Origin of the sequence: Eisenbergiella sp. OF01-20, from assembly GCF_003478085.1 — a bacterium.
Taxonomy (GTDB): Bacteria; Bacillota; Clostridia; order Lachnospirales; family Lachnospiraceae; genus Eisenbergiella.
In genome coordinates this window covers 1-57,671 of sequence record NZ_QUES01000002.1, presented here as the reverse complement: position 1 = coordinate 57,671, position 57,671 = coordinate 1, and the positions used below count along the sequence as shown (strand labels likewise).

The window sequence follows — 57,671 nt, the reverse complement described above, 5'->3', positions numbered from 1 at the left end:
CTTTTACCGCATGGAATTCTTACCGGATCCTCTGTCCCAGAGAGCGGATCTTGCCGCGGTTGCCGGCCCTCTGCCGCCGGCAGGAGGCAGGCTGGTCAGCGGTATTTATGAAAAAGAAGAAGGCGGAAACGTACAGATGCGTTTCCGGGGACTGCGCCGCCGCTTCAGCGGCTACATGCACAGAGCCGTTCTCCTTCAGGATGTGGAAACTGCCGACATTCGTACTATGCAGGTCCGTCCCCAGTGGGAGAAGGCACTGGGCAAAGCCCTTCAGGAAATCAGAGCCGGCGCGGACGCGGCCCTGATCAGCAGGAATTTTTGTGAACGGCTGAGAAAAGAAGGCGGCCGCATTCTGTGGGATCCATACAGGAAAGAAGGAAACCAGTGAAAACTACTGTAATAATACCTAATTATAACGGCATAGATTACCTGGAAAACTGCCTCCGTTCCCTGGAAGGCTGTTTTGGGGACAAGCCTCCTGCTTTTGAAGTATGCATAATTGACAATGGTTCCGAAGACGGAAGCCCTGAAATGGCCGAACGGCTTTTTCCCTGGGTCAGACTCATCCGTTTCCCGGAAAACAGGGGCTTTTGTGCCGCCGTAAATGAAGGCATCACCAGGGCAGAGACACCCTATGTATTTCTTTTGAATAATGATACCACCGTCGATCCGGGTTGTATCCGCAGACTGGAACGCCGTATGGACAACGATTCACGCCTGTTTTCCGTAGCCGTGAAAATGCTTTCCATGCGGCAGCCGGACATCTTAGACGGGGCCGGCGACCGTTACAACGCCCTTGGATGGGCCTTTGCCATAGGAAAAGGCCGCCCGTCCGCTGACTACAATACCCCCATGCCCGTTTTTTCCGCCTGCGCCGGAGCCGCCCTTTACCGCAAGGCTTACCTGGAAAAAACAGGCCTGCTGGACGAACTTCATTTTGCCTATCTGGAGGATGTGGATTTAGGCTACCGCGCCCGCATTGCAGGCTACAGAAACAGCTACGAGCCTACCGCTAAAGTCTATCATGCAGGAAGCGCTTCCACCGGATCCCGTTACAATCCGTTTAAAATTACCCACTCCTCCCGCAACAGCATTTATCTCATTTACAAAAACATGCCGTTTTTCCAATTATTACTAAACCTTCCCTTTCTGGCTGCCGGTTTTTTTATTAAAACCCTCTTTTTCTGCACCAAAGGCTATGCCGGCGTTTACCTGAAGGGACTGGGCAAAGGCTTCAAACTCTGTCTGACTCCCGAAGCCCGCCAAAGAAAAGTCCGTTTCAAACCCGCTAATTTCGGGCACTATATAACCATACAGCTGGAATTATGGATCAATATTTTCAGACGCCGCTGAAATTCGTAATTCAGATTAAAAAAGGAAGACACATCTTGTCAATCTGCACCGGTAAATCCCTCCACCTTTGGCGGATTTTGTCGATTAAGGAAAATTTAAGTTGTGCTTTTAAAAGGATTATTGTACAATACAATTTGTATATGGAGAAACAGGTGAAGCCATGATAAAGGACAACCAGCAATACTTTAACAGATTGCATGTTGTTGTAGATGCGTTTGTTATTGCAGGCTCCTATATACTTGCGTGGTATTTATTTATAGGGAGCACCTTGAACAATACAGGTCCTGAGGTGGGCGTTCTGGATATGAAGGTATATTTCAGCGCCCTGTATTTTGTTGTACCTGGATATTTGATTTTGTATTACTGGTTCAAGCTCTACTCGCCTAAAAGGGTGCAGCGGAATGAGACGGAGATTGTAAATGTATGTAAGGCCAATATTGTTGGCGTTACTATTTTTCTTGCTGTATTGTTTATGGTAAACAATACCGTGGATTCGTTTCAGGTCCATGACTTTTCCCGTGGTATGGTCGGTGTTTTCTGTGTGCTGAACACAGTGGCAACACTGATTATGCGAGCGCTGATCCGGTATCTGCTTCATTTTGTGAGAAAAAAAGGATATAATCTCAAATATATCCTTCTCATAGGATATTCCCGTGCGGCGGAGGAATATATCAACCGAATCAATGCCAATCCCCAATGGGGATATGTGGTAAGAGGGATTCTGGATGATAAAGTGCCAAGAGGAGCAACCTATAAAGGAGTAAAGGTTTTAGGATCTATCAATAACCTGCTTTATATACTGCCGGAAAACAAGCTGGATGAAATTGCCATTACGCTCTCCCTGGAAAGCTATGACAGGCTGGAGGAGCTGGTGGATTTATGCGAAAAATCAGGTGTTCATACCAAGTTTATACCGGATTACAACAGCCTGATACCCGGACGGCCTTATATGGAGGATCTGATGGGGCTGCCCGTAATCAATATACGCTATGTACCGCTTTCCAATACGCTCAGCGCGCTGGCCAAGCGATGTGTGGATCTTGTGGGAGCCTTTTTCGGCCTGATTCTGATATCGCCTGTCCTGCTGTTGGTGGCAATTATGGTAAAGGCTACCAGCAAAGGGCCGGTTATTTTTAAACAGGAAAGAGTGGGGCTTCATAATAAGCCCTTTATGATGTACAAATTCCGTACTATGTGTATACAACAGCCGGGTGATGAAAAAAAGGGTTGGACCGTAAAAGGGGATCCTCGTATTACCCGTGTGGGTGCTTTCCTGCGGAGGACCAGCCTGGATGAGCTGCCTCAGCTGTTTAATGTCCTGATTGGGGATATGAGTCTGGTGGGTCCAAGACCGGAACGTCCCCAGTTTGTGGAGAAATTCCGGGAAGAGATCCCCCGTTATATGATAAAGCATCAGGTCCGGCCGGGGATGACCGGCTGGGCGCAGATAAACGGCTACCGTGGGGATACCTCCATACGCAAGCGGATAGAGTACGATATATACTATATTGAAAACTGGAGCATGGCTCTTGATTTAAAAATCCTCTTCCTGACGGTTTTTAAAGGATTTATCAATGAGAATGCTTATTGAGCAGTGGCGGTTTTGCCACGTTAGAATACAATAAACAGGAGAAAAAGATATGGCATCATCATCGAGAAACAACGGAGGAAGCCGGAACGCGAATTCCCGTAACAGCAGCAGAGAACACCGAAATACCGATTCCCGTGACGGTTACAGAGAATCACGCAGTTCTGATTCCAGAAACGGTTACAGTAAGACCAGGGATTCGGATTCCCGCAATGGTTATGGAGACGGCCGCAGTTCCGGTCCCAAAAACAAAAAAGCAATGTCTAAAAAGAGAAAGGCCAGGAAGAGAAGGCGGATTATTATGTTCACCATCGAAATGGTCGCTCTTGTGGTATTGGGAGTTGTTCTCTGGGCGGTGCTGAAGCAGACTACGATACAGAAAATCAATGTTAATGAAGAAGATATTGTCATCAACGATACGGTTGAGAATAACGTTGCCATGAAGGGCTACCGAAATATTGCACTCTTCGGTATTGATGCCAGGGATGATAACCTGGGCAAAGGAAACCGCTCCGATACCATCATGATAGCTTCCATCAATCTGGATACGGGTGAAGTGAAAATCTGCAGCGTATATCGTGATACGTATATGAACCTGGGAAATGACAAGTACAGCAAATGCAATGCAGCCTATGCAAACGGCGGGCCGGAGCAGGCAATCAGCATGCTGAACATGAACCTGGATATGAATATCACCAATTATGTAAGTATCGGTTTCAACGGCCTGATAGATGTCATCAACAGCCTTGGCGGTGTGGAAATTGATGTCAAGGAAGAGGAAATCAAGCATCTGAATAATTACCAGGCAAGTATGTACAGTACGGAAACCAAAGAGAGGCTGACGGATGATTATGTTAAGGTAACCAAGCCGGGACTGCAGACACTCAACGGCATGCAGGCTACCGCATACTGCCGTATCCGGGCAACCGCAGGCGATGACTTTAAACGTGCGGAAAGACAGAGAACAGTGCTTCTTGCGTGTCTCGCCAAAGCCAGAAGCGCATCGGTATCGACCCTGAGCGCCACCCTGGACAGTGTTCTTCCCCATGTGGCCACGAATTTGGATTCAGGAGAAATGCTCAGTGTATTAAAGGATCTGGCATCCTATGAGGTTGTGGCAACGGATGGTTTCCCGTTTGAGACGAACCGTGTAACCGGAAAGGTGGGCAAGGCAGGCAGTTGTGTTATCCCCACTTCCCTGGAGGATAACGTAGTCCTTCTTCACAAGTTTTTCTTTGCGCAGGAGGAATATACCCCCTCTCCTTCGGTTAAGAGCTACAGTGCAAAAGTCTCCAGCGATACCGGAAGATAGGATACCGCAAAAAAATAGTACGTTACAATGAGCTAAAAGGGGCCAATCCAAGGCCCCTTTTTCTAAAGTTACAGGCAAATGCAGGGAACAGGAAACCTTCAGAAAGATCCGAACGGTTTCTTATGCAGATGCAGTGCGGCGGAAGAAAGGAATTGGAAAATGAAAGTAGATGTCATTATACCGACCTACAAGCCGGAAGACAGATTCCTGGAATTGATAAAACGCCTGGAAAAGCAGACGCTGAAGCCGGAGCGGATTATTATTATGAATACGGAAGAAAAATATTTTGAAAAGCTTCTGTACGGTACGGATTTTGCCAGGGAACACCCGGAAGTAGAGGTCCATCATCTTTCCAAAAGGGAGTTCGATCATGGAGGTACCCGGAATACGGGTGTGTCCCACAGCAGCGGTGATGTATTTGTCTGTATGACCCATGATTGTCTTCCGGCGGACAGCAGGCTTCTGGAAGAGCTTGTGAGGGCGCTTACGGCGGAGGAGGATATCGCGGTCTCCTATGCCAGACAGCTGCCGGAAAAAGACAGCGGTGAAATCGAACGGTATACCAGACAGTACAATTATCCGGAGGAAAGCTGCGTCAAAGGAAAGGAGCAGCTGCCGGAAATGGGAATTAAAACGTATTTCTGTTCCAATGTATGCGCCGCTTATAAAAAAGAAGTGTATCGGAATCTGGGCGGCTTTGTGAAGCATACGATTTTTAACGAGGATATGATTTATGCGGCGGGCGCGGTTCAGGCCGGATGGAAAATCGCTTATGCGGCGGATGCCCGTGTCTATCATTCCCATAATTATTCCTGTGCGGATCAGTTTCACCGTAATTTTGACAATGGGGTTTCCCAGGCCAGCCACCCGGAGGTGTTTTCCGGGATTCCCGCGGAGTCGGAGGGCATGAAGCTGGTGAAGATGACAGCTTCCCATCTGTTTGCGGTCCATAAGCCCTGGCTTGTTGCAAAGCTGATTGCTGCAAGCGGAGCCAAATATATGGGCTTTCTGTTGGGAAAGCATTACAAAAGCCTGCCTGCTGGGCTGGTGAGGGCATGCAGCATGAATAAAGATTATTGGAGGTAACGTATGTGCGGAATAGTAGGCTATATCGGTAAAAGCCAGGCGGCGCCTGTTGTCCTGGACGGACTTTCCAGGCTGGAGTACAGAGGGTATGATTCGGCCGGGATGGCTATCTTTGACGGCGAGAAAATTAACATTACAAAATCCGTAGGAAGGCTGAAGGTTTTGCAGGAGCTGACTCACGACGGGGCTACCATGCCCGGGACACTGGGAATCGGCCATACCCGGTGGGCGACACACGGAGCGCCGAACGATGTGAATTCCCACCCTCATTTTAATGCGAAGGGCACCATAGCGGTGGTACATAATGGGATTATTGAAAACTATCTGCCGCTGAAAAAGAAGCTGGAGGGCAGGGGATATCAGTTTGTGTCGGAAACGGACACAGAAGTGCTGGCCCATATGCTGGACTATTATTATAAAGGGGATCCGATGGTGGCGATCACCAAGGTGCTTCACCGCGTGGAAGGTTCTTACGCGCTGGGGATTTTGTTCGCGGACTATCCGGATGTAATGTTTGCGGTAAGAAAAGACAGCCCGCTCATTGTGGGACAGAACGGGGAGGGCTGCTTTATTGCCTCCGACGTTCCGGCAATTCTGAAATATACAAGAACGGTTACTTATATTGAGAACCAGGAGATCGCCCGCCTGACGCCGGAAGGCTTCCGTATTTACAATGTGGATGAAGAAGAGGTGGAAAAAGAGGCGGTGACCATCGATTGGGATGCGGAGGCGGCGGAAAAAGCCGGTTACGAGCATTTCATGCTGAAAGAAATGTATGAGCAGCCCAAAACGGTGGCGGATACCTTAAGCCCCAGGATCAAGGGGAATGATATTGTTATCGAAGAACTGGGAATGAGTGATGCCGGGCTGCTAGCCATAAAGAAAATCCATATTGTGGCCTGTGGATCCGCCTACCATGCCGGAGTGACCGGAAAATATGTACTGGAAGGGCTGGCACGTATCCCGGTGGAGGTTGATCTGGCCTCTGAATTCCGTTACAGGGACCCCATTCTGGAAGAGGGGGCTATGGTGGTGGTCATCAGCCAGTCAGGGGAGACGGCCGATACTCTCGCGGCATTGAGGGAATCCAAGAAAAGAGGCTTCCAGGTTCTGGGCATTGTGAATGTGGTGGGCAGTTCCATTGCAAGGGAAGCGGATCATGTGATGTATACCTGGGCCGGGCCGGAAATTGCGGTCGCCACTACAAAGGCCTACAGCGCACAGCTGATTGCGCTGTACCTGCTTGCTTTGAAATTTGCCAGGGTAAAAGGGGCGGTATCGGAGACGGACTTCCGTGATATGCTTGCGGATCTGGGCCGCCTTCCGGATCAGATTGAGCTGCTTTTGAATAATAAAAACCGGATACAGCGTTTTGCCAACCGTTATATTGCGGCAAAAGATGTTTTCTTTATCGGAAGAGGGATCGATTATGCGATTTCCATGGAGGGTTCCCTGAAGCTGAAGGAAATTTCTTATATCCATTCCGAGGCCTATGCGGCAGGCGAACTGAAGCACGGTACGATATCCCTGATTGAAGAGGGAACTCTGGTGGCTGCGGTATCCACACAGCCGGCCCTTTATAAAAAAACAATAAGCAATATGGTGGAAGTGAAATCAAGAGGTGCCTTTTTGCTGGCGGTTACCTGCGAAGGAAACCGGGAAATTGAAAAGGCGGCGGATTATGTTATTTACATTCCCCGGACCAATCCCTTTTTTGCCAATTCCCTTGCGATTATCCCGCTCCAGCTTTTCAGCTACTATGTCGCGGTAGGTAAGGGCTGCGATGTGGATAAGCCGAGAAATCTGGCAAAATCCGTAACTGTGGAATAATATGGATTTGTTATGACCGGAAAAGGGTATAAAAAGCCCTTCTCCGGTATTTTTTATCGATTTAACATATTTTCTATAGATTTATCACAGAAAGAACACAATTCCTGTTTATACTGTAACCAGATAGAAAAAGAAAGATACAAACAGGAGAAGAAAAGAGGGAAACGATATGTTTGATAACAATAATTATTCAAACGAAAATCCAACAGAACAAAATAATTCGCAGACTGTCCAGAGCGGCAGTGGTGCTGCTCATACAGAAAACAATAACGGACAGACGGCAGGGAGTGCTTCGGGAAGCTATTCCGGCGTGAATCAGGGCGGCTGCCAGAATAATCCCGGCGGACAGTATACCGGTGGTTATCAGAACGGCGCCGGCAGCCAGGGCGGTTATCAGAACGGCACGCAGGGGCCATATCAGGCCGGAGGCTACCAGGCCGGAGGATACCAGAGCGGCGGTTATCCGGGCGGAAACGGTGCCGGCGGACAGCCGCATGGGAATTACAGCGGCTACAGCAGCTACCAGTCCCATCAGGGGAATTACCAGTATGGAAGCAATTTTTCGGATAATGGGTACGGCACTCCGGGAGGAACCGGACGGCATAATAAGAAAAAGAAGGAAAAGAAGCCCGGAAAGCCTATGAATCCTATATGGAAAAAAGTGATTGCCGTAGTAGTCTGCGGTGTTTTCTTCGGCGTATGCGCGGGTGTCAGTTTCCTGGCGGTGAATTCCCTCGGATCCGGTAACGAGACCAGGCAGATTGCCCAGACCACAGGGGACGCTGCGGAGGGACAGCAGGAAACACAGGCCGGGGCGGCAGAGAGCGATTCCGGCATAAAGTCCACGGTAACGCAGGGAACATCCAGCGCGGTGGTGACGGATGTGACGGAAGTGGTGGAAAACACCATGCCTTCCATCGTTTCCATTACGAACCAGATGATCATATCCGGTACGGATTTCTGGGGACAGAATATGCAGCAGGAGCAGGAGGCGGCAGGCAGCGGTATTATCATCGGGGAAAATGACGATGAACTGTTGATTGTGACAAATAACCATGTGGTTGCGGATTCCAATAAGATTTCGGTAAAATTTATAGATGATGAAGTGGTGGAAGCCCAGATTAAAGGCACCAGCCCTTCCATGGATTTGGCAGTGTTAGCTGTTAAGCTTTCGGATGTGCAGGAAACCACCAAAGGCAGCATCGCCATTGCCACAATGGGAGACTCCGACACCCTGAAGGTAGGGGAGCCGGTTATCGCCATCGGGAATGCCCTTGGTTACGGACAGTCGGTTACAACAGGCGTGGTAAGCGCCCTGAACCGTACCCTGGAGGTGAGTGAAACCGGCACCAGCAATGCGCTGATTCAGACGGATGCGGCGATTAATCCCGGTAATTCCGGCGGTGCGCTTCTGGATATCAAAGGACAGGTAATCGGTATCAACTCCAACAAAATCGGCGGAAGTACCGTGGAAGGCATGGGGTACGCCATCCCTATTTCCTCCGCCCAGCCTATTATTGAAGAGCTGATGAACCAGGAAACGAAGGAAAAGGTAGACGAAGGCAACAGAGGCTTTCTGGGAATCTCCTGCATCAATGTAACCAAGGCCATGGGAGATGCCTACGGAATGCCTGAAGGCATTTATGTGGCGCAGGTATATGCAGGAACCGGCGCGGATAATGCGGGCCTGGTAAAAGGGGATATCATTACCGGTTTTGCAGGCGCCACCGTAACCACCCAGGATGATCTCACCAATTCCATGCAGTATTATGCAATCGGAGATACGGTGGAGCTTACCATCATGCGCGGGAACCCTACGGAAGGGTATCAGGAACAAAAAGTTTCCGTAACGCTTACTTCACAGGAAGCGATGGAAACCACCGGCAGGAACTAAACCGGCATATATGACAGGAATGGCTTTAACGGGCCGGAAGGGGTATCGTCAGATACCCTTCCGGCCTGTTGTGTTGCTATTGGTCACGCTCCCCTGTGTTATATTGTTTCTTTTGTTTATAGAAACTTAACTTGTATGGCAATAGGTTGTGATTTATAATTAAATGAGTGTCATATAAACGTCCGCAGCTGCCCGCAGCGCTTTTATGCCGGAGGCGGCAGGATTGGACAGGAAAATGGAGGATTGCCCGATGAGCGATTTTGAAAATAGAGAAGATGAGGATAAAAAGGAAGAGAGCCTGGAAGAAGTGAAGGCTCCGGCGGAGGATAAGGATGCCTCCGGGAAAAAAGACGATAAAAAAGAATATGAGGATGTGTGCTTTATCTGCCGGCGCCCGGAAAGCAAGGCGGGAAAGATGTACCATCTTCCTAATAATATCTGTGTCTGTGATGATTGTATGCACAGGACGATGGATGCAGTGAGCCAGTATGATTATCAGGGAATGCTGAATAACCCCGAGATGATGAATATGCTGAACAATATGAATAAGGATGGGAAATATCCCAACATCAGCTTCGTGAATCTGGCGGATCTGCAGGGAAATGACGGGATTCCCAATAAACAGAAAATTAAAAAGAAAAAAGAGAAGGAAAAAGAAAAGGAAGCGGATCCCGTTTTCAATATCCGTGATATTCCAGCTCCCCATAAAATTAAAGCGAGCCTGGATGAGTATGTCATCGGCCAGGAGCTGGCGAAAAAAATCATATCCGTGGCGGTTTACAACCATTATAAAAGAGTGGTCACCAACACGATGGATGACATTGAAATCGAAAAATCCAATATTCTTATGATAGGTCCTACCGGATCCGGAAAGACTTATCTGGTAAAGACACTGGCAAGGCTTCTCGACGTACCGCTGGCTATTGCTGATGCCACCTCTCTTACGGAGGCGGGATATATCGGTGATGATATCGAAAGTGTGGTATCCAAGCTGCTGGCCGCCGCCGATAATGATGTGGAGAAGGCGGAACGTGGCATCATATTTATTGATGAAATCGATAAGATTGCCAAGAAGAAAAATACCACTTCCCGGGACGTGAGCGGGGAATCTGTACAGCAGGGAATGCTGAAGCTTCTGGAAGGGGCCGAGGTGGAGGTGCCTGTGGGCGCAAGCAGTAAGAATGCCATGGTGCCGCTGGCTACGGTGAATACGCGGAATATCCTGTTCATTTGCGGCGGTGCGTTCCCGGATCTGGATGGTATCATTAAGCAGAGACTGACAAAACAGACAGCAATTGGCTTTAACGGGGAGCTGAAGGATAAATTTGACAAGGATCCGGATATCCTGTCCAAGGTTACCGTTGAAGATCTCCGGAATTTCGGGATGATTCCGGAATTTCTGGGAAGGCTGCCCATTATCTGCACCCTGCAGGGACTCACCAGGGAAATGCTGGTACGGATTCTGAAGGAGCCGAGAAATGCCATTCTGAAACAGTACCAGAAGCTGCTGTCGCTGGATGAGGTGGATCTGCAGTTCGACGATGAGGCGCTGGAAGCGATTGCCGACAAGGCAACCAAGAAGGATACGGGAGCGAGGGCGCTCCGGGCGATTATAGAAGACTTCATGCTGGATATTATGTATGAAATTCCCAAGGATGATAACATCGGCCGGGTGACCATAACAAAGGATTACATCGAAGGGACCGGCGGGCCGGCTATTCAGATCAGAGGGGCCGGATATGCGATTGCGGATAAACAGGCCGGCGCCGGAGAGTAAGCCAACGTAAGTCCATACAATAATAATGCATAGGCAAGCTATGCAATAATGATGCATAGGCAAGCCCATGCAATAATGATGCATGGGCTGGGGAAGAGTGCCATATACTGATACAAAGGGATATGGAGAGCTTGACTCATGACATGCAAGGAAAAGATATTATCAGAGGATTATATAGACCTGATCAATTATTTTGTTCTTCCACAGGGTACAGTGGAAGGAAATGACGACATCTTTTGTTATATTCCTATAAATGAAAGATTCCTTTCTATTTACTACAGCAGGTCCATCCTTCCGCCCCTGGAGGTATCCAGCTATTATTACAGGTATATACCCAGGCTGTATGGGCTGATGGAACCCTTTGCCCCGGAAGCCCTGGATCGGAATTTTGATATCCAGCCCCTTGTGAGAAGCGGAATTACACTGGTTCAGAGAGAACCTCTATCATTAACCGGCAGAAATGTGGTGCTGGGTTTTGTGGATACAGGTATTGATTACCGGAACCCCGTTTTCAGAAGAGAAGATGGGAGCACGAGAATTTTGGCCATCTGGGATCAAAGTGTGCAGACGGGCACGCCCCCGGATGGCTATATTTATGGAAGCGAATATACCAGAGAGCAGATAAATGAGGCGCTTCAGTCGGATAACCCGCTGGAGCTGGTTCCTTCCACAGATGAAATCGGACATGGGACCGCAATGGCTTCGGCCGCCGCAGGAAGTGCCCTGAACGGAGGGCTGGATTATCTGGGAGCGGCACCGGATGCGGATATCGTAGTGGTGAAGCTGAAGCAGGCGAAGCAGTTTTTACGGGATTATTATATGACCCCGGATGATGTGCCCGCCTATGAAACCAACGATATCATGCTTGGGATTAAATATGTGTCTTCCTTCCGCGTTCCCTTTGAAAAACCGACGGTTATTTGCCTGGGACTGGGAAGCAGCTTCGGGGATCACAGCGGAAGTTCCTCTCTGTCCGATTATGTTTCCAATGTCGGTTCGGAAATAAACCAGGTGGTGGTGATCGCAGCCGGGAACGAAGGGAATGCCGCCCATCATTTCAGCGGTTATATTGAAACCGGCCAGTCCATAAGGGCGGAGATGATGGTGAGTGAGGGCACAAGGGGATTCCTTCTGGAACTTTGGGGGAGGATTCCCGATTTTTATTCGGTTTCCGTGCGTTCCCCCGGGGGCGAGGTGGTTCCTCCCGTAAGCGGGAGGTTGGGACAGAGCGTGGAATATACGTTTGTATATGAAAAAACAAAGGTACGGCTGGATTACCAGACTATAGAATCGGAAACTGGAAACGAGGTGGCGGTGATTCGGTTTGAGTCGCCCAGCCCGGGGCTCTGGACCGTAATCATTACCCGGGAAGGCGGGGACGGAACAGGGAATGTCAACATGTGGCTGCCTCTGAGGCAGTTTGTGGACGGCAGGGTGGAATTCCTGCAGCCTACCCCGGAAACAACCATAACCTCTCCCGGATTTGCAGAGCCTCCCATCACCGTGTCCGCCTATAACAGCAGGAATAACAGCTTTTACATTAATTCCGGCCAGGGGTTTTCCTCAAATGGGGATATCAAGCCGGATATAGCCGCTCCGGGTGTGGATATCTCTGTGGCAACGGGCATGGTCCAGGGGAAAACTCTGGTGGGAACCTCTACAGGGACTTCTTTATCCGCAGCGCTTGCGGCCGGTGCTGCGGCGCAGTTTCTGCAGTGGGCGGTGGTGGAATATAATTCCCCTTATGTGGGGGGCGTGGCGGTAAGGAATTATTTCCTGCGTGGGGCCAACCGCGAATCTGCATATACATATCCCAACCGGCAGTGGGGATATGGGCGCCTGAATATGGAAGGGGTGTTTAACTGGATTGCGGGACTGCCGGCCCTGTGACACTGCCTGTTAACGGAAACAACTGTCTAAAGCACCTTAAGGAGAAAACATGGGATATCTGTTTATTGCGGCATTTATTTTTGCCGGCGAACTGGTAATCAAAAATTACGTGGAAAAAAAGAGAAAGACAGGAGAGGAAACCAAAATCTGGAAGGGCCGCATCCTGATCCGGAAATATCATAACAAAGGGGCGTGCATGAACCTGGGAGAGAAGAAAAGCAATGTAGTTGCTGGTCTTTCCCTTATTCTGACGGCAGCGCTTGCCCTTGTTTTCCTTTTTACACTGACACGGCGCGGCAACGGCTGGCTGAAGGCCGGTCTGAGCCTGCTTCTGGGCGGAGCGTTCAGCAATACCTATGACCGGCTGAAACGGAAATATGTGGTGGACTATTTCAGCCTCGGCGTGAAGTGGGCGCCTTTGCGGGGCGTCATATTCAATATATCAGATTTTTGTATTCTGATCGGCGCCCTGCTTGTTGCCCTGAAGGGATTCTGAGCGGCAACCGGCGCCGGCGCAGCTTGCAAAACTTAAATTTTACAAATTCATTACCGCGGTTTGCTGTTAGAATAACTCTTTTCCGGGTAAAATAATGCTGTGGGGAATTGGAAACCATGGAACCGACAGCGTTATCCGGAAAGGGGTTTTTTATGAAGAAAAAAATTGGATTGCTTGGCCTGGGAACCGCCATGCTGCTTGCAGCCGCAGCCCTGGGGATAAACGGCCTTCCGGCAGCAGGCGCAGTCCGGGGCCGGGAAACGCAGCTTAACGGTACGCAAATGGAACTGACAGAGGATGAGGCAAAGGAATATCCGGAGGAAGAATTTTATGAAACGGAAACGGATATGACGGAGTTTGAAGGGAAACTGGAGGATATTACGGCATAGTGCCGGCCGGCCTTGTTTTGTGCAGTTCTTACGGCAGCTGACGGCAATCGGGAAAAGGAAAAACGAATTGCAGGAATAAAAAAGAGATAAAACAGAGGATGTTCCGGGAGGAACATCCTCTGTGCGTCATACGGGAGAAATGCATTATGCGGTAATCACGGTTCCCGCGTTTCCCCTTACGGCATCGGCCACGAAATCCAGGGAAGTAATCAGCACGCTTCCGGTGGGAACCGCTTCCAGATAGGAAACAGCCGCTTCAATCTTGGGAAGCATGGTGCCGGCTTCAAACTGGCTGTCCTGAATGTATGCTTTGGCTTCGGAAACATTCATGCTGCGTATGGGCGCTTCCGTTTCTTTCCGGTAATCTTTGTATACCTGCTTTACGCTTGTGAGAATGATTAACTGATCCGCTTCCAGCTCCACGGCCAGTCTGCCTGCGATACAGTCTTTTTCTATGACCGCGGAGGCGCCTTTGAGGGCATGCTCCTGAGGGATGACGGGAATTCCGCCGCCTCCGCAGGCGATGACCTCCTGTCCGGCATCGGCCAGAGCGCGTATGGCATCGATTTCCAGGATATCAATGGGCTTGGGCGCCGCCACAATACGACGGTAGCCTTTACCCGGTTCTTCTATTACGAAGTTGCCTTTTTTCTGTTCGATTTCCGCATCTTCCTTTGACATATAACGGCCGATGAGTTTGGTAGGCTCATAGAATGCTTCGTCATAAGGATCTACTGTGACTTGGGTGAGAATGGTGCTGACCGGTTTGGAAATTCCCCGGCTTAACAGCTCTGCGCGCAGGGAATTCTGGATATCGTAACCCACATAACCCTGGCTCATGGCATTGCAGACGCACATGGGGGCAGGAGTATAATCAATGTAAACACGGCGCAGCTCTGTCATGGCCTTGTGGATCATGCTTACCTGGGGGCCGTTGCTGTGGGTGATGGTCAGCTGGTAGTCCGCCTCGATCAGGTCGGCCAGCGCTTTTGCCGTCACCTTCACGGCATCCAGCTGTTCTGTGGTGGTATATCCCAGAGCCTGATGCCCAAGGGAAACAACTGCTCTTTTTTTGCTCATATGCGGTTCCTCACTTTTATAATTTGGGTAATATACGCAAAGAGTGTATATTCCACTGCCTTTTTCCGAAAATCTCTGTTCCTATTATAGCAAAAAGGAAAAAGTTTGTACACCGTTGATTCGGAAGGGAGTGCAGATAAAAATCCTGTGTACCGCCCCAGGGGAAAGCAGGCAGGGGACCAGGAGGGAGACCTTCCCCGGGGCGGTAAGCATGATTTTTATCTGCTGTCCCTTTCTAAAGGGCTATTCGGGAAAAAAATAAACTAGTGGTGCAGGGAAGCTTGTAATATTTCCCTGTTTTGATATGATGATAATCTGAACGGGACGTTGGCCGGGGAAGAGGCGGCGGAGAGGAGGGGAGGCCGTGGCGGTGCTTGGATTGTACTGCGGGGATGATTTGCTTGCGCAGGAAATGGAAGAGATGGTGACGGCGCTGTGCATGGGTGTGGGTTATGGAAGGAAGGCGGCGCGGGAGGCGGATTATGAGCTGCGGCGGATTCCTTCTCTTTCGGAACTGGAGGAGGAAGTGATGGCGGGGGATGAGATGTTTTATCTTATTCTCGCGGGGGAGAAGCCGGAGAAGGCTTTTGCTGCGGCGGAAAGGCTTTGGGAGAAAAGTCCTTCGCTTTCTATTATTCTGGTGGTTTCGGAAGCAGAGGATGTGTTTTCGGCTCTGTCGTATCCTTTTTTCCATCTGGTGAGGCGGTATGCGCTGGAGCAGGATTTAGGGGCCGCGTTCCAGAAAATGGAGAGGAGCCGTCCCCCGGTGACACGGTGGCACACGTTTTTATGTAGGAATGAACTGGTGAGGGTACGGCAGAAGGATATCCTGTATCTGGAAAGTGATCGGCATGAGATACGGATACACTGCAGGGAGGAAATCATATGTACGACGGAGCCGCTTTCCCGGTGCGAGGAGAGGCTGAAGGCGGGAGGGTTTGCACGGATTCATAAAAGCTTTTTGGTGAGTCTGTATCATGTGAACCGTATGGATCGGGACAGTGTGACTCTGGATAACGGGGAGAAGCTGTATATCAGCAGGTACCGGTATCCGGAGGTGAAGCTGCAGTTTGAAGGTTATATCAGGCATTTGGATTTTTTATAGCGGGGAGGATGGAAATGGCCATTATCAGAGTGGAGCATTTAAGAAAAGAGTTTGCATATTACAGAAAAGGGACGGGACTGCAGGGTTCCCTGCATAACCTGTTCCATCGGGAAATGCTGAAAAAAGAGGCGGTGAAGGATATTTCCTTTTCGGTGGAGAAGGGGGAAATTGCGGGGCTTCTCGGGCCGAACGGAGCGGGAAAAACAACGACTTTGAAAATGCTTTCGGGGATTTTGTTTCCGACTTCGGGAGAGGCGGAGATTGACGGGTATATCCCATGGGAGCGGAAAAATGCTTTTAAACGGAGGTTTTCCATTGTGATGGGGCAGAAGAACCAGCTATGGTGGGATCTTCCGGCCAGTGACAGCTTTTATCTGAATAAATGTATTTTTGACGTGCCGGACGGGGAATACCGCAGGACGGTGGAGGAACTTTCGGAGCTTTTGGATGTAAAGGATCTGATGAACGTGCAGGTACGGCGGCTGTCTTTGGGAGAGCGGATGAAAATGGAAATTTTAGCGGCACTGATACACCGGCCGGATATTTTGTTTCTGGATGAGCCGACTATCGGGCTGGATATTTTGTCCCAGCAGAAAATACGGGATTTCCTGAAGACTTACAATGAGCAGACAAAGACCACTATTATTCTGACCAGCCATTATATGCGGGATATTGAAGAACTGTGCAAGCGGGCGGTCATTATCAATCAGGGGCAGCTGGTTTATGACGGAACACTGGCGGATATCAATCACCGGTTGGGGGACAGAAAGCTTTTGTCGATAAAGAGCGCGGAGCCGGTGCCGAGGGAACAGCTTTCCTTTTTTGGCAGGGTACGGGAATATCAGGGCAGAGAGGCTGTTCTGGAGGTTCCCAAAAGCAGGATTAAGGAAACGGCGTCGGCTATTCTTTCTTTGCTGCCGGTAGAAGATTTTACGGTAACGGAAATCCCGCTGGAGGAAAGTATTGCGTTGTTTTATCAAAAAGAGGTGACTGCATTATGAATCCATACCGTTGTACGTTTCAGATGGGAATGGAAAAAGCGCTGGAATACCGGGTCAATTTTGTCCTTAGCCTGTTAAGCGCGGTTTTTCCTATTATTATACAGACATTTTTGTGGAATTACCTGTATGGGAATTCGGATGCAGCGTCCATGACGGGGTATTCTTACAGCCAGATCATGGTGTATACGCTGCTGGCGGCTATGGTTTCCCATCTGGTTTATACCGGCTTTGAGTATCAGGTGAACCAGGATATTAAAAACGGCGGGCTGAATAAATATCTGGTCCGGCCGGTGAATTACCGGAGTTATCAGTTTTTTTCCTTTCTGGGGGAAAAGGCGCCTCAGCTTCTGATCCTGCTGGCAGTCGCAGCCGTTCTGCTTGTTTTTTCCGTGTTAATACTTGGCCTGGTGCTTTCTGCTCCCAGGGTGCTGGCCTTTCTTGCCAGTCTGGTCCTGGCGTTGGTTCTGAACTTTTTTATTTTTTATTGTGTGGCGCTGATAAGCTTCTGGCTTACGGATGTAAATCTGCTGTTCGGGACGGTGAGCGTTGTGCTGGTGGTGGTGAGCGGAGGGATATTCCCCATGGATATTTTCGGGGAACGGATAGCTTTTCTGATAAGGCTGTTGCCCTTTGGTTATACGACTCAGTTTCCGGTGAATATTATTAACGGGCGTTTTGGGGTGTACGAGACAGCGGCGGGGTTTCTCTGCCAGATTTTCTGGATTTTGTGTTTTGGAATGCTGGGTGAACTATTGTGGAAACGCGGGCTGAGACGGTATACCGCGGTGGGAGGCTGAGTATGGATTATTTTTTCCGGAAGAAAGAGAACGGAAACAGCGGGTATCTGGCAACGGTAAAGCGTTATGGACGTCTGTTGTACGTGTTTGCCAGATTTTCCCTGATGTCGCAGTTAGAATACCGGCTGAATTTTGCCGCAGGGGTGGCGGTGGAGACGGGGTGGATGCTGATCAAGCTTCTCTATGTGGCGGTGGTATACCGGGCGGGAGTGAATATAGGCATCCTGACGCCGGATCATATCCTTTTGTTTATTGGTATTTATGTCCTGATGACCGGTTTTTATATGTTGTACTATGGGAATTTCACGTCCATCAGCCAGATGGTGCGGGAGGGGGAGCTGGATATGTATCTGGTGAAGCCGGTGTCCCTGCAGTTTTTTGTGACGATGAAGCGGCTGGATCTGGCCCTTCTGCTGCCTGATTTTGTGGCGGGCAGCATTATGATCGGGCTTGGCTGGCACCGGGCCGGGCTTCCGGTGAATGTGTGGGCCATTGCGGGTTTCCTTTTTTTCCTGATGTGCGGAAATCTGCTGACCTACAGCCTGTTCCTTATCCCCAATCTTTTATGCTTCTGGATTGTGGCCAGCAGGGGGATTGCGGATATTACGGCAGCCCTTTGGGACTTTAACAATATGCCTCAGCTGATTTACGGTAAGTGGATGCAGCGTATCGGGACCTTTATCCTTCCGGTGTTTGTTATCACCAATTTTCCGGGCCTGTTCCTGATGGGGCAGCTGTCCCCCGGTATGATGGCCTGGGGCGTGATTTCCCCGGTTCTGTTCTTTTTCATTTCCCGGGGGATTTGGAAAAAGGCGGTGAGGAATTACAGCTCGGCCAGTTCCTGAGTGCTAATAGTTCATATCTGTCTACTCGACCCTCTCTGAACATTATGCGCAGTTTTGCTGAGAGTGCAGATAAAAAAGTATGGCGTCCCCCGGCCCTGCTTCCCTGTGCGGCCAGCTGCCCTGCAAGGATTCCTGTAGGGGGCGTTATAAGCACGCCGGTCCTTAGGCTGCGTCCTTTGCAGCCTTAGTACCGCTACGCGATTATCCGAGCGAAAGCGTCCCCTGGAAGGAACCTTGCAGGGCAGCTGGCCGCAAAGGGAAGCAGGGCCGGGGGACGCCATACTTTTTTATCTGCACCCTTTTGTTAATTGTACATAGTAGATTTCCTTTATTTGTGATAAAATTAAATTTAGTAAATCAGCAAAAATCAAAGGAGAAAGTGATGTGGATAAAGAAGACTTATTGTTGCAAATTGTATTAAGATATAGGAATGAATTACAGAAAAAAATACATGATAGAAAAGTTGAAATGGAACAAGATGACAATACGCATTATATTGTATATAATGCGTTGGGATTTACAAGCAAGGAAGGCAGTGAAATAGATTATCAGCAAAATGTAGGAAGATTTTTATATAAATATGCGGGATCACTTTTAGAGGAATTAGCAATAAATTGTTTTAAACAGGCTTTTCCACAGGCGGAAGAAAAGGTAAAGCTGTTAAATACAATTGATCAGAGTCCGAAACATATAGAAATAGATTGTCTGGTTGGTGAAAAAGCATATGAAATAAAATGGAAAGATGCCACTACTGACGGTGACCATATTAAAAAGGAACATAAGCGGGTACGTGTAATAAAAAATGCAGGATATGTTCCTGTCAGGATAATGTTTTTTGAACCTAACAGAAATCAGGCAAAACATATACAAGTTACTTTAAGAAAGCTTTATGAAGACATCGGCGGTGAATATTATGCTGGAGAAGAAGCTTGGGATTATATGTTAAAAGAGACAGGAATAGATCTGAAAGAGCTTTTTAATAGAATGAAGGAATGATTGAATGAAAATAAATCAGGTATTGTGTGAGGACGCATTTAATGAATTACGCAGAATCGAAAATAGTGTAATTGATTTAATTTATATGGATCCGCCTTTTTTTACACAAGATATTCAGAAACTGACCTCCAAGGATAAGAATATTGAGTATACTTTCCCGGATAAATGGGATAGTATGGACGATTATCTGCAGTTTATGAAGGATAGATTAGTAGAATGCAGACGTGTCTTAAAAGATACGGGGAGTATTTTTGTCCATTCCGATAGAAATGCGTCGCATTATCTAAAAGTATTGATGGATAAGATATTTGGTATGAATTCTTTTCAAAGTGAAATCATTTGGTCGTATAAAAGATGGTCAAATGCAAAGAAAGGCTTATTGAATAATCATCAAGTAGTTTTGTTCTACAGCAAAACCCCCAATTTTAAGTTTAAACAAATTTATACTGAATATTCTGTAACTACAAATATTGATCAGATTCTACAAGAAAGGGTTAGAGATGAAAATGGGAAATCGATATATAAAAAAGACGCAAATGGCGAGGCTGTATTAGGAAAGAGTAAAAAAGGTGTACCCTTGTCAGATGTATGGGAAATACCCTATCTGAATCCAAAAGCAAAGGAAAGAGTCGGATATCCGACGCAAAAGCCAATCATTTTATTAGAACAGATTATAAAACTTGTGACGGATGAAAATGATATAGTATTGGATCCTTTTGCAGGGTCAGGCACTACATTAGTTGCAGCGAAAATGCTTAGGAGAAATTATATTGGTATAGATATTTCCAGTGATGCAGTTGAACTGGCTGAAAAAAGACTGGATGCTTTGATTAAGACAGATTCGTTTTTGCTGAAAAAAGGTAAATCAGCATATCAAAACTTAACAGATAACCAAATGGCAATTTTAAAATCTATTGGTGCAACGCCGGTACAAAGGAATTGTGGAATCGATGGTTTTTTAGCTGAATATGTGGATGGGAGGCCTGTGGCTATAAAAATTCAGTTGCCGGAAGAAACATTAGAGGAAGCAGCAAATAAGTTGATTAAATCAGGGAAAACAAAGAAGTGTGAGTATTTGATTTTAATTAGGACACACGTTGATTATATGTGTACATTTGATTTTAGTAGCCTTCCGGATGGTTTGATTTTGTTGGATAGTTACGAAGTACAAATTAATAATGAAATTGATTTAGCCAAAGCGCGTGTGAAGGCAATATGATTTGAATTACTCAAACTTCGCAGTGGCCAAATGGCCCTCCGCCCGCTGTCCGCGTGGTGCCTCCGGGATGGGAAAGGAATTTTCGCAGGCGCCTTTCAGACTATAGAGATGAGACCAGACAAGTGAGTCAGCCTTATCTGACTCACTTGACGCCCCTGGGCTCATCGGAATGTCCAGTCTGATGGCCCTGCGAAAATCCTTTCCCATCCCGGAGGCACCACGCGGACAGCGGGCGGAGGGCCATTTGGCCACTGCGAAGTTTGAGTGAATTACTTACATTTGGAACCTGTGAAGTTTGAGCCGGGCAAATTAAAAAGCGGGCGGAATGCCGCGGAAAGGTGAGGAGAAGGATTTTATGTATTTTAAGCTGATGAATGGCCGGGAGGAGTATCTGGCCGGGATGCGGGAGTTGTTGGAGGAAAGGCACCATCAGGTGGTTTCGGAGGACGCCGGGGAGAAGGTGAACCCGGTGCTGAACGGCGGGCTGGAAACACCCGTGGAAATATGGATGGAACTGGTCTCTGGGGAACAAGCCGGTTCGGAAGATATGGAAGCTGCCGCATCCATGGATGCGGCAGCATTCAGGGAGGTTGTGACGGAGTTTGGCTGCCAAGAAGCGGATGGTTTAAGGAAGGGGAAAGCTGTTCTGAAGGCCGGCGGAAAAACCTTTTTGTTCCGTGCATTGATGACTCTGGTACGGGAGCTGGAAAAGCAGGAGGCCATGCATGCAGGTATGGCTGCGGAAAGCTTCTGCCGCAGGGAAACCGTATACCTGGATAAAAACGGGACAATGCTGGATTGTTCCAGAAACAGTGTGCTGTCTGTGGAAAGCATAAAAAAATACATCCGTATGCAGGCGGCCTTAGGTATGAATACCATGATGCTTTATACCGAGGATACGTATGAGGTGCCGGAGTATCCTTATTTCGGGGCATTCCGGGGAAGATACACCAGGGAAGAACTGAAGGAATGTGATGATTATGCGGATCGGTTCGGGATTGAAATGGTTCCCTGTATCCAGGCACTTGCCCATCTGAAAACGGCGCTGCGCTGGGATGTGATGCAGGGGACCCGGGATACGGAGGATATCCTGCTGGTGGGAGAGGAGAAGGTTTATGATTTTGTGAAAGCGTGCATCCGTTCCGCATCGGAACCTTTCCGCAGCAGGCGTGTGCATCTGGGAATGGATGAGGCATGGTCTTTGGGGCTGGGTAATTATCTGCTGAAAAACGGATACCATACCAAGGCCGAAATTATGACGGAGCATTTGGACAGGGTAGCGGGTATCTGCCGGGATCTGGGGCTGGAGCCTATGATCTGGAGCGATATGTACCTGCGTATGAATTCTCCTGCCAGTGAATATTATGATGTACCTCTGGATACCGATCTTTCCGGGGCGGTAAAGCCTCCCAGGGAGATTGGCCTGGTTTATTGGGATTATTATCATACAGATGAAAATTTCTATAAGGCCTATCTGCATATGCACAGACAGTTGTCGGAAAAAATTGTTTTTGCCGGAGGCGGCTGGGTTTGGAACGGTCTTGCCCCGAATTTTGGCGTAGCCTTTTCCACTACGGAAGCTGCCATGCGTGCATGCAAGGCGGAAGGGATCCGGGAAGCGGTATGTACCATGTGGCAGGATGATGGTGCGGAAACGCCAATGGCAGCAGGTCTGCCGTCCATTGTACTGTTTGCGGAGCATGGATTTTCGGAGCAGCCGGACAGAGAACAGCTGAAGGAGCAGTTTGAATTCCTCACGGGAAGCAGCTATGATGCGTATATGGCGTTGGGGGAATTCGATGCGGTTCCGGGCAGCGAGATGTATGATAATCCTTCCAAGTATCTGTTCTATCAGGATATTCTGCTGGGTCTGTTCGACGGACAGGTGAGAGAAGCCGATGCGTTTATGAAGGCCGGTTCATCGGCAAAAACCGCTGCGGCATCCGGGGATTATTTTGCGGCGGCAGGGGGACATAATCTGGATACATACTATGATTTGCTCCGGGAGAAGCTGCAGGATCTGGCCGGAAGCGAGACGGCTGTGGAGGATGGGGTCCTGGAGCTTTATATCCATCTGGCGGATGTGCTTTCCATGAAAGCGGGCATGGGAAACCGGCTGTGTGCGGCTTATAAGGAAGAGAATCGGGAGACGATACAAAAGATTGCCGAAGAGGAAATCCCTTCCTGTATAGAAAAGGTGAAGGAATATAAAAGGTGCAGGGAAGCCGTTTGGGATAAGGAAAGTAAGATTTACGGCTTTGAAGTGCTGGATATCAGGATTGGCGGACTTCTGGCAAGAATGGAAAGCGCGCAGAAAAGGCTGCTGGCTTATGCATGCGGAAAGCTGGAACGGCTGCCGGAGCTGGAGGAGGAAAGGCTTGCTTACCGTCCGGTGAAGGCAGGGGATGAGCATACGCTCTGCAGCTGTAATACCTGGCGGATGATTGTGTCGGCTTCGCCGGTATAAAAAACAGAAAAGGAATGGATGGGAACTGCCTGAGGGCAGTTCCTTTTGTATCAGGGAGGATGAAAACCGGTGTAACAATTCAGACAATGAGACAGCGGCAGCAGGCATCCGGGTACTGTATTTTTAGTACTGCATTGCGAAGTATCTTCTGCTATGTTACACTAAAAATAAGCAATGAATTCAACACATCTATTTTCTGAAGTTTCTGAACCTGGCCGGAGCAGAATAAAATTGCCGGCCGGTATCTGATGCATGTTAATGCATGAACTCCTTGCTGACAACTGAATAAGCAGGGAGGAGAAACGGCGTGTCTTCTTTCTGCGTAAAAGAAAGAGAGGAACGCCTATGGACAAAAAATGGACCAAAACGATAGGCAGGGAGACACTGCCTGAAGACTATGCCTTTAACCTGAGTGATTTTGCCTTGTTCTTATCTGTGATGAAGAATAAGGCAGCTTATGAGTATACTCTGAGCATCATTCTTGATGAACCGGCTTTGCTTCTGGAAGAGGTGAAGGTGGAACAGGTAGTTTTAAACAAATCCGGCAAGCGGGCGATTCGCCTGGATGCCTGGGCGCGGGATGCACAGAACAGGCAGATTAATACGGAAATGCAGAATGACGCAAAGAAGGATGATTTACGTAAAAGATCCCGATTTTACCAGGGATTGTTGGATACCCCTGTGTTGAAAGCGGGAAAGGACACAAAATATCGGTATCTGCCGTCAACGATCATCATTTTTATTACACAGGAAGATATTTTCCGGCAGGATTTGGCAATGTATACCTTTACAGAACAATGTGAGGAAATCCGGGGCCTGCATCTGGAGGATGGGACAAAAAAGCTTTTTTTAAATATGACAAGCAAAAAGGGGAGACCGGATTTGGTAAGCCTTCTGCAGTATATGAAAAATACGACCCTGAATAATCCGGATATCTTAGTAAAAGATAAAAGGATAAAGGGGTTGGATCGAATTGTGCAGGAGGTCAGGCAATCGGAAGAATGGGAGGCTGTGAAGATGAATATTCTTGAGATTGGTATTGAGAAAGGTCTGAAAAAAGGAATCGAAAGAGGCAGGGCGGCATCTGTACTGGAATTATTGGAAGAAATGGGAAAGGTTCCGAAAGAACTGGAAAACCGGATTATGGAACAGCATAATCCGGAAACCCTTAGTAAATGGCTGAAGCTTGCCGCCAGAGCGGAAACAATAGAGGAATTTGAAAAAGGAATAACTGCTGATAACTCCCCGGAATTTGGGGAAACATAAGAATAAGGGACTCAAACTTCGCAGCAGCCAAATGGCCATCCGCCCGCTGTCTGCGTGGCCCTTCGGAATCGAAAAGGATTTTCGCGGTGCCTTTCAGACTATGGAGATGAGACCAGTCAAGTGTGCCAGCCTCATCTGGCACACTTGACGCCCCTGGGCTTATCGGAATGTCAAGTCTGACGGACCTGCGAGAATCCTTTTCGATCCCGAAGGTGCCACGCAGACAGCGGGCGGATGGCCATTTGGCTGCTGCGAAGTTTGAAGAAGGATCCTATAACAGCCCCGGCTATGAACATTTCATAGCCGGGGCTGTTTTCAGAAACAAATGTCCTTGTGGCTATGAGGAAGGGTGGTAAGTGGGGGTGACTAATTAAACTTAACTTAATAATCTGTCTTCCATCGGATAAATCCTTAAATATATTGGCTAATAAAGGAAAAAACACAGTAAATATAAACAAAAACAGCTCACAAAAATTATGCAAATGATCAAAGTGAATGGAATTATTAAAAAAAGTTTAATTAGTAGTTGATTTCTTAATGGAGATGGTATATATTGATACCAGAAAGAGAAATGGCACATAAATACTTATTAAAGATATGTAAAATATACATAGTGCCCAATGAATTACAGGGAAAAGGAGAGGATAACTTGAATTCGAAAAAAAGGAACAGATATGCATATTTCTATATTGCACCATTTTTTATAGTTTTTTTAATATTTAGTTTATTCCCAATTTTATATTCCTTTGTTCTGAGTTTCTGCAATATGGACGTTCTGTCCGGGAAGTTTACCTTTATCGGACTGGAGAACTACCAGCGTATGATTGAATCGGGTTATTTTTTCCAGACCATTTTAAACACGCTGCTGATTTGGATCATGTCCATAATACCGCAGCTGACAATTGCATTTGTACTTTCCCTGATTCTGAGCAACAAATGGTTCCGGGGGAAATTCCTTTTAAGGAATCTGTATTATTTCCCTAACCTGGTTACTCCGGTAACTATCGGCCTTTTGTTCGGCGCTTTGTTTTCCTATCCCGGCGGTGCGGTGAACAATATCATCAGTACGTTCGGACTGGAAGCGGTGGATTTCCAGAACAACCCCATGCTTGCAAGGATTGTTATTGCGATTGCCATCTGCTGGAAGAATTTCGGTTTCAATATCATTTATTTTACGGCAGGTATCAATTCCATTTCCGAGGAGGTAATGGAGGCGGCAGAGGTGGATGGAGCCAGTGCATGGCAGAGGATAACCAGAATAACAATCCCTCTCATGAAGCCGATTCTGATTTATGTCATGGTAACTTCCATTATCGGCGGCCTGCAGATGTTTGACGAGTCCCATCTGGTATTCAAGTCTGTTCCGGGGGATGCTACCTGGACGATGGTGAAGTATATGTACGAATCCGCATTTGTAAGGTTCCAGTTTGGATATGGTGCGGCCGTGGCTTACGGCATCTTTGTTATCATTGCCATTTTCAGTGTGTTCTCTCTGCTGGTGACAAGGGATAAAAAAGATGATTACGGAAGCAAGCCGAAGAAAAGTAAGAAAGGAGGAAAGGCATGATGCAAAACAGGAATGCGAAAATGAAAAGAATTCTGTGCAGGGGCGTTGTTTATCTGTTTGCCATTGTAATGGCTGTAACTGCCTTTTATCCCTTCTTTGTAATGATAATTTCCTCCACACATGATAACTATAATATCGTGGCTAAAATCAACGTGCTTCCCGGCACGCACCTGAAGGAAAACTTTGAACGTCTGACGCAGAACATTGATTTGTATAAGGGTATCGTCAACAGCCTGCTCCTTGCAGTGACGGTTACAGTGGTACAGAACTATTTCACAATGATGGCGGCTTATGCGTTCTCCAAATTTAACTTTAAAGGGAAGAACTTCCTGTTCTCTGTCATTCTGGTGGCGATGATGCTTCCGGGGCAGCTGGGTATTATCGGCTTCTACAAGGAAATACAGGCAATGAAGCTTTTGAACAATTATTTTACATTGATTGTACCGACCATTTCCAACTGTTTTGCCGTGTTCTTCTATAAGCAGTATATAGATGGGGCGCTTCCGAATGAACTGATTGAAGCGGCGGTTATGGACGGATGTAAGGAACTGACCATATACCACAGGCTGGTCCTTCCGCTGGTGGTGCCGGCGCTGGTAACACAGGGGGTTATGACGTTTATCGGTACCTGGAACAGCTACCTGACTCCGCTGATTGTTTTAAATGACAAGAACAAGTTCACTCTTCCCCTGATGATAGCAACGGTCCGCGATTCCACACATGCGGATTACGGCGCGCAGTATGTGGGGATGCTGGTTTCCATCATTCCCATGGTTATTGTATTCTGCTTTGCTTCCAAGATAATTATGGAGAAGATTTCCATCGGAGCGGCAGTAAAAGGGTAGGAATCTGATATTATATCAGCACGACTGATAAATATAAACTTTCACATTTAATCATTTAGGAGGTATACTATGAAGAAGAAACTTTTATCTGTACTTTTGAGTACGGCGATGTTGGCAGGGGTGCTTGCAGGCTGCGGAAGCAATACTTCAACGCCGGCTGAAAGCACGGGGGAAGCACAGAGCACACCCGCTGCGGAAAGCTCCCAGCCGGCGGAAACGGGTGCGGCGGAATCTGAGGCCGCGCAGGTGGATCCGGCAAGTCTGGAAGGGGAATTTACCTACTGGACCTATACGGACAGCGCGAATAATCTGGTGAACGCATTTAATGAAAAATATCCGAATGTAAAAATTGACCTTCAGGTATTCGGCGGGGATGAGTATAAGACCAAAATCCTGACAGCCCTGCAGAGCGGCGATAATGTGCCGGATGTATTTGACCTGGAAGAAAATTATATGTATGAGTTCCTGGACAGCGAGCTGATTGCGGATCTGTCTTATATGAACATTGAAGAGCTGACCAAGGATTTCTATGATTTCCAGATCGCCGGAATGAAGGACTCCACCGGCAAGTTCAAAACAATGTGCTTCCAGTCCTCACCCGTAGGCTTCTGGTACTTAAGGGATGCCTGTGAAGAATGGCTGGGAACCAGCGACCCGGTTGAAATTTCCGCAATGCTGTCCGATTGGCCGGGCATCATTGCCAAGGGCGAAGAAATATATGAAAAATCAAATGGTACCGTTCATCTGTGGCCGAATATTTCTGAAATGGTAAAGGTGGATGCCTTCTCCTTTGATCCTCTTGTAAGAGACGGAAAGCTGGAAATTACCGATGACTGGGTTGGAATGATTGACAATATGCGTACCATGTACAACAGCAAAGCCAATGCGGAACTGGGAAGCTGGAGCTCCGAATGGGCGGCTGCATGGAATGACGGAACCATTCTTTTCCGTGTCATGCCTTCCTGGGATTTCTTTACGGATTGGGATGCAAATAAAGGAAATGTAGGGATAGCCGTACCGTTCAACGCTTCTTATGAAGGGGTGACCGGAACCTGTGTATATAACAACTCCGAGAAAAAAGATCTGGCGGCTGCATTCCTGACTTTCATTGCATCCGATGATTTCCAGAAGCTGAATCTGGAGAAATATAATCAGGTGCCTGCGAGCAAGAAGGTATGTGATGAAATGGCGGAAGGCTTTACCTCTGAAGATTTCGGCGGTCAGAACCTGCTGGCAACCTATAGTGAAATCTGCGATAAGATCGTTGGTATCACCCCTGACAAGTTCACCCGTGTAACACAGAACAAGTTCCAGGAAGCAGCAACAAACGGTATCAAAGAAGGAAAGGATAATGATGCGATTATCCAGGAATTTAAAAATAAATTACATGACATGTATCCGGAAGTAGTAATGGATTAAGCTGTATTTTCCGGGGATAACGGAAACAGCAGGATCTGTGACGGAGCGGCGGAGGGAAGGGATTCCTTCCCTCCGCCGTCCGGATAAAAAGGAGTCGGAGGATGGGAGAGCAAACAAACCAGGTTCAACTGAAAAATTTTAACCGAAGGACGGTACTGAATTATATCAGAAAAAATAAAACCGCCACCAAAGCAGGCCTTGCGTCGGTGACGGGACTTACCTTCATGGCGATTAAAAAAATACTGGAGGAGCTGGAAGAGCTGCATCTGATCCGCTGCGACGAGATGGAAGCCGGCGGTATGGGACGCCGTGCGGTTACCTATGCGGTAAATGAAACGTACCGGTATGTGGTAGGAATACATATTAACAAATTTGTTACCAGCATTGCCATGATGGACCTGCGGGGTGAGATTCTGGAGGTGGAACGCTGTTCCATGCAGCAGGATTTTCCCAACCAGAGTGCGTTCGTAGAGATGCTGGTTTCTGAGATAGAAAAGGTAATACAAAGATCGGGAATGGAAAAGGATAAAATTCTGGGGATTGGCGTTGGGGTGCCCGGTCCTGTGGATACGGAGAACGGCGTAATTCTCACCCCGCCCAATATACCAATGCTGAGCTATCTGCCCCTGAAGGAAATTTTGGAGTCAAAATGCGGATACAGCGTGTATGTACAGAAGGATACCAATGTCATTGCATTCGGCGAATATTGGTACGGAAGCGGGAGCATCCATGACAGCATTCGCAGCCATGGAAATGACTGCTATGATCTTGCCTATGTGGATGTGGATATGGGTATTGGTTCCGGCCTGATAATAGATGGGAAGTTAAACATAGGCGCCAACAGTATAGCCGGAGAGTTCGGACATATTACAATAGATATCAACGGGCCGCTGTGCAACTGCGGCAACAAAGGCTGCCTGGAGGCCATGAGTTCGGGAATCGCGGTACTGCGTGAACTGAAGGCCCAGCTGGAAAAGGAACCGGGGCATCCTCTTTATGCAAAGAGGGAGAACCTGGTGATTGAAGACGTATTCAAGATGGCGGAAAAGAAGGATTTGCTGACGATTTCCATTCTGAACCAGTCCGCCTTTTATGTAGGGGTTGCCGTCAGCAACCTGATAAATATACTGGATCCCCAAATCATTATCCTGGGCGGGATCCTCATACAGAAATACCCCAGGTATTTTGACATCGTCACTAATGTGGCGAATGCCAGAAAGGTCAAGGGAGCCAAGGAAAATTTTCTTGCGGTATCCAAGCTGGGAGAAAATGCGGGAGTCATCGGTGCAGGGGAAATTGTAGCTGATAATTTCTTCAATGAAAAGGTAAATGAAGTATTCTGTAAAAATACGTAACTATCCAGCAGGACTGTGCATTTACTGCACAGTCTGTAAGAAAGTGATTCAAGAGTACAAAAATACATAAAAAATAATGGAGACGGGATATGTTTGTTAAGAAAACCGGTGAAGAGTCCCCTGTTGGTTACGGGCAGGAAGAAAAAGCAGTTCTGGAAACAGAAGGAGGAATACGGATCCTTTTGGGCGCGGAAGAGTCAGATGGAATCAGAACCTCTCTGGAAATCCGTCAGGAGGGAGAGGCAGCGATATTCTTCCATGCCGTGAAACCGCCGAAAGAACCCTTTTTCGGTCCGCAGACTTATCTGGATCCGGTAAAGGGCGTGTCCTTCCGGATGGCTCTGGAAGGCATCGGAAGGCTTATGGCGGTATACCAGCATAAGGCCTGGTGGATCCGGCCGGCCTTTCCGTCCTGCTGTAAGGAGGTACCGGAGCGGACACAGCTCCTTCTGGCGGAGAACAAAGACGGCGGGGAATATCTGGCCGTCCTGGCCGTGTGCGGTAAGGAGTACCGGACGGACATTGCGGGGGACGGGCTTTCGCTTCGGATCACCGCGGCCTCCAACTGTATCAATAAGGTATCGGCGGATGATTTGAGCCTGGTTCTGGCAGCAGGAAGCGATCCTTATTTATGCTGTGAGCAGGCGGTAAAAAAAGCGCTTGCCCTCACCGGAAAGCAGAAGATGTTCCGGAAGGAGCGTACGTTTCCTGATATGTTTGAATACTTCGGCTGGTGCAGCTGGGATGCTTTTTACCATGAGGTTTCCCAGGACGGGATAGAAGAAAAAATGAAGGAGCTGGCAGACAAGCAGATTCCTGTTCGCTGGGTATTGATTGATGACGGCTGGCTGGATGCGGATTATAAAAAGCAGGTGCTTAAGGGGCTGGACGCCGCCGGGGATAAGTTTCCCCGGGGATTGGGCGCCTGTGTGGATAAGCTGAAAAAGGAATACGGAATCGGGCAGGTAGGTGTCTGGCATGCGGTGATGGGATATTGGAACGGCCTGGAAGCGGGAAGCGGCGCTCAGGAGGCACTGCAGGCAGGAAGCAGGGTTCTGGAGGACGGAAGAATCGTACCGGATGCGGAGGCCGGCAGGGCCTTCCTGTTTTACGATGCCTGGCATACGTATTTAAAGAACCGGTGTAATATCGACTTTGTGAAGGTGGACGGCCAGAGCGCTGTTTCCCTGTTCTATGCAGGAAGGAAGGAATACGGCAGGGCTTCCGCAGAAATACAGAAGGGGCTGAACGCCTCTGCGGCTCTCCATTTTGAGAACCGTATTATTAACTGTATGGGGATGGCTGCTGAAGATATGTGGAACCGGCCCAGCAGCGCCATATCCAGAAGCAGCGATGATTTTGTGCCGGATGTGCCCCATGGTTTCCGGGAGCATGCGGTACAGAACGGATATAACTCCCTTCTCCAGGGACAGTTTTTCTGGGGAGACTGGGATATGTTCTGGAGCGATCATGAGGAAAACTGGCAGAATTCCATCCTCCGGGCGGTGAGCGGGGGGCCGGTGTACACCAGCGATAAGGTGGGACGAACGGACGGGACATATATCCTTCCTCTGCTGAAAAAGGATGGAAAAGTGATCCGCTGTGAAGAAGTGGGTATGCCCACCCTGGATTGTCTGTTTGAAAATCCGGTGGATTCCACCCATGTATGGAAGCTGTTTAACCGGTATCGGGACATTTATGTGATAGCGGCATTTACTATTTCAAAAGAGGGCGGCGCAAGCATCCCGGGAAAGGTTGGCCTTACGGATATACCGGGGCTGGAAAAGGGTGTCTGGACGCTCTATTGCTACCGTACAAGAAAAGCCGTGCGTCTGGAAGGGAAAGAAGAATTTTCGTTCCGTCTGGAGGCGAATGACGGGGAATTATTCCTTCTTCTGCCGGATAAGGAGTTCACGGCGCTGGGGATTCTGGAAAAATATATCGGAGCCGGCTGCGTGGAAGCGGTGCGGCAGGAAGAGGGGAAAACAAGAATCCTTCTTTCCGAAGGAGGAACCTTTGGTTTCCTCACAGGAAGAAAACCCGCATCTATTCGGTATGACGGGGTAAGGGCTGAAGTAACGGCGGCGGAGAGCATAGGGGCCGGCCGTATGTTTTACCAGGTGGAGGACCCGTCGGAACCGGAGGGCAGGGAAGGCCGGATGGTGGAAATCATCTGGGAGTGATTTTGGATGCAGGAACGCGGAGGTATGGAAATGCGGTCACTGGGTATCGATATCGGGACAACATCGATTTGTGTGGTTTGTTATGAAGAAGGGCAGGAAACGCTGCCGTTTGCCGTAAGCCGGCAGAATGCGTTCCTTCCCGGAACCTTTGAACAGGATCCGGAAGCAATTGTGGAAAAGGTGCAGGATATGCTCGCGCAGGCCGCAGAGAGCGGTTTCGGTGCAGATACGGCGGAGGCTGTCGGCATATCCAGCCAGATGCACGGGATCCTTTATGTGGATGCAGAGGGCAGGGCGGTTTCCCCTTTTTATACCTGGAAGGATGAAAAAGGCCGGGAGCTTATGGCGGATGGCGTGAGCTATGAGGAACGGCTTGGCAGGGCGGCGGGAACCCCTGTGTTCTCCGGGTTCGGTACGGTCACGCATTTTTATCTGGCAACAAAAGGCCTTATCCCTGAACAGGCGGTGAAGCTGGCTAACATCGGAGATTATGTGGCCATGCGCCTTACGGGCAGGAAGGACCCGCTTCTCCATGAATCTATAGCGGCCAGTTTCGGAGGCTATGACGTGCAGGCGGGGGAATTTGCCTGGGATAAACTGGAGCAGGCCGGCGTGGAGACTTCTTATTTCCCGCAGCTTGCCAAAAAGGAAGAAGCGGCAGGGACTTACCGGGGGATTCCGGTGAGCTGTGCGTTCGGTGACAACCAGGCCAGCTTTTACGGCGCGTTGGATAAGCCGGAAACCCAGATCAGCATCAACGTGGGTACGGGTTCCCAGGTTTCCCTTTTTGACCGCCATTATTACCGGACCGCGGCGGCAGACATCCGGCCCTATTTTCACAAAGGCTGCCTTTATGTGGGAGCATCCTTAAACGGCGGAAAGGTTTATGAAAAACTGGCCGCTTTTTTTGAAGAAATTGTATACGAATTTACGGGACAGAAAATACAGGCATTTGACCAGATGGAACGGCTTGGGGAAGAAAAGAAAGAAACGGGCCTGGTGGTAAACCCTTCTTTATATGGAAGCCGGAAGAAAGCTGCAGGCGTGGCGGATGCTTACGGAACCGTGGAAAACCTTACCTTTGACACCTTTCATGCACCTGATTTCATCAGGGCGTATGTGAGGGGCATGGCGGAGGAACTGCACCGGATGTACCTGGAATTCCCGGAGGAAATCAGGAAAGGGCGGACGGAAATTGTGGCGAGCGGTAACGGAATCCGAAGAAATGCATTGATGGCAGAGGAAACGGCCAGAAGCTTCGGAATGCCGGTGGTTTTTAAAGAGATACAGGAGGAAGCGGCGGCGGGAGCAGCCAAAGCGGCTTTGGATCTGTTCAGGAAAGGGACAGCAGAATGGACGTGAAAAGAGTAGGCCCGGAAAACAGAATCGATTTAAACGGTGCGGACTGGCTGATGAAGGAATTTGTGGGGATGGACTGGGTATGGAGGGATTCCGTTATGCCCGGGACAGCGGACGTGCGCTGGTGGTATCCGGCGAAGGTGCCCGGCAGTGTTTTGCATGATCTGCGTAAGAACGATCTGTTGCCGGATCCTTATTACGAAAGGAATTCCCTGCTGGTGGAGTGGGTGCCGGACAGAACCTGGGTTTACAGGAAAGAGTTTCTGGTTCCTGGTGGTCTGGAAGATAAGCGGCTCACGCTGGTGTTTGAGGGCATTGACTACAACTCGGAAATCTTCCTGAACGGGGAATCCCTGGGAAAGCAGGAGGGGATGTATGTCCCCTGGAGTGTGGATGTTACCGGAAAGCTTTGTCCGGGAGAAAAGAACCTTCTGGCCGTGGTGCTGGAACCGGCTCCCTTAGAGCAGCCACAGGTGGGAAAGACCAGCCTGGTATCTACCCACAAATCCAGAATGACCTATTGGTGGGATTTCTGCCCGCGTATGATCCATCAGGGAATCTGGCAGGATGTATACCTGAAGGTAAATAGGGAAGCGATCCTGACCGATGTGTATGTGCATTCCGTTTTAGCAGAGGACGGGGCGCAGGCGCTGGTTCATGTGGAACTGGAGGCCGACTGCCCTGACGGGTGCCTGGCGGAAGGAAGCTTCGGCGATACCCCGTTCCGGGAATCGGTGGAAAACGGGAAATGCCGAATCTGCCTTACCATAGAGGAACCCCGCCTGTGGTGGTGCAACGGACAGGGAGAGCCATACGAGTATCCGGTTGAGGTACGTCTGCTTGACAGGAAGGGCAGGGTATCCGACTGCCGGAAGCTGGATGCCGGAATCCGCAGCGTGGAATTCCTTCCTAATGAAAACGGGATTGCCGGAAGAGAAAAGGAAGGAAGCTTCACCCTGTGTCTGAACGGCAGAACCATATATATGAACGGCTATAACTGGGTGCCTGCGGATGTTATGTACGGCGCCGTAACGGAGGATACCTATACGCACCTGATCCGGCTGGCGAAGGAAGCAGGCGTGAATATTCTCAGGGTATGGGGCGGCGGCCTGATAGAGAAGGATATTTTTTACCGGCTGTGCGCTAAGGCAGGAATTCTGGTATGGCAGGAATTTATTTTGTCCAGTTCGGGGATTGACAATACCCCTTCGGAAGCGGATAGCTATACCGAATTAATGCGCAGTCAGGCGGAATCCATAATCCGGCAGAAAAGAGGCTTTACGGCGCTTGCTGTCTGGTGCGGCGGGAACGAGCTTCAGGAGCCGGACGGCACGCCCCTGGATGAGAAAAACGCTCTGGTAAGAACGCTGGGGGAACAGGTCAGAAGGCTGGACGGCACAAGAAAATGGCTGCCCACCTCGCCCTCCGGCGGCGTATTCCTGAATTCCTTCGAAAATCTGGAGAAATGCCCGGAGGAGCTTTTTGATGTACACGGTCCCTGGGAGCATCAGGGACTGAATGAGCAATATGAACTGTATAACCGGGGAACCTGTATGCTGCATTCCGAATTCGGCGTGGAAGGTATGACCAATTATGAGGCGCTGCGCCGGACCACTGCGCCGGAGCACTTCCTTCCTGCCAGCAAGGACAATCCTGTTTATTTCCACAGGGGGGCCTGGTGGAATAATGAACCCCTGGTACAGGAAACCTTCGGGGGGCTTACGGAAATCGAGGAAATCAGGAAGGGCAGCCAGTATATGCAGTATGAAGGACTGAAATATGCGGTGGAATGCAACCGCCGCCGCGCTTTTCATAACAGCGGCACCTTCCCCTGGCAGTTCAATGAACCTTATCCCAATCTGTACTGTACCTCTTCCCTGGATTATTACGGAAATCCGAAGCCTGCTTACTACGGGGTGAAAAAAGCGTATGCGCCATATCTGGTAACCGCATCTTTTGACGGGGCATCCCTTTGGGAGAAGGAATGGCTGGAGGCGGATATCCATGCGGCCTGCAATCTGCCGGAGGGGGAAAGACGCCGGTCCATAACGGTACGGGCACGGGTGTACGGCATGTCCGGCATGCTTCTCCAGGAGGAAGTATTCCATTTGGATTCCATACAAATGCATTCATCCCGGATAGGAAAACTGCGTTTCCTTCTGGATCGGGCGGACGGGGAACTCCTTCTTCTGCGGCTTGCGCTGTTTGCCGAAGGACAGGAGGATATCCTGGGCGGAAATGAGTATCTGTTCACAAGAGGACGTGATCTGGGAGCCGTATTCAGAATGGAGAAGCCGGCGCTTACCGCACAGGGGATAAAAGAGGGACTCCGATTGAAAAATACCGGAAAAGGCCCGGCACTCTTCTTATTTCTGACCGGTGAAGGGAAAGGAAAATCCATCACCGCAGTCGATTGGGAACGGAATGGTGAGGGGGCCAAACAGATGGGCATAGTTTACTGGAAGGATAATTATTTTACGCTTCTTCCCGGAGAGGAAAGACAGATCTTGGCAGAAGGGGACTGGAAAGCGGCTTCCGTGCAGGCTCTGAATATGGAATTTCAAAAATTGGAGGTAACACAATGCAGGTAGTGGTAGGAATAGATATAGGAGGAACAAAATGTGCGGTATCCTTCGCAAGACAGCATTCCGACGATATCGAGTTTCTTGATAAGGTCCGGATGAAAACAGAAACGGAGGATTTTGCCGGGGCTGTGGACAGCTTTATCGGGATCATCCGGGAAAAATTCAGCCGGAACACGGACTGGCAGCTGATGTCTATCGGTATTTCCTGCGGCGGGCCTCTGGATGCGGAAAAAGGCCTGATCCTGTCACCACCCAACCTGCCGGAATGGGATAAGGCAGATATCTATACGCCTTTGAAAAAAGCATTCGGTGTCCCGGTGATGCTGCAGAATGATGCGGATGCCTGCGCGCTTGCCGAATGGAGTATGGGGGCGGGAAAAGGCTGTAAAAATATGATTTTCCTGACCTTCGGTACCGGCATGGGGGCTGGACTGATCCTGAATAACGAGCTTTACAGCGGGACGACCAGCATGGCCGGGGAAGTGGGGCATATCCGTATGGAGGAAGAAGGCCCCTTCGGTTACGGAAAACACGGATCCTTCGAGGGCTTCTGCAGCGGCGGCGGTATCGCCAAGCTGGGAAGGATGAAGGCCGAGGAAGCGCTGCAGGAAGGGAAAAGCCCCCTTTTCTGCCGGAACGAAGAAGAACTGAAGGACATCTCCAGCAAATCCATAGCCGAAGCGCTGGAACAGGGAGATGAACTGGCGGCGGAGATTTTTGATACGGTAGGGACCTATCTGGGAAGAGGGCTTTCCGTACTCATTGATATCCTGAACCCGGAGATGATTGTTATCGGCAGCATCTATGGCAGGCAGAAAGAGGTGCTGGATAAGAAAATGATGGAGACCCTGGAAAAGGAAGCACTGCCTGTCTCCCGTAAGGCATGCAGAATCGTACCCGCCAGCCTGGGGGAAATGATCGGGGATTATGCGGCGATATCCGTAGGGATTAAGGCTTACCGGGATTTGTACCGCAGTGCGCAAATGACGCTGGCTATGGAAGAAGAGGGATAAGTTTGAAAGTTCCTTTCAAACTACTTATTGATGCAGTATCGCAGGAAAACCTGCGATAGGCAGGAGGTATAAAAAATGAGACTTTTAAAACATATTTACCAGGTAGGAGGTCCCAGTCTGACACATTTCTTTGATGCGGCCGTTTATCTGCTGAAAGGAAAAGAAGGATGGTTTCTTATTGACTGCGGTACGCCCGAAGGGTATGAACAGATAAAAGAAAATATAAAGAAAACAGGCGTGGATCCTGCCCAAATCCGTTTTATCCTGGGGACCCACGGCCATTATGACCATGTGGGCGCCGCCCATTTATGGAAACAGGAATTCGGCTGTACGCTGTACCTGCATGAGCGGGACAGGGAACAGGTGGAAACAGGGGACAGCGTGAAAACCTCTGCGGCCCTGCTGTACGGAACCAAATCCGTACCCTGTCCGGTGGACGGGACGATTGCAGAAGGCGACACCTGGGAAGGCGACGGCTTTACCATAGAAGCTTTGTATACGCCGGGACATACGATGGGTTCGGTAAGCTTTGACATTACAGCCGGTGACTACCGTCTGCTGGTGGCCGGAGATGCCATATGGGGCGGCTTCAGCGAGAAAATCGGTTCCAGTGAGGAAGCCTGGCTGGAAACGCTTGAGAAAATAACGTCCAGGCATTATGATTTCTATACCTTCGGCCATGTCAATCCCCAGCTGATAGCCGATGCCGACGCACGCCTGAAGGAAGCTAAAATGGCTTTTGCCAACTATTATAATCCCTGGTTCAAGACCTTCTTTGAAACCTATAAATACTGACAGACAGGATAAGAAATATGAAAAATAAAATTATGCTGATAACCTATGCGGACAGCTTAGGAAAAAATCTGAAAGAGTTAAAAAAGATGGTGGATACGTATTTCAAACGGGAAATCAATGGAATCCATATCCTCCCCTTTTTCCCTTCCTCCGGTGATCGGGGATTTGCCCCCATCAATTACAGAGAAGTGGATCCTGCCTTCGGCACATGGGAGGATATCCGGGCTTTGGCGGCGGATTATGAGCTGATGTTTGATTTCATGATCAACCATCTCTCCAGAAGAAGCCCGGAATTCCTGGATTTTATGGAAAAGCATGAAAGTTCCGAATACGCGGATATGTTCCTGCGTTTTCAGAAATTCTGGCCGGGCGGCGAGCCTACACAGGAACAGGTGGAACTGCTGAATAAACGCAAGCCCTGCGCTCCGTGCGAGGAGATCCGGTTCGCCGACGGCACGACGGAGAAAATCTGGTGTACCTTTGATAACGAGCAGATGGATCTGAACCTGGAATCGGAAACGGCGTGGCAGTTCGTGGAAAAAACGCTGCGTTTCCTGATGGCTCAGGGGGCGTCCATGATACGTCTGGATGCTTTTGCATTCGCCACCAAAAAACTGGATACCACCTGCTTTTTTATCGAGCCGGAAATGTGGGATATGATGAAACGGGTACAGGGGATCCTGGATGAAAAAAAGGTTTCTATGGATGCGACAGTTTCCATGGATGCGACAGTTTCCATGCTGCCTGAAATTCATGACCACTATACGGTACAGCAGAAAATCGCGGATCATGGCTATGCCGTATATGATTTTGTTCTTCCCGTCATGGTACTGCATACGCTGTACAGCGCCAGCAGCCGCAGGCTGCGCCATTGGCTCACCATCTGTCCTAAGGATCAGCATACTACTTTGGATACCCACGACGGGCTGGGTACCGTGGATGTGGAGGATTTGCTTTCAGAAGAAGAACTTCAGGCCGTGATAGACCGGACGGAAGAGTACGGCGCTAATTTCAAGTGGGATTACAGCCGGAAAGCCCTTGGCGGAAAACGGGTTTACCAGATAAACTGCTCCTACTATTCCGCTGTGGGAGAGGATGATGACAGTTATCTTCTTTCGCGTGCCATCCAGTTCTTTACACCGGGTGTCCCGCAGGTCTATTATATGGGGCTGCTGGCCGGTGAAAATGATTATGAACTTATGGAAAGAACACAATATGACCGGAATATAAGCCGCCATAATTATACGGTGGAAGAAATAGAAACACTGGTACAAAAGCCTGTCGTAAAACGGTTATGCAGGCTGATGCAGTTCCGCAATGCGTATCCGGTTTTTGACGGCGAAATGAGCCTGCCGGAAACAGACGACTCCCGGCTGTGTATCGTATGGTCCTGCCAGGGTCTGGAAGCCAGGCTGGATGCCGATTTACAGGAAAAAACGTTTGCGGTAACCTATCTTGACAAAACAGGAAAAACGGACAAGCTGCGTCTGGAAGAGGATTTTAACTGGAATGAATAACCATGGATGCGCAAGCTCCCCTGGATGCGTAAGCTTCCATACTTGCGGCCTGCCGGTCATCGGGGAAGCGGATTATGTGTTCCTGAGCGGAACGCTTCCGGCGCTGCGCCGCGGGCTGGAACTGGCAAAACAGGGTAAAAAAATAATAGTGGCGGTGCAGGGAACCTGCCTGGCGGAGGAAATCTGTCAGACCTTCCAATATCGTCTGACAAAAGAAGAATCCGCTTTTTTTCCGGAGGAGGCAAAGACAGGGAGGCTCGGGCTGTTAAGGCCGGATGAAGGCAAGCGCTGCCTGGAGGAGCGCTGCCTGGAAGCCGGCATAAAGCTGCTATATGGGGTATGGCCCGTGGACTGCAGGGAATGGAAGGAAAGCACCTGTGCCGGCAGCGGAGAAAAATCCGGGGGCTGCGCCGGGAAAAAGCTTCTGCGGGTGGCGGCTAAAGGCGGACTGTTCGGGATTCTCTGTGAGCAGGTATGGATGGAAGCTTACGCATCCATGGAAGCTTACGCATCCATGGAAGCATGCGAACCATCTGAGCCGGCGTATGGAAGCCATCAAATCCATGAATATACCTACACGGCCCTCGTGGGAGGGCTTCCGGAGAAGGAAACGGTGGAAAAAGAAGGCCGTGCCGAATGGAAGCCATCGCATCCAGGGAAGGAATTGCATCCGGCGAAGGAGCAGGAACTGTCCTATTTTCTGCAGGCGGAAGAAGGGAAAGGGATCCTTACGGTTGCCCTGCCCCCTTTTCTGCCCGCCGGGCAAGCGTATTTAGGAGAAATCATAACCTCGGTTTATGCCCGGATTAAACGGGAATTTCCCTGTCTGGAGCTGGGGCGCTTTGCGCCTCGCCCGGCTTTGGTACCGGCGGAAGAAAGAGGCAGCCTGGGCCGGGAAAACAGCCGGGTGACGGGAAAATGGGTCCCTTTTCCTATCCGGGAGGATACTGCAGGCCGCCGGGAGGAGATTGCGGCGGATCCGGTTTCCTGCCATGGCCCTGTCCGCATTTCTGTCCGTACAGGAAATGGACTGCCGGAGGAAGGGCGTCACAGATGCCTTTCTATAGCGAATGAGGTGCTCTGTGATACACAGGAGTATGATTTGATTGTGGCAGGCGGCGGAACAGCAGGGGCTATGGCGGCCCTGTATGGGGCGAGAGGCGGCCTGAAAACGGTTTTGCTGGAGCCGCAGTATACTCTGGGAGGCACTTCCACGGTGGGAGGGGTGAGCACTTACTGGTTCGGAAACCGTTTCCGTGATGTACGTGAAATTGATGTTAAGACGCAGCGGATAGCGGGGCCTTTGAAACTTCCGCGCCGGGAAGGAATATGGAGTGAATCGGATGATTTCCATCCGGGAATCCGCGGGGAGGTGCTTACGCGGCTTTGTCTGGAGGCCGGGGTAACAATCCGGTTCGGACAGCTTGTTTTCGGGACAATATGCGAAGAAACCCCGGAGGGCGGCAGCCGCTGTATAGGGGTGGCCGCTGCGGGCGGGGATGGTGCCAAATATCCCGCGCCAATCCATGCTTATTATGGGAAAGCGGTGGTTGATGCCACGGGAGATGCAGATTTGGCTGTGTTCTCCCAAGCGGAGGCGGTATATGGTTCCGCCAGGGACTATATTACCTATTGGGCATCTCTGGCTCAGTACACGGATGTAAACCGGTATAAAAACAACTTTTCCTCTATGGTAATAGCTGCGGATCCGGAGGATTTTACCCGTTTTATTCTGTTGGGAAGGCGGCGGGGCGAAGCCATCCTGGATCATGGGATGTATGTGAGTATGAGAGAAAGCCGTCATATAAAGGGGCGATATACGGTAAATTTGCAGGATTTAATGCAATATCGGACGTATCCCGACGGGTTGTATACCTGTTATTCCAACTACGATCCCAAGGGCAAGCTGGATGCCGATGCGATATACTGCGGTATGCTTCCTCCTCAGGTGCAAATCCAAATTCCCTTGTCGGCCCTGCTTCCGTGTGATAAGAACGGCGGGCGGATAGAGGGGCTGTATGTGGCGGGTAAGGCCGTCAGCGCCACACGGAATGTCTTTCCCAGCATCCGCATGCAGCCGGATCTCATGCATCAGGGGGCCGTGCTGGGAGGTCTCCTGGCAGAAAGCCTGAAAAAAGGAATATATCCGGAGCAGATGGATGCGCAGGAGAGAAGAAATTTCCTTTTGGAGCTGACGGATGATCCGCTCACACTCCCCTGCCGGGCAAGCGGAAAAAAGGACGGATTTCCCTATGCCCCTTCGGACAGAAGGCGGCTGAAGGAACAGGTGGATGCAATAACGGCTTCGTCCAGAAGCCATTGGGTGGATGTCCCCTTTTTATATGAAGAGAAAGAAGAAAGCGAAATCCTTTCCATAGCGGCGGCGCCTTCTGAGGAGGTGCTTCCGCTGTTGCTGAAAAGACTGGAGACGGAGGCGCCGGGGAAGCCGGAATGCACAGAACAGGAGGCTCTGCGTATCCGTCTGCTGGAATTGTGCCTGTGGCATGGAAACAGGGAAGCCTTTACATCCATGGGAAACGATCCGGCGGAAGAAATGAGCGCTTTTGTATTCCGGGAACTCTCCCGGGGCATGCTCCCTGAGAGGGAAGGTTCCACGATGTGCGCACAGCTCCTGCCGGATCATGGGGTTATGCCGGAAACGGTTTACCGCCTGAATCTGCTGGGACGCAGCGGAAGAAGGGGTATCCTTCCTGTTTTCCGGAAGGTTCTGGAGCTGCTTCTTGCATCGGACAGAGATTATGAGGACATCCATAAGGGGATTTACCATTATATAGAAAGCTTCGCCTATGCTGCGGAGCACAGTAAAAATGTCGATCCCAAAGTTTCCCGGGAATTTATCCCCATGCTGCGCAGCCTGACGGAATTACCGGAGTTCAGGGACTGCCTGAGGGCGGACAGACAAGTGGAACTTATGACAGAACGGCTTCAGATCCTGCTGCTGGTTCTTGGCAGGGCGCTTGCCGGCCTGGGTGATTCACAAGGAAGGATGCGGCTGCAGGAGCTGGAAAAAGAACCGGCCGGCCTGGCCATAAGGCTGTCGGCCCGCAAAGCGTTAGAGGAAGCCGGTAAAATGCAGGGGAAAACTGATAAAATCTGGTAAGGTACGTAACGGCGCTGTGAAAACCCGAAGGTTAAAGGAGAAAGCTGGCAAATGGAGAAAAAAGAGCTTTACATGATAGGGAATTCCCATATTGATCCCGTATGGTTCTGGAATTGGGAGGAGGGAATGCAGGAGGTCAAGGCGACTTATGCCTCCGCACTGGAGAGAATGAAGGAGTTTGAGGACTTTACATTCACTTCCACTTCCACTCTGTTTTTTGAATGGATAGAAGGGATCCTTCCGGACATGTTTGAGGAAATCAGACAGCGGGTGGCGGAAGGAAGATGGGAAATAACTGGGGGATGGTTCCTGGAACCGGATTGTATCCTGCCTTGCGGAGAGGCCTTTGTGAGACAGGGGCTGTACGCCCAGCGTTATTTGAAAAGCCGTTTTGGCAGATTATGTACCATCGGATCCAACGTAGACAGTTTTGGACATAACCATGTCCTTCCCCAAATTCTGAAAAAAAGCGGTATGGATTCGTATGTATTTATGCGGCCCAGGCTGGATACCCCGGTTTTTGTATGGGAAGGCGGCGACGGAAGCCGGGTGAATGCCATCAGTCTTCCTGCCGAATACACTACCTGGTTCCATGATCCTACTGTAAAAAATATAGAAACCACGCTGGAACGGACAAAGGGCTATGACAAAATGCCCTGCTGCTACGGCGTGGGAAATCACGGCGGCGGCCCGACGATCGAAAATATTAAAAGTATTCGCAGCCTGCAGGCGGAAGCTAAAGCAGGCAGTTCCGAAGGCTCTTTTGCCGCTTACGGAGATGTCCGGCTGAAATTTTCCACCTATTCGGCCTTTTTGGCTGACCTGGATAAATCCGGCCTTCCTGTAATCAAAGGGCCGTTTGAAAAGGTGAATGAAGGCTGTTATTCCATCGATTCCCCTTTTAAGATCCTGAACCGGCTTGCGGAACGCAGGCTTGTGGAGGCGGATTGTCTGATCAGCATGGCAGCATGCGCAGCCACGGCAGCATGTGAGGGCAGATCCGGCGGCCCGGAATGGATGAAACAGACCGCAGAAATGGAGAACCTCTGGAAGATACTTTTATTCAATGAATTCCATGACACCATGGGGGGAACGACAATTAAGGCCGCCCGGGAGGAAGCGGTAATGCAGATGGCCGGCGTATGTGCACAGGCCGGAAAAATCAAGGCCCTGGCTATCCAGAAAATCGTGAACGGCATTTCCACGCTGGGAGAAGGCTTTCCGCTGGTATTGTTTAATACCGACAGCCAGCCCTTTGACGATTATGTGGAAACGGAGCTGGAGTGGTTCTGCCAGGCACCGCTTACGTTGCTGGCCCCGGAGGGGCCGGATGAAGAAGCAGCATGGCATGCCTGTGTATACAGGGAAATCCCTTATCAGAGAATCCATACGGATGCCAAGGTGAGGCATACAACCCTGGGAGGGAGACGCCGTTTTGTATTTCATGCCCATATCCCGGCTTTTGGTTTTGCCGTATACCGGACGGTGAAAAAGGAGCCGTCGCTGTGCTTCAATAATAAGATGGAAATCGATAATCCGGCTTCCCATGTATTGGAAAACCCCTTTATCCGTGCGGAATTCGACAGGAAAACCGGCGCGCTTGTGTCTCTTGTGGATAAAGAAGCTTTTTCGGAGGATGCCTGTGGACAGTCCGGCTATGATGCCCTGAAAGGAGCCTGCAGCATCCGGGTATACCGGGATGAAAGGGATGCCTGGGGCGGCCTGCAGGGAAGACGGTATGAGGATCGTGGTGTCTCCTTCCGCCTTATTTCCATGGAGAAAGTGGAAAGCGGTGCAATCAGGGAGGTCATCCGGGTGCGGACCGCGTTTGAAGGAACCACGCTGGAACAGCTGTATTCCCTGGGGGCACAGGAAAAAGAGCTTTGTGTGGAAAACCGGCTGGTTTTCAACCATCCCTGGACACTGCTGAAGGCGGCTTTTCCCACCGGGGAGGAATGCATCCATACAGCGGCGGAAACCGCGTACGGGATCCTGGAAAGAACGATTTCGGAGGACCCTTCCGAATATTATATGCAGCGTTTCCTGGATGTGAGCGATAAGGAAGGCAGAGGCCTGGCGATTGCCAATGATGGAAAATATGCGTTTAATATGGAGGACGGGAGAACCCAGATAACCCTTTGCAGAAGCGCCATTTATGCCCAGGGAAACAGCCCTGACTGGTACAATGAAAAGGAAAGCTACCAGTATACGGATATCGGTCCCCAGACGTTTCATTTTATTTTGAAACCTCACGGGAAAACGCTGCCCCGGGCGGAAGCCTGCCGGATTGCCAAAAAAGCCAACGGCGCTTACGAATATCTCGCAGACAGCGCCCATCCGGGGAAAATACAGATAGCCGGTAAGAGCTTTGCTGCCATTTGCGGGCCGGAGGAAAAGGCCTGCTGTGATGTATCCAATGTACGAATTATGCTCATAAAAAAATGTGAAGACGACAATTCTTTTATTGTCAGGCTTCTGGAAACGGAAGGAAGGGACACTTCCTGTACGCTGCTGCTAAACGGCATTAAATATCCCGTACAAATCGGACATGAAGAGATCCTTACCCTGAAAATAGGGGGAGACGGGGAAACATCTGCCCGGGAAGTTAACCTGCTGGAATGGTGATAAAAGGATTATGCGAGGAGGTATAAAAATGGAGAAAGACAAAACATTATATATGATAGGAAATGCACACCTGGATCCGGTATGGCTCTGGCAATGGCAGGAAGGGTATCAGGAGGTAAAAGCCACCTTCCGTTCCGCCCTGGACCGGATGAAGGAATATGATGATTTCTTGTTTACAAGCAGCTCGGCGGCTTATTATGAGTGGGTGGAAGAAAACGAACCCGCCATGTTTGAAGAAATCCGGGAACGGGTAAAGGAAGGCCGCTGGATAATCGTGGGCGGCTGGTGGATACAGCCGGACTGCAATGCGCCGGGCGGGGAATCCTATGTGCGCCAGGGGCTGTACGGACAGCGTTATTTCCGGGAAAAGCTGGGGGTTACCGCCCATACCGGCTACAACGTGGACAGCTTCGGACACAATGGGATGCTTCCTCAGATCCTCAAAAAACAAGGAATGGACAACTATGTATTTATGCGTCCGGGCCGTCATGAAAAAGGACTGGAATCGGAAACCTTCCAATGGACGTCCGGTGACGGGTCCCAGGTGACCGCTTTCCGGATTCCTTTTGAATACTGTACCTGGCCCAAGGAACTGAAGGAGCATGTCCTTCGGTGTGCAGGGGAAATCAAGGAGCCGGGCGGATGCATTATGTGCTTCTATGGTGTGGGAAATCACGGCGGCGGCCCCACCAAACAGAATATTGAAAGCATCCGGGAACTGGATCAGGAGGCGGATATACCTCATCTTATCCTTTCCACACCGGACGAGTATTTCCGGGATGTCAAGAAACAGGGGAAAACACTGCCGTCTGTTTCCGGGGATCTGTTCCATCATTCCAGCGGCTGCTACAGCGCACATTCGGAAGTCAAGCGGCTGAACCGGCTTGCGGAAAACCGTCTTATCATGGCGGAAAAGTTTTCTGTGGCCGCCAGACACTGGACCGGAGGAAAATATCCTCTGGAAAAATATACGGAAGGCTGGAAAAAAGTACTTTTCAACCAGTTCCATGACATCATGGCAGGCACTTCCATAGAGCCGGCTTATGATGATGCAAGAGAAAGCTACGGCGCTGCCCTGGATACCGCGGCAAGAGGACTGAACGCGGCGGTCCAGTCAATATCCTGGCACATTGATATCCCTATAGAAATGGAAGCTGGCGCATCCACAGATAGGAAGCCTATTGTGGTATTTAACCCTAATTCATTCCCGGGGAAATTCGAAGTGGAAATGGAATCCCCCGGCCTGAAGGAAAACCAGATTCTGGTGGATGAGGAGGGAACGGAAATTCCCCTGCAGCAAGTACAGTCCCTTGCTTCCTGCAACGGCCGGACAAGGCTCGTTTTCATCGCCGAGCTTCCTGCCATGGGATACCGCACGTACCAGCTGGTGATCCGGGAAAACTCCCGTACCTTCCCCGCTGTGGAAAGTACCAATACCAGCGCGGAAAACCGTTGGTTCCGCATAGCCTTCGACGAAAAGACGGGGTATATTACTTCCCTGTATAAAAAGAATGACGGAACCGAATATTTTGCAGGACCGGCCGCCGTTCCCACCGTAATAGAGGATAAAAGCGATACCTGGTCCCACGGTGTACGTATTTTTGACAAAGTAAAAGGCGTTTTTTCCGGTGTGTCTGTAAAGCGCGTGGAAAACGGACCTGTAAAATGCGTGATCCGTGTAACAAGCACCTATGGAAACTCCCGCATGTTCCAGGATTTCTCCATCTACAAAGAACTGGATTACATCCGGGTCAAAACCACGGTGGACTGGCATGAAAAATGGTCTATGCTTAAGCTGCGTTTCCCCATGCAGCTGAACTATCTGCGCGCCTCCTGGGAAATCCCCTATGGCGTTGCCTGCAGGGAGCCGAATGGGGAGGAATACCCCATGCAGAATTTCCTGGATGTGGAGGGCGCTAATCCGGGCCTCACAACAGCAATCAACGGCCTTTCCTTCCTGAATGACGGCAAAGCAAGCGGCAGCGTGGCAGGAAAGGAAGTGTCCCTCACGGTGCTGCGCAGTCCCATCTATGCCAACCACGAGCCTTATGTGCCGGATGAAAATCTGGAATATGTCTACATGGATCAGGGGGTTCAGACTTTTACCTACGGCCTCTACCCGCATGACGGAAGCTGGGAGGACAGCCGAACCGTTAGAAGAAGCAGGGAATTCAATGAAAAGCCCACCGCCCTTTTCGAAACCTTCCATAAAGGGGAACTAACGCAGAAGGCCTCCTTCCTGGAGCTTTCCGCCGACAACGTGCTGCTTACGGTCATGAAGGAAGCGGAAGACGGCAGCCAGGATGTGATCCTGCGTCTGGTGGAAACGGCAGGAAGAAGCTGTGAAACAGGGCTTAAGCTTCCGGGACTTGGCAGACAGACAACACTGTCCTTTACCCCTTTTGAAATCAAGACTGTGCGTGTTCCGGCAGCCGGAAATCTGGAAATACAGGAAAATAATCTGTTGGAAGATATCTGAATTGCAGAACTTTACATGAAAGCACATAGATAGGAGAGGTATCAATGAAAAAAATAGCCGTGATCCACACCACCCCGGTAACCATCCCCACACTGAAAAAACTGCTGACAGATAACGGGATTGCCGCCGGGGAAGCTAAAGCAACCATGGATGCTTCGGCAGACGAAGAAGAAATAGAAGTGGTGAATTTTCTGGATGACAGCATGCTGCCCGAGATCAACCGGCTGGGGGGCTGTTCGGAAGGGGTGAAATACCGTCTGAATACTCTTTTGCTGTTATGCCAGACGACAGGGGCGGACGCCGTTTTGTGCGCCTGCTCCTCCATCGGGGGGCTGGTGGAGGAAGGAAGCGCCCTGGTGGGAATTCCTGTTTTCCGTATTGATGAACCCATGGCCCGGCTCGCAGCCGGATATGACCGCATAGGAGTGGCGGCAACACTGCATTCAACCATACAACCCACCACCGAACTGATACAGAAGAAAGCCGATATGGCGGGAAAGAAAATCAGCATACAAAGCAAGGTCATCGAAAATGTGGGGACCCTTCTGGCGGAAGGCAAAGATGATTTATATGATGAGTTGGTGGGAGAAGAATTACGCCGTCTCTTACGTGATAATGAAATTGTGGTCCTGGCGCAGGCATCCATGGCACGGGCAGTGGAAAAATGGCCGGAGGAAGAAAAAGTACGCTGCCTTACCAGCCCGGTAAGCGGTACGGAGGCCGTACGCGCTTATCTTCGCCTGCAGTCCGGCCCGCAGGTATCCCCGCATGTTGTCGGGCAGGAAGGGTAAAGGGACATGGAACTTTATCTGGGGATTGATATCGGCACCACGCATATTAAGGTTTGCGCCGTAGATAAAGACGGCAGGGTGGCGGGAACCGCCCTGCGGGATCAGGAAAACCGGACGGTACCTGGCTGGGGAAACTGTTTTACAGCAGATGCGCTGTGGGAAAAAACAACAGCGTGTCTGACGGAAGTGCTCTCCGGGACAGAACCCGGCGCCGTGAAGGGAATCGGCATAACCAGTATGGCGGAAGCCGGTGTTCCTGTTGACCGGGATGGGATACCTCTTATGCCCGTTGTCCCCTGGAACGCCTGGGAAGCAATGGAGCAGACGCAGGAGGAATTCCCGGAAAGTCTGAGAGGATGGGAGCTGTACCGGAAAACCGGGCTTATCTGGCATCCCAAATATACCATAAACCAATTCCTGTTCCTGCAAAAAAACAAGCCCTCCCTGTTCGCGCAGATGGACTGCTTTTTATCCGTCTCCGATTATCTGCTTTTCTGCCTTACCGGCGAGCGTATGACGGAAGAATCCCTGGCCTGCCGGACCATGCTTTATCATATCCATGAACAGAAATGGGATGAAGAACTGACGGCATTCGCCGGTGTGAGCGGAAAACTTCCCCGGGTGGCTGACGGGGAGAAAGACTGGCCGGTGATAAAAAAAGAGATGGCAGGCCGTTTCGGGCTTCGGGAGGATGTGCGGGTATGTATAGGGGGCCACGATCATCTGTGCGCGGCGCGTGCGGAAAATCTGGAGGAAGGGGAAATCCTTCATTCCATGGGAACCTCCGAGGTATATATCGGTTTTCTGGAGCGGATTCCGTCCCCGCTACTTTTGTATGAAAAAGGGATCCAACTGGGGCGTTTTCAGGGGATGTATTATTGGATATGTAATATGCCGTCCTCCGGGGCCTCCATAGAATGGCTGCGCTCCTTCCTTTCCCGGGACGGCAGGCCGGTTCCTTACGGGAAGCTGATGCAGGAGGAGCGTCCGGTACCTTCCCGGGTGATGTATCTGCCCTTTGTGAATGGGGCGGGGACCCACCGGCTCGTACCTGCCGGGGATGGCACCCGAAGAACAGGGAAGATACCGGGGGGCTTTCTGGACATTTCCATGTCCACCACTCCTATGGATATGGCCCAGGGAATTTATGAAGGCATTGGCTGTGAAACCAGAGTGATTCTGGAACTGCTGGAGGAAGCGGGAATAGGTACCGGACGGATTATCTGTGCGGGCGGCGGTACCAGGAACAGACTGCTGATGCAGGCAAAGGCAGATGTGACGGGACATACCTTCCTTATTTCCCGCCGGACCCAGGCAACGGCGCTGGGAGCGGCGGCCATTGCGGGCGGTATCCGGTTTAAAAGAGCTATGGAAGCCGGCCGGGTATACCCGGAAGAAAAATACCGGAAAATTTATGATACAAAATACGCAACTTATCAAAGGCTGTTGTTATAGAAGCAGCTTTACAGGAAAAGAAAGGCAGGATTTTTATGGAATTAGTACCGGTAACGCAAATGCTTAAGGCGGCGGAAAAAGACGGATATGGGGTGGGATCGTTTTCTGCCAGAAATACATATCTGATAGAAGCCATCCTGAAGGCGGCCCAGAAAACAAAGGCTCCTGTCATTGTGCAGATTTCCGCCAATGAATTTAACTGGTTTGACGTCACCGCAGGGGAATTTGCCGGCCGTTTTTATGAAATACATGATAAATACCAGGGACAGGCAGCCCTGCATCTGGATCATACCAAAGATATGGAGATTATAAAAGCCGCCATTGATGCCGGCTTCCGGTCCGTCATGATCGACGCCTCCCAGAAAAGCTTTGAAGATAATATCGCTGTCACCAGGGAAGTGGTGGAATACGCACATGCAAAAAAGGTAGAGGTGGAAGCGGAGCTGGGAAAAATCGGGGCAACCGATAAAATAGAAACCGATAATGATGAAAGTCTCTATACCGACCCCGCGGAAGCGGAAGAATTCGTGGCAAGGACCGGCGTGGACACACTTGCAGTCTCCATCGGTACGGCCCATGGAGTCTATCCTGTTAAAAATCCAAGGATAGACCTGGAGCGTCTGGCACGGATCCGGGAACGGGTAAGCATTCCTCTTGTGCTTCACGGCGGCAGCGGCCTCCCTCCGGAAACGGTACAGGCAGCCATCACCATACCGGGCGGCGGTGTGAGTAAAATCAATATTGCCACCGATCTGGAACAGGCATTTTTAGGCTCCCTGGGCTGTGAAAGAAAGAGCAACCAGGAGATCTGGCAGATGGATAAGGATGCTTTGGCAAAAGCGGGCGAAGCGGTACAGCAGGTGGTGGAAGATAAAATCAGGAATTTCCTTTTGTGGAAGGCATGAGAAAAAAGATGAAAAAACGAATCGGAGTGGTTGCGGATGATGTAACCGGAGCGAATGATATAGGGGTTATGTTCCGAAAGGGCGGGTACCGCAGTGCGGTATTCCCTCTGTGTCTGCTTTCCCTGTGTGACTGGAAAAAGGAATGCGAAGAGCTGGATGTTATCATTATTGATACGGACAGCCGTTTTGATAATCCAAAAACAGCAGCGGGTAAGGTGGCACAGGCGGCGGCGCTGCTGCAGGAGCTTCCCTGCGACCGGTATTTTAAGAAAACCTGTTCCGTATTCCGGGGGAATATCGGAGCGGAATTTGACAGCATGCAGGATGCACTCGGGATTTCCTGTTCTATGGTAATCGCAGGATTCCCCGGTAACGGAAGGACCACGGTGGACGGTATCCATTATGTATATGGAACAAAGCTGGAGGATTCCCAGTTCAGGACCGATCCTATCCACCCCATGGATACCTCTTTTCTGCCCGCCATCATGCACAGGCAGACCAAAAGGAAAATCGGGCAAATCACCTGGAAGGATTTGGATCAGGGGCTGGATTATGTGGTGGAGAAAAAAGAAGAACTGAAAAAAAGCTGTTCCTATATCCTCTTTGATATACGCAGCCAGGAGGATTTGAGGCTGACCGCCCGTGCGGTTGCGGATGAAACCAGCCTGTGCGGCAGCTCCGCCATCGGAGAAGAACTGCCGGCCGCTTTCCGGGAGCTGGAAGAGGAAGGGCTGGATCCGGTATTTCTGCTGGCGGGCAGCCTCACCCGGCAGAGCATTGCACAGACGGAATACCTCCGCGCAAAAGGGTACCCGGTGATAACCTTTGATACGGAAGCCATATTTGATGAGGAGGCGTTTGCCCGGGAAGAGGAAAGGCTTGTGCAGGAAACGCTGAAGGCCATGAGGTTTACGCCCCTTATGGTGGCACCTATGGTGCTGGTGCATTCCGCCCAGCAGCCGGAAAAAGTAAAGGGAACCAAAGAGAAGGGACAGCGTCTGGGATTTACCCATGAAGAAATCGGAAAACGGATTTCCGGCTGTCTTTGCAGGGTGACACGGCGCGTACTTACGGAAACGGGCTGCAGAAAGCTGGTGGTAGCCGGAGGAGATACCTCTGCGGCCGTCACCGGGGAACTGGAGATTTACCGTATGGAAATCGGGGAAGAAATTGAAGCCGGGGTTCCGGTTATGACCGGGAAAACGAATCTGGGCGAACTGTCGCTGGTTCTGAAATCAGGAAGCTTCGGAAGTGAAAGCTTTCTGGAAAAAGCGGCTCATTATGTATAGACAGCCTGCGTATACAGCAGAAGGGAGAAGATAAAACAAATGAACGATCTGGAACGTTTGACAGAAAAGTATCCGGCTCTGTCCGGCATGAAAGAAGAAGTTGCCGGGGCATTCCAAATCCTGAAGGAATCCTATGAAAACGGCGGAAAGATGCTTGCCTGCGGAAATGGGGGGAGCGCTTCGGATTCCGAGCATATCGTAGGGGAACTGATGAAGGGATTTTATAAAAAAAGGCCTCTGAAGGAAGAGGAAAAAGAAAAATTCGGCAGCCTTGCAGCACATCTGCAGGGAGCGCTGCCGGCGGTTTCCCTGACAGGCCATCCGGCTCTTTCCACCGCATTTCTTAACGACGTGGATCCGGAAATGGTATTTGCCCAGCAGGTATACGGCTACGGGGTAAAAGGGGATGTGCTGTTTGCCATAACCACCTCGGGAAATTCCGTCAATGTACTTCATGCGGCAAAGGTGGCAAAAGCGAAAGAAATGCGGGTGATAGGACTTACCGGCCATGACGGCGGGGCACTCAGGGAGCTGTGTGACGTATGCCTGATTGTTCCCGGCAGCACCACTGCGGATATCCAGGAATACCATCTGCCGGTTTACCACACCCTCTGCGCTATGCTGGAAGAGCATTTTTTCCCGGGCGAATGAAAAAGGAATACAGGAGGAAATCGTGGAAGATAAAATGAAAGCTCAGGCATCCATGGAAGCTGAAGCATCCATGGAAGCTGAAGCATCCAGGGAAGTGATCTGCCGGATTGCCGGCCTGCTTTTTCAGAAGGGGCTTGTGAGCGGTAAGGATGGAAATATAAGTATAAAACAAAAGAATGACGAAATGCTGATTACCCCGTCGGGGGTCTGCAAGGGCTTTCTGACTCCGGATATGATTATCCGGCAGCGGTTTGACGGTACGGTAACTGAAGGCAGCCTGAAGTCCACCAGGGAAGCTGCCATGCACAGCAGGCTCTATGAACTGCGTCCGGATATCGGGGCCATTGTCCATACCCATCCGGCGGCCGCCACGGCCTTTGCCGTATGCGGCCGGGGATTCCCGCAAAACTGGCTGCTGGAGGTGCCCGCCCTTATCGGAAAAATCGGGATTGCCGGGTTTGCCCCTGCGGGCAGCGCCAAACTGGTGGAAGAGGTGGAAAAGGTGGCGGACAGTGATGTTATTTTTCTGCGCAACCATGGCGTGATCACCTATGGTTCCGACATTTATGAAGCATTTTCCCGGATGGATGCGGTGGAGAATACCGCGAAAACCATTCTGTTTGCAGGAATGCTCGGCGATGTAAAAGTATTTGATGAAACGATGTAATTGTCCGGGAGCTTCACGGTCGCTGCCGAAATCTATCCGAACTCGCCTCTGGCGGCAGGTTTTTGGCATTCCTGAATCACATTCCAGCGGTCTGCGCAGTAAATGAACAGACCCCTGGAATAGTTACTGAAAACGATATGTTATACAGGCTCCGGAAAACACAGGTCCGTGGAAAGGCTGCAGGCAACACCGCAGCGTCTGCGGGCCTTTTTCTGCGGCGAAACCGGAAATCTTCCTGTTCATCCGGTTAAAATAAATCTTGACACCTGAATTTCAGGGTAGTATATTGAATTCATAACAAACCTATTGAAATACTAGGAAATGAAAAAAACAAACCGGAAGAATTATAAAAGGAGAGCAGAACTTATGGCAAATATTAAAAAAAGTGCGGAAGAGCTGATCGGGAAAACCCCTCTTATGGAGATGGTGAACTACGAAAAAGAAGCGGGCGTAACCGACGCCGTCATCCTGGCGAAGCTGGAATACTTCAATCCGGCCGGCAGCGTAAAGGACCGAATCGCCCTGCAGATGATCCTGGATGCGGAGGAGGCCGGCCTGTTACAGCCGGGAGCTACGATTATAGAACCCACCAGCGGGAATACCGGAATCGGTCTGGCTGCCATGGCGGCAGCCAGAGGGTACAAAGCCATACTGACCCTGCCGGAAACTATGAGCGTGGAGCGGCGCAAGCTTCTGCAGGCCTACGGCGCCAGGATTGTCCTGACTCCCGGCGCGGAAGGTATGAAGGGGGCGATCGCCAGGGCGGAAGAACTCCACCGGGAAATCCCCGGATCCTTTATCCCCGGCCAGTTTGATAATCCGTCCAATGCAAAAGCCCACAGGCTGACCACCGGGCCGGAGATCTGGGAGGATACGGATGGAAAGGTTGATATTTTTGTGGCGGGCGTAGGTACCGGCGGAACCCTTACCGGAGCGGGAGGATACCTGAAAGAGAAAAATCCCGCACTTAAGGTGGTGGCGGTGGAACCTGCCCAGTCTGCCGTGCTTTCCGGGAAGAAAGCCGGACCTCATGCCATCCAGGGAATCGGTGCCGGCTTTGTCCCCGGCGTGCTGGATACGGAAATTTACGACGAGATTATCCGGGTGGAAAACGAGGATGCTTTTGTTACCGGCCGGGCTATTGCCCATACGCAGGGGTTGCTCACAGGCATCTCCTCCGGCGCGGCCCTCTATGCGGCCACTCTTCTTGCCAAACGGCCGGAGAACAAGGGGAAGGTCATTGTGGTGCTTCTTCCCGATTCCGGTGACCGTTACCTGTCCACTCCTCTTTTTGCAGAGGAGTAGGCAGGAACGTCCGTCTGTTTCCGTTCAGGCGGGTCTGCGCATTCACTGCGCAGACCGTGACAAAACGTGGCGGCAGGCATCCGTCCGAACGTGCGGCGGTTTCCTTGGCCGGATGCGGTAACGGTTCGGACTCGTCGGAACTGTCATGTCCGTCTCAGGAGGAAAAAAGGAGAAGCCCCGGCGCAGCAGCTCCCTTTCTGTTGCTGGTCACGGAGCGAAAAGTCCCCCCTTTCTTGTTACGGTTCACTTTGTGACCAGTCCCTCCTTTCTTCTTCACGGGCCGGTTTGGCGCGGAATAGTATTTACAGAATAATAAGAAATGTGGTATGATAAAGCTTACGCAGGAGGAGAGTTTATGCGGGCAGACGGTATCCGTTACAGAATGCCGGCAGGATTCAGACCTCCGGCCTCTTATGCAGACATGCGTCCGCTGTGCGCGGACATCTGCCGAATCAGATGCGAAAGTGAAAGGGCCTGAGAATATGGGACTGCCTATCATACAAATAAAGAATGTTACGAAATCCTTTGAAACAAAGGAAAACCGGGTGGAAGCCCTCAAAGGGATCAGCCTGGAAATCAACAAAGGTGATATATACGGGATTATCGGTATGTCCGGCGCCGGAAAGAGCACTCTGGTGCGCTGCCTGAACTTTCTGGAAAAGCCCACCGAAGGGACGGTATTGATAGAAGGCCAGGATTTGTCCGCCTGCACCGACAAAGAGCTGCGGAAGGTACGAAACAGCGTGGCGATGATCTTCCAGCATTTCAATCTGCTGATGCAGCGAACGGTGCTGGACAACGTATGCTTTTCCCTGGAAATCCTGGGAATGAAGAAAAAAGAAGCCAGAGAGAAGGCCCTCGGCCTTTTGAAAATAGTGGATTTGGAGGAAAAGGCACAAGCTTATCCGGCGCAGCTGTCCGGCGGACAGAAGCAGCGGGTGGCTATTGCCCGTTCCCTCGCCATGGATCCCAAGATCCTGCTCTGCGACGAGGCCACAAGTGCCCTGGATCCCACCACCACCCGTTCCATCCTGGCGCTCCTGAAGGAGATTAACCAGAAATACGGGATAACCATTGTCATCATCACCCATGAAATGGGTGTTGTACAGGAGATTTGCAGCCATGTAGCCATAATCGACCAGGGAGAACTGGCCGAGACCGGAACCGTGGAGAAGGTTTTTGCCGGTCCCAGATCCAAAGCCGCGAAGAAGCTGGTATTCCAGGGAGAGCGGAAGTATTCCCTGATGAAGAGCAAACGGTGTATCCGTATTGTCTTTACGGAAAATTCCTCCTTTGAGCCGGTGATTGCCAATATGGTACTGGAATGCAAGGCATCCGTCAATATCCTGCTTGCCGATACCCAGGATGTGGGAGGCATTGCCAGAGGACAGATGGTGCTGCAGCTGCCGGAGGACGGCCAGATTGCGGATAAGATGATTCAATACCTGAAGGACAGGAATCTTGCGGTGGAGGAGTTGGACGATTATGTGGAATAGTGCGACGGTTATGATGATTGTGGAAGGCACATTTGCCACCATATATATGACGCTGGTATCCACCCTGATGGCCTATGTAATCGGGCTTCCGGCGGGTATTGCCCTGGTGGTGACCGGAAGGGAAGGGCTAAGGCCGGGCCGGGCCGTAAACCGGATTCTGGATGTGCTGGTCAATGTGATGCGAAGCGTTCCCTTCCTGATCCTGCTCATCCTGGTGATTCCCCTTACCCGTGCTATTGTGGGAAAAAGCTACGGACCCAGTGCGACCATAGTGCCCCTGACCCTGGCAGCCGCCCCTTTCATTGCCAGGCTGGTGGAATCCTCCCTGCTGGAGGTGGACAAAGGGGTGATAGAGGCCGCCCAGAGCATGGGGGCCGGAATCCCCACCATTGTCATCAAGGTCATGCTTCTGGAGGCCCGTTCCTCCCTGCTCAGCGGACTTGCCATTGCCCTGGGAACCATCCTGGGCTATTCCGCGATGGCCGGTGCAGTCGGCGGCGGCGGACTGGGAGATATCGCCATCCGGTACGGCTATAACCGCTACCAGCTGGATATCATGATTGTCACCGTCATCCTTCTGGTGGCTTTGGTCCAGATTATGCAGGCTGTCTGCATGCGGCTGTCCCGGAAGCTGGATAAACGGATTACCGGTTGATATCCGCAGGGTACAAAGGGCCGTCTGAACGGTTACCTTGTTTTGATGTAAGCCATGTGCCCCTGCTGAAGCAGCCGGGGCTTGCTATACAGATACATGGTCTATGTATTCATGAATGGAGGAGAACATTATGAAAAAGAAAGTATTATCTATTGCACTTGCGGCTGTTCTGACAGCCGGTTTGCTTACCGCATGCGGATCGGCAGACACAGGAGCAGCTGCCCAGACCGAAGGGGCGGCAGAATCCGCTGCACAGGCTGCCGATCCGGCGGCTGAAAGCCAGTCTGCTTCCGAAGAAAGCGCTTCCGCCCCTGCTGCGGAAACCGAAGTGGAATCCAAGGGAACCGTTACCGTAGCGGCTACCAGCGTACCCCATGCCGAAATCCTGGAGGCGGCAAAGCCCCTGATGGCTGCAAAAGGATGGGAATTGAAGGTAACCGAATTCACCGATTATGTACAGCCCAATGAAGTGGTGGAAAGCGGCGATATGGACGCCAATTACTTCCAGCACATCACCTACATGGAAAGCTACAATGAAGAAAAAGGCACTCATCTGGTAGATGCTGGAGATATCCATTATGAACCTCTTGGCGTATACCCCGGAAAACAGTCCGATCTTTCCGCCATCACCGACGGCGCAGAAATTGCAGTGCCTAACGATACCACCAATGAAGCTAGAGCTCTGCTTCTGTTACAGGAACAGGGACTGATTACCCTCAGCGATGGGGCTGGCATCACCGCAACCGTAAACGACATCAAAGAAAATCCCCACAACATCAAATTCGTGGAACTTGCTGCGGAGCAGATTCCCAGAAGCCTTCCCGACTTTGACTTTGCCGTAATCAACGGAAACTATGCCCTCGAAGCCGGCCTGAATGCATCTACCGATGCCCTTGCCACAGAAACCTCCGACTCCGATGCCGTTAAAAAATACGTAAACATTATCGCCGTAAAAGAAGGCAGCGAAAACAACGAAGGAATCAAAGCCCTTGTAGAAGTACTCAAATCCGATGAAATAAAAAAATTCATCAATGACACCTACCAGGGTTCTGTCGTTCCCTACGAAGGATAATAAATAAACCCAATTACCAACAGCCGTGCAGCTCCCCAAGAACTGCGCGGCTTTTTTGGATTAGTAACAGTTCAGCCGAACCGGCCCTTTGCGTCCTGCGGCGTCCCCCTGCGCCCCTACCGCAGGACGCA

General features: G+C 50.3%; 43 protein-coding genes (1 of these 43 running past the window's edge). 42 read left to right on the top strand and 1 reads right to left on the bottom strand.

Annotated elements, in window-relative coordinates; all coding sequences use genetic code 11:
* The 11 genes from DXA36_RS03935 to DXA36_RS03885 all read left to right on the top strand — a co-directional run.
* Positions 1-388, top strand: the 3' portion of a protein-coding gene (locus DXA36_RS03935; protein ID WP_182478918.1) for a glycosyltransferase. Its footprint begins 944 nt before the window's first position; only the last 388 of its 1,332 coding nucleotides appear in the window; the start codon falls outside the window, past its left edge; its stop codon occupies positions 386-388.
* Positions 385-1,353 carry a glycosyltransferase family 2 protein gene (locus tag DXA36_RS03930; protein ID WP_118676544.1) on the top strand — a complete coding sequence of 323 codons (969 nt, stop codon included), beginning with the start codon at positions 385-387 and terminating at the stop codon, positions 1,351-1,353. Before DXA36_RS03935 ends, DXA36_RS03930 begins: the two co-directional genes overlap by 4 nt.
* 160 nt (positions 1,354-1,513) lie before the next feature.
* Entirely contained in the window at positions 1,514-2,944 is a 1,431-nt protein-coding gene (locus tag DXA36_RS03925; protein WP_118676542.1) for an undecaprenyl-phosphate glucose phosphotransferase, read from the top strand.
* Between the two features lie 49 nt (positions 2,945-2,993).
* Entirely contained in the window at positions 2,994-4,253 is a 1,260-nt protein-coding gene (locus DXA36_RS03920; protein ID WP_118676540.1) for an LCP family protein, read from the top strand.
* Between the two features lie 159 nt (positions 4,254-4,412).
* A complete protein-coding gene (locus DXA36_RS03915; protein WP_118677095.1) occupies positions 4,413-5,339 on the top strand; it encodes a glycosyltransferase family 2 protein in 927 nt (308 codons plus the stop codon).
* 3 nt (positions 5,340-5,342) lie between these two features.
* Positions 5,343-7,169 (top strand): glutamine--fructose-6-phosphate transaminase (isomerizing), encoded by a 1,827-nt coding sequence (gene glmS, locus DXA36_RS03910; RefSeq protein ID WP_118676538.1) that lies wholly within the window; start codon positions 5,343-5,345, stop codon positions 7,167-7,169.
* A gap of 169 nt (positions 7,170-7,338) precedes the next feature.
* On the top strand, positions 7,339-9,063 hold the full coding sequence (locus DXA36_RS03905) for a trypsin-like peptidase domain-containing protein (protein WP_118676536.1): 1,725 nt from the start codon (positions 7,339-7,341) through the stop codon (positions 9,061-9,063).
* A 250-nt stretch (positions 9,064-9,313) separates the two neighbouring features.
* Positions 9,314-10,840 (top strand): ATP-dependent Clp protease ATP-binding subunit ClpX, encoded by a 1,527-nt coding sequence (clpX, locus tag DXA36_RS03900; RefSeq protein WP_118676534.1) that lies wholly within the window; start codon positions 9,314-9,316, stop codon positions 10,838-10,840.
* A gap of 138 nt (positions 10,841-10,978) precedes the next feature.
* Positions 10,979-12,730, top strand: a complete 1,752-nt coding sequence (locus DXA36_RS03895; protein ID WP_118676532.1) for a S8 family peptidase — start codon at positions 10,979-10,981, stop codon at positions 12,728-12,730.
* Between the two features lie 49 nt (positions 12,731-12,779).
* Positions 12,780-13,226 (top strand): signal peptidase II, encoded by a 447-nt coding sequence (locus DXA36_RS03890; protein ID WP_118676530.1) that lies wholly within the window; start codon positions 12,780-12,782, stop codon positions 13,224-13,226.
* A gap of 152 nt (positions 13,227-13,378) precedes the next feature.
* Positions 13,379-13,615, top strand: a complete 237-nt coding sequence (locus tag DXA36_RS03885) for a hypothetical protein (RefSeq protein ID WP_118676528.1) — start codon at positions 13,379-13,381, stop codon at positions 13,613-13,615.
* A gap of 144 nt (positions 13,616-13,759) precedes the next feature.
* On the opposite strand, the gene arcC is transcribed toward DXA36_RS03885, so the two are convergent.
* Positions 13,760-14,695: a carbamate kinase gene (gene arcC, locus DXA36_RS03880; protein WP_118676526.1), complete on the bottom strand. Its 936-nt coding sequence runs from the start codon at positions 14,693-14,695 to the stop codon at positions 13,760-13,762.
* Positions 14,696-15,059: 364 nt separating this feature from the next.
* Between arcC and DXA36_RS03875 the strand changes: the two genes are divergently transcribed.
* From DXA36_RS03875 to DXA36_RS03720, 31 genes are all read left to right on the top strand, one after another.
* Positions 15,060-15,800: a LytTR family DNA-binding domain-containing protein gene (locus DXA36_RS03875; RefSeq protein WP_118676524.1), complete on the top strand. Its 741-nt coding sequence runs from the start codon at positions 15,060-15,062 to the stop codon at positions 15,798-15,800.
* Positions 15,801-15,814: 14 nt separating this feature from the next.
* Positions 15,815-16,801: an ABC transporter ATP-binding protein gene (locus DXA36_RS03870; protein WP_118676522.1), complete on the top strand. Its 987-nt coding sequence runs from the start codon at positions 15,815-15,817 to the stop codon at positions 16,799-16,801.
* Positions 16,798-17,598 (top strand): ABC transporter permease, encoded by an 801-nt coding sequence (locus DXA36_RS03865; protein WP_118676520.1) that lies wholly within the window; start codon positions 16,798-16,800, stop codon positions 17,596-17,598. The genes DXA36_RS03870 and DXA36_RS03865 overlap by 4 nt, the downstream gene beginning before the upstream one ends.
* 2 nt (positions 17,599-17,600) lie before the next feature.
* Positions 17,601-18,443, top strand: coding sequence for an ABC transporter permease (locus tag DXA36_RS03860; RefSeq protein ID WP_118676518.1), 843 nt, complete (start codon positions 17,601-17,603; stop codon positions 18,441-18,443).
* 384 nt (positions 18,444-18,827) lie between these two features.
* Entirely contained in the window at positions 18,828-19,439 is a 612-nt protein-coding gene (locus tag DXA36_RS03855; protein ID WP_118676516.1) for an ApaLI family restriction endonuclease, read from the top strand.
* A 4-nt stretch (positions 19,440-19,443) separates the two neighbouring features.
* On the top strand, positions 19,444-20,658 hold the full coding sequence (locus DXA36_RS03850) for a DNA-methyltransferase (protein ID WP_118676514.1): 1,215 nt from the start codon (positions 19,444-19,446) through the stop codon (positions 20,656-20,658).
* 355 nt (positions 20,659-21,013) lie between these two features.
* On the top strand, positions 21,014-23,125 hold the full coding sequence (locus DXA36_RS03845; protein WP_182478917.1) for a beta-N-acetylhexosaminidase: 2,112 nt from the start codon (positions 21,014-21,016) through the stop codon (positions 23,123-23,125).
* Between the two features lie 345 nt (positions 23,126-23,470).
* Positions 23,471-24,391: a PD-(D/E)XK nuclease family transposase gene (locus DXA36_RS03840; protein WP_182478916.1), complete on the top strand. Its 921-nt coding sequence runs from the start codon at positions 23,471-23,473 to the stop codon at positions 24,389-24,391.
* A 766-nt stretch (positions 24,392-25,157) separates the two neighbouring features.
* Positions 25,158-25,958 carry a carbohydrate ABC transporter permease gene (locus tag DXA36_RS03835; RefSeq protein ID WP_182478915.1) on the top strand — a complete coding sequence of 267 codons (801 nt, stop codon included), beginning with the start codon at positions 25,158-25,160 and terminating at the stop codon, positions 25,956-25,958.
* The gene (locus DXA36_RS03830) at positions 25,955-26,803 is read left to right on the top strand and encodes a carbohydrate ABC transporter permease (RefSeq protein ID WP_118676508.1); all 849 of its coding nucleotides are present in this window, start codon (positions 25,955-25,957) and stop codon (positions 26,801-26,803) included. Before DXA36_RS03835 ends, DXA36_RS03830 begins: the two co-directional genes overlap by 4 nt.
* Before the next feature lie 69 nt (positions 26,804-26,872).
* A complete protein-coding gene (locus tag DXA36_RS03825) occupies positions 26,873-28,222 on the top strand; it encodes an ABC transporter substrate-binding protein (RefSeq protein WP_118676506.1) in 1,350 nt (449 codons plus the stop codon).
* Between the two features lie 101 nt (positions 28,223-28,323).
* Entirely contained in the window at positions 28,324-29,577 is a 1,254-nt protein-coding gene (locus DXA36_RS03820) for an ROK family protein (RefSeq protein WP_118676504.1), read from the top strand.
* A gap of 89 nt (positions 29,578-29,666) precedes the next feature.
* Positions 29,667-31,760, top strand: coding sequence for a Sip1-related alpha-galactosidase (locus DXA36_RS03815; RefSeq protein WP_118676502.1), 2,094 nt, complete (start codon positions 29,667-29,669; stop codon positions 31,758-31,760).
* Positions 31,761-31,766: 6 nt separating this feature from the next.
* On the top strand, positions 31,767-33,122 hold the full coding sequence (locus DXA36_RS03810) for a sedoheptulokinase (protein WP_118676500.1): 1,356 nt from the start codon (positions 31,767-31,769) through the stop codon (positions 33,120-33,122).
* Positions 33,113-35,710 (top strand): glycoside hydrolase family 2 protein, encoded by a 2,598-nt coding sequence (locus DXA36_RS03805; RefSeq protein WP_118676498.1) that lies wholly within the window; start codon positions 33,113-33,115, stop codon positions 35,708-35,710. The genes DXA36_RS03810 and DXA36_RS03805 overlap by 10 nt, the downstream gene beginning before the upstream one ends.
* Positions 35,701-36,717 carry an ROK family protein gene (locus tag DXA36_RS03800; protein WP_118676496.1) on the top strand — a complete coding sequence of 339 codons (1,017 nt, stop codon included), beginning with the start codon at positions 35,701-35,703 and terminating at the stop codon, positions 36,715-36,717. Before DXA36_RS03805 ends, DXA36_RS03800 begins: the two co-directional genes overlap by 10 nt.
* A 75-nt stretch (positions 36,718-36,792) precedes the next feature.
* Positions 36,793-37,512, top strand: coding sequence for an MBL fold metallo-hydrolase (locus DXA36_RS03795; protein ID WP_118676494.1), 720 nt, complete (start codon positions 36,793-36,795; stop codon positions 37,510-37,512).
* 17 nt (positions 37,513-37,529) lie between these two features.
* Positions 37,530-39,029, top strand: a complete 1,500-nt coding sequence (gene gtfA / locus DXA36_RS03790; RefSeq protein WP_118676492.1) for a sucrose phosphorylase — start codon at positions 37,530-37,532, stop codon at positions 39,027-39,029.
* Positions 39,022-42,150 carry an FAD-dependent oxidoreductase gene (locus DXA36_RS03785; protein ID WP_118676490.1) on the top strand — a complete coding sequence of 1,043 codons (3,129 nt, stop codon included), beginning with the start codon at positions 39,022-39,024 and terminating at the stop codon, positions 42,148-42,150. Before gtfA ends, DXA36_RS03785 begins: the two co-directional genes overlap by 8 nt.
* 51 nt (positions 42,151-42,201) lie before the next feature.
* On the top strand, positions 42,202-44,775 hold the full coding sequence (locus DXA36_RS03775; protein ID WP_118676488.1) for a glycoside hydrolase family 38 C-terminal domain-containing protein: 2,574 nt from the start codon (positions 42,202-42,204) through the stop codon (positions 44,773-44,775).
* Between the two features lie 28 nt (positions 44,776-44,803).
* Positions 44,804-47,254 (top strand): alpha-mannosidase, encoded by a 2,451-nt coding sequence (locus DXA36_RS03770; RefSeq protein WP_118676486.1) that lies wholly within the window; start codon positions 44,804-44,806, stop codon positions 47,252-47,254.
* 44 nt (positions 47,255-47,298) lie between these two features.
* Positions 47,299-48,045 (top strand): aspartate/glutamate racemase family protein, encoded by a 747-nt coding sequence (locus DXA36_RS03765; protein ID WP_118676484.1) that lies wholly within the window; start codon positions 47,299-47,301, stop codon positions 48,043-48,045.
* Between the two features lie 6 nt (positions 48,046-48,051).
* A complete protein-coding gene (locus tag DXA36_RS03760) occupies positions 48,052-49,500 on the top strand; it encodes an FGGY-family carbohydrate kinase (protein WP_118676482.1) in 1,449 nt (482 codons plus the stop codon).
* A 35-nt stretch (positions 49,501-49,535) separates the two neighbouring features.
* Positions 49,536-50,405, top strand: a complete 870-nt coding sequence (locus DXA36_RS03755; protein ID WP_118676480.1) for a class II fructose-bisphosphate aldolase — start codon at positions 49,536-49,538, stop codon at positions 50,403-50,405.
* An 8-nt stretch (positions 50,406-50,413) separates the two neighbouring features.
* On the top strand, positions 50,414-51,694 hold the full coding sequence (locus DXA36_RS03750; RefSeq protein ID WP_182478914.1) for a four-carbon acid sugar kinase family protein: 1,281 nt from the start codon (positions 50,414-50,416) through the stop codon (positions 51,692-51,694).
* Between the two features lie 39 nt (positions 51,695-51,733).
* Positions 51,734-52,345: a D-sedoheptulose-7-phosphate isomerase gene (locus DXA36_RS03745; RefSeq protein ID WP_118676476.1), complete on the top strand. Its 612-nt coding sequence runs from the start codon at positions 51,734-51,736 to the stop codon at positions 52,343-52,345.
* A gap of 22 nt (positions 52,346-52,367) precedes the next feature.
* Positions 52,368-53,012, top strand: a complete 645-nt coding sequence (locus DXA36_RS03740; RefSeq protein ID WP_118676474.1) for a class II aldolase/adducin family protein — start codon at positions 52,368-52,370, stop codon at positions 53,010-53,012.
* 366 nt (positions 53,013-53,378) lie between these two features.
* The gene (gene cysK, locus DXA36_RS03735) at positions 53,379-54,317 is read left to right on the top strand and encodes a cysteine synthase A (RefSeq protein ID WP_118676472.1); all 939 of its coding nucleotides are present in this window, start codon (positions 53,379-53,381) and stop codon (positions 54,315-54,317) included.
* Positions 54,318-54,799: 482 nt separating this feature from the next.
* The gene (locus DXA36_RS03730; RefSeq protein ID WP_118676470.1) at positions 54,800-55,813 is read left to right on the top strand and encodes a methionine ABC transporter ATP-binding protein; all 1,014 of its coding nucleotides are present in this window, start codon (positions 54,800-54,802) and stop codon (positions 55,811-55,813) included.
* Positions 55,803-56,468 carry a methionine ABC transporter permease gene (locus DXA36_RS03725; RefSeq protein ID WP_118676468.1) on the top strand — a complete coding sequence of 222 codons (666 nt, stop codon included), beginning with the start codon at positions 55,803-55,805 and terminating at the stop codon, positions 56,466-56,468. The genes DXA36_RS03730 and DXA36_RS03725 overlap by 11 nt, the downstream gene beginning before the upstream one ends.
* A gap of 130 nt (positions 56,469-56,598) precedes the next feature.
* Positions 56,599-57,540, top strand: coding sequence for a MetQ/NlpA family ABC transporter substrate-binding protein (locus DXA36_RS03720; protein ID WP_118676466.1), 942 nt, complete (start codon positions 56,599-56,601; stop codon positions 57,538-57,540).
* Positions 57,541-57,671: the final 131 nt, after the last annotated feature.

What these genes read in the sequence shown, in the direction of transcription:
- DXA36_RS03925 (WP_118676542.1), top strand. Translation starts at nt 1,514, where the DNA reads ATGATAAAGGACAACCAGCAATACTTTAACAGATTGCATGTTGTTGTA.
- DXA36_RS03920 (WP_118676540.1), top strand. Translation starts at nt 2,994, where the DNA reads ATGGCATCATCATCGAGAAACAACGGAGGAAGCCGGAACGCGAATTCC.
- DXA36_RS03915 (WP_118677095.1), top strand. Translation starts at nt 4,413, where the DNA reads ATGAAAGTAGATGTCATTATACCGACCTACAAGCCGGAAGACAGATTC.
- glmS (WP_118676538.1), top strand. Translation starts at nt 5,343, where the DNA reads ATGTGCGGAATAGTAGGCTATATCGGTAAAAGCCAGGCGGCGCCTGTT.
- DXA36_RS03905 (WP_118676536.1), top strand. Translation starts at nt 7,339, where the DNA reads ATGTTTGATAACAATAATTATTCAAACGAAAATCCAACAGAACAAAAT.
- clpX (WP_118676534.1), top strand. Translation starts at nt 9,314, where the DNA reads ATGAGCGATTTTGAAAATAGAGAAGATGAGGATAAAAAGGAAGAGAGC.
- DXA36_RS03895 (WP_118676532.1), top strand. Translation starts at nt 10,979, where the DNA reads ATGACATGCAAGGAAAAGATATTATCAGAGGATTATATAGACCTGATC.
- DXA36_RS03890 (WP_118676530.1), top strand. Translation starts at nt 12,780, where the DNA reads ATGGGATATCTGTTTATTGCGGCATTTATTTTTGCCGGCGAACTGGTA.
- DXA36_RS03885 (WP_118676528.1), top strand. Translation starts at nt 13,379, where the DNA reads ATGAAGAAAAAAATTGGATTGCTTGGCCTGGGAACCGCCATGCTGCTT.
- arcC (WP_118676526.1), bottom strand. Translation starts at nt 14,695, where the DNA reads ATGAGCAAAAAAAGAGCAGTTGTTTCCCTTGGGCATCAGGCTCTGGGA.
- DXA36_RS03870 (WP_118676522.1), top strand. Translation starts at nt 15,815, where the DNA reads ATGGCCATTATCAGAGTGGAGCATTTAAGAAAAGAGTTTGCATATTAC.
- DXA36_RS03865 (WP_118676520.1), top strand. Translation starts at nt 16,798, where the DNA reads ATGAATCCATACCGTTGTACGTTTCAGATGGGAATGGAAAAAGCGCTG.
- DXA36_RS03860 (WP_118676518.1), top strand. Translation starts at nt 17,601, where the DNA reads ATGGATTATTTTTTCCGGAAGAAAGAGAACGGAAACAGCGGGTATCTG.
- DXA36_RS03850 (WP_118676514.1), top strand. Translation starts at nt 19,444, where the DNA reads ATGAAAATAAATCAGGTATTGTGTGAGGACGCATTTAATGAATTACGC.
- DXA36_RS03845 (WP_182478917.1), top strand. Translation starts at nt 21,014, where the DNA reads ATGTATTTTAAGCTGATGAATGGCCGGGAGGAGTATCTGGCCGGGATG.
- DXA36_RS03840 (WP_182478916.1), top strand. Translation starts at nt 23,471, where the DNA reads ATGGACAAAAAATGGACCAAAACGATAGGCAGGGAGACACTGCCTGAA.
- DXA36_RS03835 (WP_182478915.1), top strand. Translation starts at nt 25,158, where the DNA reads ATGGACGTTCTGTCCGGGAAGTTTACCTTTATCGGACTGGAGAACTAC.
- DXA36_RS03830 (WP_118676508.1), top strand. Translation starts at nt 25,955, where the DNA reads ATGATGCAAAACAGGAATGCGAAAATGAAAAGAATTCTGTGCAGGGGC.
- DXA36_RS03825 (WP_118676506.1), top strand. Translation starts at nt 26,873, where the DNA reads ATGAAGAAGAAACTTTTATCTGTACTTTTGAGTACGGCGATGTTGGCA.
- DXA36_RS03820 (WP_118676504.1), top strand. Translation starts at nt 28,324, where the DNA reads ATGGGAGAGCAAACAAACCAGGTTCAACTGAAAAATTTTAACCGAAGG.
- DXA36_RS03815 (WP_118676502.1), top strand. Translation starts at nt 29,667, where the DNA reads ATGTTTGTTAAGAAAACCGGTGAAGAGTCCCCTGTTGGTTACGGGCAG.
- DXA36_RS03810 (WP_118676500.1), top strand. Translation starts at nt 31,767, where the DNA reads ATGCAGGAACGCGGAGGTATGGAAATGCGGTCACTGGGTATCGATATC.
- DXA36_RS03805 (WP_118676498.1), top strand. Translation starts at nt 33,113, where the DNA reads ATGGACGTGAAAAGAGTAGGCCCGGAAAACAGAATCGATTTAAACGGT.
- DXA36_RS03800 (WP_118676496.1), top strand. Translation starts at nt 35,701, where the DNA reads ATGCAGGTAGTGGTAGGAATAGATATAGGAGGAACAAAATGTGCGGTA.
- DXA36_RS03795 (WP_118676494.1), top strand. Translation starts at nt 36,793, where the DNA reads ATGAGACTTTTAAAACATATTTACCAGGTAGGAGGTCCCAGTCTGACA.
- gtfA (WP_118676492.1), top strand. Translation starts at nt 37,530, where the DNA reads ATGAAAAATAAAATTATGCTGATAACCTATGCGGACAGCTTAGGAAAA.
- DXA36_RS03785 (WP_118676490.1), top strand. Translation starts at nt 39,022, where the DNA reads ATGAATAACCATGGATGCGCAAGCTCCCCTGGATGCGTAAGCTTCCAT.
- DXA36_RS03775 (WP_118676488.1), top strand. Translation starts at nt 42,202, where the DNA reads ATGGAGAAAAAAGAGCTTTACATGATAGGGAATTCCCATATTGATCCC.
- DXA36_RS03770 (WP_118676486.1), top strand. Translation starts at nt 44,804, where the DNA reads ATGGAGAAAGACAAAACATTATATATGATAGGAAATGCACACCTGGAT.
- DXA36_RS03765 (WP_118676484.1), top strand. Translation starts at nt 47,299, where the DNA reads ATGAAAAAAATAGCCGTGATCCACACCACCCCGGTAACCATCCCCACA.
- DXA36_RS03760 (WP_118676482.1), top strand. Translation starts at nt 48,052, where the DNA reads ATGGAACTTTATCTGGGGATTGATATCGGCACCACGCATATTAAGGTT.
- DXA36_RS03755 (WP_118676480.1), top strand. Translation starts at nt 49,536, where the DNA reads ATGGAATTAGTACCGGTAACGCAAATGCTTAAGGCGGCGGAAAAAGAC.
- DXA36_RS03750 (WP_182478914.1), top strand. Translation starts at nt 50,414, where the DNA reads ATGAAAAAACGAATCGGAGTGGTTGCGGATGATGTAACCGGAGCGAAT.
- DXA36_RS03745 (WP_118676476.1), top strand. Translation starts at nt 51,734, where the DNA reads ATGAACGATCTGGAACGTTTGACAGAAAAGTATCCGGCTCTGTCCGGC.
- cysK (WP_118676472.1), top strand. Translation starts at nt 53,379, where the DNA reads ATGGCAAATATTAAAAAAAGTGCGGAAGAGCTGATCGGGAAAACCCCT.
- DXA36_RS03730 (WP_118676470.1), top strand. Translation starts at nt 54,800, where the DNA reads ATGGGACTGCCTATCATACAAATAAAGAATGTTACGAAATCCTTTGAA.
- DXA36_RS03725 (WP_118676468.1), top strand. Translation starts at nt 55,803, where the DNA reads ATGTGGAATAGTGCGACGGTTATGATGATTGTGGAAGGCACATTTGCC.
- DXA36_RS03720 (WP_118676466.1), top strand. Translation starts at nt 56,599, where the DNA reads ATGAAAAAGAAAGTATTATCTATTGCACTTGCGGCTGTTCTGACAGCC.